43 protein-coding genes (1 of these 43 only partly in view) are annotated in these 57,671 nt (G+C 65.4%); 19 read left to right on the top strand and 24 right to left on the bottom strand.

Going from position 1 to position 57,671, the window contains the following annotated elements:
* On the top strand, positions 1-702 hold the 3' portion of the coding sequence (gene fghA, locus LR961_RS15355) for an S-formylglutathione hydrolase (RefSeq protein ID WP_232150815.1). The gene continues 132 nt to the left of window position 1, outside the view; the window shows 702 of its 834 coding nt (coding positions 133-834); the start codon falls outside the window, past its left edge; its stop codon occupies positions 700-702.
* A gap of 71 nt (positions 703-773) precedes the next feature.
* On the opposite strand, the gene LR961_RS15350 is transcribed toward fghA, so the two are convergent.
* From LR961_RS15350 to LR961_RS15340, 3 genes are all read right to left on the bottom strand, one after another.
* Positions 774-1,451 carry an adenine nucleotide alpha hydrolase gene (locus LR961_RS15350; protein WP_232150814.1) on the bottom strand — a complete coding sequence of 226 codons (678 nt, stop codon included), beginning with the start codon at positions 1,449-1,451 and terminating at the stop codon, positions 774-776.
* A 3-nt stretch (positions 1,452-1,454) separates the two neighbouring features.
* Positions 1,455-1,793: a hypothetical protein gene (locus LR961_RS15345; protein WP_232150813.1), complete on the bottom strand. Its 339-nt coding sequence runs from the start codon at positions 1,791-1,793 to the stop codon at positions 1,455-1,457.
* 81 nt (positions 1,794-1,874) lie between these two features.
* Positions 1,875-2,819, bottom strand: coding sequence for a DegV family protein (locus LR961_RS15340; RefSeq protein ID WP_232150812.1), 945 nt, complete (start codon positions 2,817-2,819; stop codon positions 1,875-1,877).
* 240 nt (positions 2,820-3,059) lie between these two features.
* Between LR961_RS15340 and LR961_RS15335 the strand changes: the two genes are divergently transcribed.
* Positions 3,060-3,599: a DUF924 family protein gene (locus LR961_RS15335; RefSeq protein ID WP_232150811.1), complete on the top strand. Its 540-nt coding sequence runs from the start codon at positions 3,060-3,062 to the stop codon at positions 3,597-3,599.
* Between the two features lie 95 nt (positions 3,600-3,694).
* Here LR961_RS15335 and grxD read toward each other — a convergent pair whose 3' ends face one another.
* Positions 3,695-4,621 (bottom strand): Grx4 family monothiol glutaredoxin, encoded by a 927-nt coding sequence (grxD, locus tag LR961_RS15330; RefSeq protein ID WP_232150810.1) that lies wholly within the window; start codon positions 4,619-4,621, stop codon positions 3,695-3,697.
* Between the two features lie 61 nt (positions 4,622-4,682).
* Between grxD and LR961_RS15325 the strand changes: the two genes are divergently transcribed.
* Both LR961_RS15325 and LR961_RS15320 read left to right on the top strand, forming a co-directional pair.
* Positions 4,683-5,474: a polysaccharide deacetylase family protein gene (locus LR961_RS15325; RefSeq protein WP_232150809.1), complete on the top strand. Its 792-nt coding sequence runs from the start codon at positions 4,683-4,685 to the stop codon at positions 5,472-5,474.
* A gap of 40 nt (positions 5,475-5,514) precedes the next feature.
* Positions 5,515-6,774: a DEAD/DEAH box helicase gene (locus tag LR961_RS15320; RefSeq protein WP_232150808.1), complete on the top strand. Its 1,260-nt coding sequence runs from the start codon at positions 5,515-5,517 to the stop codon at positions 6,772-6,774.
* 193 nt (positions 6,775-6,967) lie between these two features.
* On the opposite strand, the gene LR961_RS15315 is transcribed toward LR961_RS15320, so the two are convergent.
* The 4 genes from LR961_RS15315 to LR961_RS15300 all read right to left on the bottom strand — a co-directional run bounded on the left by LR961_RS15315 (position 6,968) and on the right by LR961_RS15300 (position 10,004).
* Positions 6,968-7,303 carry a DUF6172 family protein gene (locus tag LR961_RS15315; protein ID WP_232150807.1) on the bottom strand — a complete coding sequence of 112 codons (336 nt, stop codon included), beginning with the start codon at positions 7,301-7,303 and terminating at the stop codon, positions 6,968-6,970.
* An 82-nt stretch (positions 7,304-7,385) separates the two neighbouring features.
* On the bottom strand, positions 7,386-8,060 hold the full coding sequence (locus LR961_RS15310; protein WP_232151165.1) for a class I SAM-dependent methyltransferase: 675 nt from the start codon (positions 8,058-8,060) through the stop codon (positions 7,386-7,388).
* Between the two features lie 26 nt (positions 8,061-8,086).
* The gene (locus LR961_RS15305) at positions 8,087-8,719 is read right to left on the bottom strand and encodes an SGNH/GDSL hydrolase family protein (RefSeq protein ID WP_232150806.1); all 633 of its coding nucleotides are present in this window, start codon (positions 8,717-8,719) and stop codon (positions 8,087-8,089) included.
* A 19-nt stretch (positions 8,720-8,738) separates the two neighbouring features.
* Positions 8,739-10,004, bottom strand: a complete 1,266-nt coding sequence (locus tag LR961_RS15300; protein ID WP_232150805.1) for a pyridoxal phosphate-dependent aminotransferase — start codon at positions 10,002-10,004, stop codon at positions 8,739-8,741.
* A 313-nt stretch (positions 10,005-10,317) separates the two neighbouring features.
* On the opposite strand from LR961_RS15300, the gene rsgA reads away from it, so the two are divergent.
* Positions 10,318-11,415 carry a ribosome small subunit-dependent GTPase A gene (rsgA, locus tag LR961_RS15295; RefSeq protein WP_232150804.1) on the top strand — a complete coding sequence of 366 codons (1,098 nt, stop codon included), beginning with the start codon at positions 10,318-10,320 and terminating at the stop codon, positions 11,413-11,415.
* A 459-nt stretch (positions 11,416-11,874) separates the two neighbouring features.
* Complete coding sequence (locus tag LR961_RS15290) at positions 11,875-13,119, top strand: flavohemoglobin expression-modulating QEGLA motif protein (protein ID WP_232150803.1); 1,245 nt, start codon at positions 11,875-11,877, stop codon at positions 13,117-13,119.
* Between the two features lie 8 nt (positions 13,120-13,127).
* Here the strand turns inward: LR961_RS15290 and LR961_RS15285 are convergent, their stop codons facing one another.
* The 8 genes from LR961_RS15285 to LR961_RS15250 all read right to left on the bottom strand — a co-directional run bounded on the left by LR961_RS15285 (position 13,128) and on the right by LR961_RS15250 (position 23,193).
* Entirely contained in the window at positions 13,128-14,384 is a 1,257-nt protein-coding gene (locus LR961_RS15285) for an FAD-dependent oxidoreductase (RefSeq protein ID WP_232150802.1), read from the bottom strand.
* A gap of 86 nt (positions 14,385-14,470) precedes the next feature.
* Positions 14,471-15,676: a sodium/glutamate symporter gene (gene gltS, locus LR961_RS15280; protein ID WP_232150801.1), complete on the bottom strand. Its 1,206-nt coding sequence runs from the start codon at positions 15,674-15,676 to the stop codon at positions 14,471-14,473.
* Between the two features lie 556 nt (positions 15,677-16,232).
* Positions 16,233-16,631, bottom strand: a complete 399-nt coding sequence (locus LR961_RS15275) for a RidA family protein (RefSeq protein ID WP_232150800.1) — start codon at positions 16,629-16,631, stop codon at positions 16,233-16,235.
* Positions 16,632-16,662: 31 nt separating this feature from the next.
* Positions 16,663-18,099 carry a D-aminoacylase gene (locus LR961_RS15270; RefSeq protein WP_232150799.1) on the bottom strand — a complete coding sequence of 479 codons (1,437 nt, stop codon included), beginning with the start codon at positions 18,097-18,099 and terminating at the stop codon, positions 16,663-16,665.
* A 4-nt stretch (positions 18,100-18,103) separates the two neighbouring features.
* Entirely contained in the window at positions 18,104-18,979 is an 876-nt protein-coding gene (locus LR961_RS15265) for a MurR/RpiR family transcriptional regulator (RefSeq protein WP_232150798.1), read from the bottom strand.
* A 2-nt stretch (positions 18,980-18,981) separates the two neighbouring features.
* Positions 18,982-20,337, bottom strand: a complete 1,356-nt coding sequence (locus tag LR961_RS15260) for a gluconate:H+ symporter (protein ID WP_232150797.1) — start codon at positions 20,335-20,337, stop codon at positions 18,982-18,984.
* Between the two features lie 23 nt (positions 20,338-20,360).
* On the bottom strand, positions 20,361-21,626 hold the full coding sequence (locus LR961_RS15255) for an amino acid deaminase (protein WP_232150796.1): 1,266 nt from the start codon (positions 21,624-21,626) through the stop codon (positions 20,361-20,363).
* Positions 21,627-22,053: 427 nt separating this feature from the next.
* Positions 22,054-23,193, bottom strand: a complete 1,140-nt coding sequence (locus LR961_RS15250) for a porin (protein ID WP_232150795.1) — start codon at positions 23,191-23,193, stop codon at positions 22,054-22,056.
* 121 nt (positions 23,194-23,314) lie between these two features.
* Here LR961_RS15250 and LR961_RS15245 point away from each other — a divergent pair, with 121 nt between their 5' ends.
* The gene (locus LR961_RS15245; RefSeq protein WP_232150794.1) at positions 23,315-23,971 is read left to right on the top strand and encodes a response regulator transcription factor; all 657 of its coding nucleotides are present in this window, start codon (positions 23,315-23,317) and stop codon (positions 23,969-23,971) included.
* 275 nt (positions 23,972-24,246) lie between these two features.
* Here the strand turns inward: LR961_RS15245 and LR961_RS15240 are convergent, their stop codons facing one another.
* Positions 24,247-26,898 carry a PAS-domain containing protein gene (locus LR961_RS15240; protein ID WP_232151164.1) on the bottom strand — a complete coding sequence of 884 codons (2,652 nt, stop codon included), beginning with the start codon at positions 26,896-26,898 and terminating at the stop codon, positions 24,247-24,249.
* A 249-nt stretch (positions 26,899-27,147) separates the two neighbouring features.
* Between LR961_RS15240 and LR961_RS15235 the strand changes: the two genes are divergently transcribed.
* Together LR961_RS15235 and LR961_RS15230 are read left to right on the top strand one after the other, a co-directional pair.
* A complete protein-coding gene (locus tag LR961_RS15235; protein WP_232150793.1) occupies positions 27,148-28,470 on the top strand; it encodes a dicarboxylate/amino acid:cation symporter in 1,323 nt (440 codons plus the stop codon).
* A 237-nt stretch (positions 28,471-28,707) separates the two neighbouring features.
* On the top strand, positions 28,708-30,999 hold the full coding sequence (locus LR961_RS15230; protein WP_232150792.1) for an NADP-dependent malic enzyme: 2,292 nt from the start codon (positions 28,708-28,710) through the stop codon (positions 30,997-30,999).
* 364 nt (positions 31,000-31,363) lie between these two features.
* Here the strand turns inward: LR961_RS15230 and LR961_RS15225 are convergent, their stop codons facing one another.
* Entirely contained in the window at positions 31,364-31,729 is a 366-nt protein-coding gene (locus LR961_RS15225) for a helix-turn-helix transcriptional regulator (protein WP_269670734.1), read from the bottom strand.
* Between the two features lie 277 nt (positions 31,730-32,006).
* On the opposite strand from LR961_RS15225, the gene LR961_RS15220 reads away from it, so the two are divergent.
* The 6 genes from LR961_RS15220 (at position 32,007) to LR961_RS15195 (ending at position 41,088) form a co-directional block, all read left to right on the top strand.
* On the top strand, positions 32,007-33,281 hold the full coding sequence (locus tag LR961_RS15220; protein WP_232150790.1) for an HlyD family efflux transporter periplasmic adaptor subunit: 1,275 nt from the start codon (positions 32,007-32,009) through the stop codon (positions 33,279-33,281).
* Between the two features lie 147 nt (positions 33,282-33,428).
* Positions 33,429-36,179, top strand: a complete 2,751-nt coding sequence (locus LR961_RS15215) for a pitrilysin family protein (RefSeq protein ID WP_232150789.1) — start codon at positions 33,429-33,431, stop codon at positions 36,177-36,179.
* Between the two features lie 36 nt (positions 36,180-36,215).
* The gene (locus LR961_RS15210) at positions 36,216-38,333 is read left to right on the top strand and encodes a peptidase domain-containing ABC transporter (protein WP_232150788.1); all 2,118 of its coding nucleotides are present in this window, start codon (positions 36,216-36,218) and stop codon (positions 38,331-38,333) included.
* 115 nt (positions 38,334-38,448) lie between these two features.
* Positions 38,449-38,646, top strand: coding sequence for a zinc-finger domain-containing protein (locus LR961_RS15205; RefSeq protein ID WP_232150787.1), 198 nt, complete (start codon positions 38,449-38,451; stop codon positions 38,644-38,646).
* Between the two features lie 8 nt (positions 38,647-38,654).
* Positions 38,655-39,767 carry a glycosyltransferase gene (locus LR961_RS15200; RefSeq protein WP_232150786.1) on the top strand — a complete coding sequence of 371 codons (1,113 nt, stop codon included), beginning with the start codon at positions 38,655-38,657 and terminating at the stop codon, positions 39,765-39,767.
* The gene (locus LR961_RS15195) at positions 39,748-41,088 is read left to right on the top strand and encodes an O-antigen ligase (RefSeq protein WP_232150785.1); all 1,341 of its coding nucleotides are present in this window, start codon (positions 39,748-39,750) and stop codon (positions 41,086-41,088) included. The genes LR961_RS15200 and LR961_RS15195 overlap by 20 nt, the downstream gene beginning before the upstream one ends.
* 55 nt (positions 41,089-41,143) lie before the next feature.
* Here LR961_RS15195 and LR961_RS15190 read toward each other — a convergent pair whose 3' ends face one another.
* The gene (locus LR961_RS15190) at positions 41,144-42,064 is read right to left on the bottom strand and encodes an LpxL/LpxP family Kdo(2)-lipid IV(A) lauroyl/palmitoleoyl acyltransferase (RefSeq protein WP_232150784.1); all 921 of its coding nucleotides are present in this window, start codon (positions 42,062-42,064) and stop codon (positions 41,144-41,146) included.
* Positions 42,065-42,284: 220 nt separating this feature from the next.
* On the opposite strand from LR961_RS15190, the gene waaA reads away from it, so the two are divergent.
* A complete protein-coding gene (waaA, locus tag LR961_RS15185) occupies positions 42,285-43,586 on the top strand; it encodes a lipid IV(A) 3-deoxy-D-manno-octulosonic acid transferase (protein WP_232150783.1) in 1,302 nt (433 codons plus the stop codon).
* Positions 43,587-43,878: 292 nt separating this feature from the next.
* On the opposite strand, the gene LR961_RS15180 is transcribed toward waaA, so the two are convergent.
* The 3 genes from LR961_RS15180 to LR961_RS15170 all read right to left on the bottom strand — a co-directional run bounded on the left by LR961_RS15180 (position 43,879) and on the right by LR961_RS15170 (position 46,704).
* Positions 43,879-45,222 carry a TolC family outer membrane protein gene (locus tag LR961_RS15180; protein ID WP_232150782.1) on the bottom strand — a complete coding sequence of 448 codons (1,344 nt, stop codon included), beginning with the start codon at positions 45,220-45,222 and terminating at the stop codon, positions 43,879-43,881.
* Positions 45,223-45,242: 20 nt separating this feature from the next.
* Positions 45,243-45,890: a protein-L-isoaspartate O-methyltransferase gene (locus LR961_RS15175; RefSeq protein WP_232150781.1), complete on the bottom strand. Its 648-nt coding sequence runs from the start codon at positions 45,888-45,890 to the stop codon at positions 45,243-45,245.
* Between the two features lie 148 nt (positions 45,891-46,038).
* Positions 46,039-46,704: a TetR/AcrR family transcriptional regulator gene (locus LR961_RS15170; RefSeq protein ID WP_232150780.1), complete on the bottom strand. Its 666-nt coding sequence runs from the start codon at positions 46,702-46,704 to the stop codon at positions 46,039-46,041.
* Between the two features lie 108 nt (positions 46,705-46,812).
* Between LR961_RS15170 and LR961_RS15165 the strand changes: the two genes are divergently transcribed.
* The 3 genes from LR961_RS15165 to LR961_RS15155 all read left to right on the top strand — a co-directional run bounded on the left by LR961_RS15165 (position 46,813) and on the right by LR961_RS15155 (position 54,148).
* Positions 46,813-47,937, top strand: a complete 1,125-nt coding sequence (locus tag LR961_RS15165; protein ID WP_232150779.1) for an efflux RND transporter periplasmic adaptor subunit — start codon at positions 46,813-46,815, stop codon at positions 47,935-47,937.
* A gap of 3 nt (positions 47,938-47,940) precedes the next feature.
* A complete protein-coding gene (locus LR961_RS15160) occupies positions 47,941-51,102 on the top strand; it encodes an efflux RND transporter permease subunit (protein ID WP_332311036.1) in 3,162 nt (1,053 codons plus the stop codon).
* 103 nt (positions 51,103-51,205) lie between these two features.
* Positions 51,206-54,148: a ligand-binding sensor domain-containing diguanylate cyclase gene (locus tag LR961_RS15155; RefSeq protein WP_232150778.1), complete on the top strand. Its 2,943-nt coding sequence runs from the start codon at positions 51,206-51,208 to the stop codon at positions 54,146-54,148.
* 576 nt (positions 54,149-54,724) lie between these two features.
* On the opposite strand, the gene gdhA is transcribed toward LR961_RS15155, so the two are convergent.
* Positions 54,725-56,068: an NADP-specific glutamate dehydrogenase gene (gdhA, locus tag LR961_RS15150; RefSeq protein WP_232150777.1), complete on the bottom strand. Its 1,344-nt coding sequence runs from the start codon at positions 56,066-56,068 to the stop codon at positions 54,725-54,727.
* Positions 56,069-56,228: 160 nt separating this feature from the next.
* A complete protein-coding gene (gene leuB, locus LR961_RS15145) occupies positions 56,229-57,293 on the bottom strand; it encodes a 3-isopropylmalate dehydrogenase (RefSeq protein ID WP_232150776.1) in 1,065 nt (354 codons plus the stop codon).
* Positions 57,294-57,671 lie beyond the last annotated feature (378 nt).

Genomic DNA, 57,671 nt, shown 5'->3' with positions numbered 1-57,671 from the left:
TGCCCGGTGCTGTACTGGCTGAGCGGGCTGACCTGCACCGAGCAGAACTTCATCACCAAGGCCGGCGCACAGCGTTATGCCGCAGAGCACGGGATCATTCTGGTCGCTCCGGACACCAGCCCGCGCGGTGATGCGGTGGCCGATGCCGACGGTTACGACCTGGGCAAAGGTGCCGGCTTCTACCTCAATGCCACCCGTGAGCCGTGGGCGCGGCACTACCGCATGTATGACTACATCGTCGAAGAGCTGCCGGCCTGGGTGGAAGCCGATCCGGCGGCCAGCGATGTTCGTGCGATCAGCGGCCATTCGATGGGCGGCCATGGCGCGTTGACCATCGCGTTGAAGAACCCCGGGCGCTATCGCAGCGTCTCGGCGTTCTCGCCGATCGTCGCGCCCTCGCAGGTGCCGTGGGGGCAGAAGGCGTTTGCCGCCTACCTTGGTGATGATCAGGAAGCGTGGCAGCAGTACGACGCCACGGCACTGGTCGTCGACGCGAAGGAGCGGCTGCCGCTGCTGATCGATCAGGGCGGTGCGGACGAGTTCCTCGACAACCAGTTGCGCCCGCAGTTGTTGCAGGCGGCCTGCGAAGCGGCGGGCCATCCGTTGGAGTTGCGTATCCAGCCCGGTTACGACCACAGCTACTACTTCATCAGCAGCTTCATCGGCGAGCACATCGCACATCACGCCAAGGCGATGCGCTGATCGCACTGTAGAGCGGAGCGATGCTCCGCTGGGGTGTTCCCGGCAAAGCCCCCGCCGAGCCTGGCTCGGCGCTACCGCGCCGGTAGAAAGTCGGTATACGCATACCGGGAATCACGCAGCACGGTTTCGCCCTTCGTCAGCGTGATGGGCTCGCCGAACATCGGGCCGGCGCTGACGCAGGTGTGGAATTCGCCATTCTCGCCACAGGCATCGATGCCCGCAGGCAACGCATCCAGCAGTGGATGGTCGAAGGCCCGTCCGGCAAATGACGCATCCAGGTGCTGCGTATCCACGCAGCACAGATGGGCACGCAGGCCACCGTCGATCATCTCCCGTGCCAGCTTGCCGGTATCGCGGCCGAACAGCGGGAACAATGTCTTCCAGCCCAGCGTGGCGTACTGCTGCTCGCGCCAGTTGCGGATGTCCTGCAACAGCAGGTCGCCGAAGGCCAGTGTCTCCAACCCCGGCCAGCGTTGCCGTGCTTCAAGCAGGGTGGCGGTCATGCGCTGCATATACAGAGCGTTGTCGCATGCCTGCGGAATCCACGATTGCAGCAGCGGCAGGCCTGCGGTGTTGGCCTGCGCCTGCAGTACCTCGGCGCGCACGCCCTGCATCGACGAGCGGTCGTAGCCTTCGGTGAGCGTGGTAAGCAGCGCGACCACCTGTACATCGTCGCGCTGCCGAAGTTGGTGCAGGGTCCAGGCGGCGTCTTTGCCACCGCTCCAGGACAACAGGACAGGAATGTTCAAGGCTCAGCGCACGTCGCGCATTTCCCAGTTGGTGCCGGCAAGCAGGCGCAGGCGGTGCTTGAAGATGTCGCCGGGCAGGCTGGTGATGGCCTGCAGGTTGATGCGCAGGTCGGCCTGCTGGCCGGTCACCACCGCTTGTGGATCGACGGCGGCCAGCGAGGGGTCCACGTCATCGGGTTCGTCCTGCACCGCCTTCCAGCGGTCGAACAACTCGGTCGTGCGCAGCGCGGCCTGCAGCTGCTCGGCGAATGTCTCGGCACCGCTGGCGGTGAACGACAGGCGGGGGTCGCTGCCACGCGCCTTGGCCGGGTCAGGCAGCGAAATCGAATAGTTCACAGGCATGCGGTTTCTCCAGAAGGTAGCCAAGCTTGGCATGGGCGGCGTTTTCGTGATGTCCACGCGCCCGGGTGTCCGTTGCCGGGGTCATTCGCCGAACGTATGCGGGCCGTCGGCAAAGCCGATGGTCACGGCGCCCTTGCCGACATTGACCATGCCGGTCAGGCTCATCACCGCTTCCAGCACTGCCACGCCGTGGCTCTGGCAGGTCTCGCGCAGTTGCTGGTAGCCGGGCAGGGCGCGCAGGTCTTCCAGCGGCCCGCCATAACTGACGCATACCACCGGCGTCATCAGGCCATGGATCACGCGCTTGCCGACGAAGCCGAACAGCGTCTGCACCGCGTTGTCGAAGCCCTTGATCTTGGCCACCGGCTCGGTGTTGCCACGGTAGCCATGCAGCACCGGCTTGATGTCCAGTGCACTGCCCAGGGCGGCGCTGAACAGGCCGACGCTGCGGTCGCCCTTGTGGCGGGCGCGGGCGCGCATGTAGTACAGATCGCGGGTGACCATGTAGCCGTGGACGTTGCTGGCCACCTGTTCCAGCCGCTCCCGCATCTGCTGCACGGTGGCGCCGCTGTCGCGCAGGCGCACCGCCTCCACCGCGCTTACCGCCTGGGCCGCGAACAGGTTCTGCGTGTCGATCACGCGCAGGCTGAAGGGCGAGTTGTGACCGGCTGCCTGGCGAATGGGTTTGTATTCGTTGAGAATCGCGTAGCTGGCTTGCACCGCGTTGTCATGCAGGGGGCTGCGGGTCCGGGTGATGGTCAGGCAGAACACCTGGTCGAAATCGGTGACCAGTTGCTGCAGGAACAGCTCGCGGATCTGCGCGGCGCTGTAGGGGATGGTCTCGGCTTCGGCGCCCTGGTCACTCAACGGCCCTTGCAGGAAAGCCAGGGTGGCTTGTTCGTCGCGGTTGTCCGGCAACAGGGTCTGGCCGATGCGCACGGCGATCGGCAACAGCACCAGGTTGTGTTCTTGCAGGTATCCGTCCGGCAGGTCACAGGCCGAATCCACCACGATTCCAATACGCATGCGGCGCCCCCTCCAGGTTCCGTTCGGTTGTCGATGGGCAAGACCCTATCGCAAAACGGGCGGCGTTGGCGGTTCGTGATCGCCAGGGCATAGGGAGCGCCTGATTTCACCCGCTACTCATACCCATGCCGGGGGTAGGCCTATTAAGCTAGCGCCCAAGCAGCCCGGGCCTCGGTCGGTGGCGCGACAGGTTCGGCAGCGGCAGGTACTGCCCGCAGACAGGCAGTGATGGGAGCAGGAATGGAAACAGCAGATTCAGTGGTGGAGTTCTGGCGCACGGCTGGACCAAAGCTTTGGTTCACGCGCGACGATGCGTTCGATGACGCCTTCCGCCAGCGTTTCCTTGACCTGCACTTCCATGCCGCAGGGCGCAACTGCGAAGAATGGCTGCATGACGCCGAAGGCGCGCTGGCCCTGCAGATCCTGCTGGACCAGTTCCCGCGCAATTGCTTCCGCGGCAGCGCGCACTCCTATGCGACCGACGGGCTGGCCCGGCATTACGCCATGCGTGCCATCGAGGAGGGACTGGACCGGGAACTGACCCCGCAGCTGCGCGCCTTCATCTACCTGCCGTTCGAGCACTCCGAAGACCCTGCCGACCAGGACCGCTCGGTAGCCATGTTCGAGGTGCTGGGTGACCTGGAATACCTGAAGTACGCCGAGCTGCATCGCGACATCATCCGCCGCTTCGGGCGTTTCCCGCACCGCAACGCAGTGCTGGGGCGGATTCCGACCCCCGAAGAGCTGCACTTTCTTGCCGAAGGCGGATTTGCGGGCTGAGGGCTTGGGGAGACGGGAAAGGCCTCCTCAGGCATTCCCAAACAAAAAACGCCGGCAATGCCGGCGTTCTTGTTTTCCGCATCAACGCTGCCGGATCAGTACTTCGGCACGCTGTTGTCCACGCTCTCCGACCAGGCATCGATGCCGCCGGTGATGTTGAAGACATTGGTGAAGCCCAGGGCCAGGAACTGCTCGGCCGCCTGCGCGCTGCGGCCACCACGGTGGCACAGGAAGGCCAGTGCGGTGTCCTTGGGCAGGGCTTCGAGCTTGGCGCGGTTGTCGCCGTCGAAGGTCTCGAACGGTGCATTGATCGCGGCGATGGCGCGTTCGTCGGCCGGGCGCACGTCCACCACGGTGAGGCTGCCGGCGCGCAGCTGGTCGTCGGCGCTGCGCACGTCCAGTTCCTGTACCGGCTTGGGGGCGTTCGGGTTGTTGATGGCCAGGCCCTGGCCACGGATATCGTCCACCCAATCGATGGTGATGCCTTCGGCGCGGCGCGCACTGGCGCTGTCGAACTGCACGCGCAGGCCGTTGGATTCGGCGGCGATGGCGTTGGCGTCGAACGGGGCCAGCTGGAAGTTCGGCTGGAAGCGGGCGTCGATGCTCAGCTGCAGTGCGGCGCCGGGCGAGTCGGCCAGCGCGCCCTTGAGCATTTCCACGGCGGCCGGGGTGACGGTGATCGACGGCGGGGTGCGGTCCGGTGCGGCCAGGCCGAGCAGGCTGCTCAGTTCGCCGCTGCTGGCCATCTGCAGGATGATGTCGCTGCCGCCGATCAGCTCGCCGTCCACGTACAGCTGCGGGATGGTCGGCCAGTCGCCGTAGGCCTTGATGCCTTCACGGATTTCCTGGTCGGCCAGCACGTTGACGTGGCCGAACTCCACGCCCAGGTCTTGCAGCGCGCCAACAGCCTTGGCCGAGAAGCCGCACTGCGGCATGGTCGGCTGGCCCTTCATGAACAGGACGACGCGGTCGGCGCCGAGGATGGATTCAATGCGCGAACGCAGGGCGGGGTCCAGGGACATCGTGTACTCGTGAAAGTGGTCGAAGACAGGGCCGATTCTACGCTGCATGGCATCATGGGGAATGACTGACCCGGAAACCCCGCAGCAGACCCTGCACCGCATTCCCGTCCAACCCTGGCGCTGGCTGCCCTGGTTGATCGCCTCGCAGCTGCTGGTGCTGCTGCTGTGGTGGCAGTTGGGGTGGGGCTGGGGCTTGGCCGCGCTGGTAGCCAGCCATGCGTTGTTCGTGGTGCCGGTATTCCTGCCCAACAGTCGCTTCTATGCGCCGGTGGTCAGCCACCTGCCGGGCCCGGCGGTGTGGTTGACCATTGACGATGGCCCCTCCGACGACACGTTGCCCATCCTCGATCTGCTGGACCGCTACGACGCACAGGCCACCTTCTTCATGGTCGGCGAACGGGCGGCAGCGCGGCCGGAGCTGGTGCGTGAAGTGCTGCGTCGTGGGCATGACCTGGGCAACCACAGCCATTCACACCCGCAGAGCCGGTTCTGGGCGCTGGGGCCGGCGCGGATGGCGCAGGAGATCGGCGCCTGCCAGCAGGCATTGGCGGCCATCGCCGGCGAACCACCACGCTGGTACCGCTCGGTGGTGGGCATGACCAACCCCTTTGTGGGGGCGGCACTCAAGCGTCATGACCTGGCCCGCGTGGGCTGGAGCGCGCGTGGGTTCGATGGTGTGGGCTGCGAGCCGGACAAGGTTGTGGCGCGTATTGGTCGTGATCTGGCCCCCGGCGCCATCGTGCTGCTGCATGAAGGTTCAGGGCATGGCCACAACCTGGCCATCATCCAGGCCGTGCTTCAGCAGTTGCAGGCGCAGGGCCTGTCTGCGCGTCTGCCACGGGCAACGGCGTAGACTCGCCCCCCGTTCTCTGTCCGCCCCACGGAATCTCCGAATGCCTTTCTCCCGACTTGGGCTGTCTCCCTATGTGCTGCCGGCGTTGCAGCAGGCGTTGAGCCAGGCCGGTTACGAGCAGCCGACGCCGATCCAGCAGCAGGCAGTGCCGTTGATCGTGCAGGGGCGCGACCTGGTGGCGCTGGCACCGACCGGTTCGGGCAAGACCGCCGCCTACGTGTTGCCGGCGTTGCAGCGTTTCGTACTGGCTCCGCCGCGCAAGCCGCGTGTACTGGCGCAGCTGGTGCTGGTGCCTACCCGCGAACTCGCGCTGCAGGTGGCCGATGTGTTCGTCACCCTTGGCCGGCAGCTGGCGCGCCAGCCGCGCGTGGTGTGCACCGTGGGCGGAGTGTCGATCAATCCGCAGATGATGGCGTTGCGTGGTGGCGCCGACGTGGTGGTGGCCACGCCCGGACGCCTGTTGGACCTGCTGGCGCACAACGCACTGTCGCTCAAGCAGGTGCAGTTGCTGGTGCTGGATGAAGCCGACCGACTGCTGGAACTGGGCTTCGGTGATGAACTGCGGCAGGTGCTGGCCGAACTGCCAACGCGCAGGCAGACATTGCTGTTCTCGGCGAGCTTCCCGCCGGATATCGAATCACTGGCCAACGCCGGCCTGCGCGAACCGCAGCGGGTGGAAATCGGCGAGCAGGCGCAGCCGGAAATCGAGCAGCGGGCGATTCGCATCGATGCCGTCCGGCGCACCGAACTGCTGTTGTCGCTGCTGGACGAGCCGCAATGGCGGCAGGTGCTGGTGTTTGTCGGCAGTCGCCGCGACAGCGATCGTCTCGCCGGCCAGTTGCGCACGGCGGGCGTGAACGCGCAGGCCCTGCATGGTGATCTGTCGCAAGGACGTCGCATGCGCATGCTGCAGGCGTTCAAGGACAGCGAACTGCAGGTGCTGGTAGCCACCGACGTGGCCGCCCGTGGCATCGACATCGCACGCCTGCCGGTGGTGGTGAACTATGACCTGCCGCGTTCGCCGGCCGATTACCTGCACCGTATCGGCCGCACCGGACGCGCTGGCGAGAAGGGGCTGGCCGTGAGCTTCGTCGATGCCGCATCGCAGGCGCATTGGCGGTTGATCTGTAAGCGCAATGCGGTGCAGGTGGATGCTGCTGTGTTGGCGGGCTTTGAACCCGACGAAGCCGTCGCGACGGAGGTGCGTGTGGCCGATGACAACGGCGGCATCAAGGGCCGCCGGCCGAGCAAGAAGGATCGATTGCGTGCAGCGGCTGCGGCAGCGAAGCCGGCCGAGTGAGAGGGTGGCTGGGTAGGCTGAACTTGGCTTATGCCGTCATTCCCGCGAAGGCGGGAATCGCATTTGCTGTTGCTTGCACGCCTTCCCTGGTGAAACCCAAAGGCAAAAGTGATTCCCGCGTGGGCGGGAATGACGACGCAGAAGCAACGAGCAACGGCATTGCCGAGCAGGGCTCGGCACTACCTGCGGTGAATCAATCCTCGAAGTCGCTTTCCGGCGAGGCTTCGGTGGTCGGCTCGGCAGCCGGGCGCGGGGTGCGCTTGCCGGGCTTGCGCAGCACTTCGACGAAGAACTGCTTGTTGCCAGCGGCCACCAGCGCGTCCACCGCGCGGATCAGTTCGGCGAACACCACCGGCTGGGCACTGGCTTCGTCAACGCCGGCCTTGCTGTCGAAATCCCAGAAGTCGGCACCGGCCGGCAACGCCTTGCCGCGCTCGCGCTTGATGTACTTGCGGATGTCGTGCTTGCTGGCTTCCAGCAGACGGTCGGGATGCTTGCCTTCGAGGTCGAGGCGATAGGTTTTTCTCACGGGAATCTCGTTGAGCACCGGCCCGGACGGGTCGGCAGGATGGGAATGGGGCAATTATCGACGCAAACGGCTGAGTCGCGCCTCAACCCGTGCGTTGGGCAACCAGCAGCCAGTTGTTGAAGGGCGTATTGCCGTACAGCGGGGTGAAGGTGACCGAGAGCCCGGCACGCTGCAGTTGGGCGCGCAGGGTATCTGCATCCGGGTAATGGCGGGGGCGAAACTGCATCCAGCCGATCAAGTTCGCGGCGCGGTCGCCGAGCCTGGAGATGCGTCCCCGGCGACTGCGGTCGGCCAGTGCCATGCGCATCACCAGCCGGCTTCCGTCATCGAGCATGGCTGCGGCTTGTTCCAGCAATGCCTGTTGGGCCGGGGCGGGCAGGTACTGCAGGACGTCGAGAATGGCAACGCTGCCGCGATGCTTGGGCACGGTGGTGGCCAGGTCAACACGCTCAAATCCGGTGTTTTCCAGTGCCGAACGCGTTGCGACGCTGTGGCCGCGACGGATCTTGGCTGCGTCGTTGTCCACGCCACGGTAGGGCATGGACTGGCCATCATGGCGCAGCGCGTGGGCCAGCAGGCCAAGCCCACAGCCCATGTCCAGAACCGGCGCGGTGGTGCCGCGCAGGGCATCCAGGACGCCTGGATACAGTGGGTCGCTGCGCAGCTTTAGCAGGGTGTAGTAGTAATCCCAACGATTGCCCCACGGCTGCTTCGGGGCGAAGGCACGAGCGATGGCGCGGGCATCTTCGGCCGTCATGGCCGGATGGACGTCATCGCGCCTGTTCACGCGGCTGGGGGGGCCTTGAGCAGGCCGGCAGCCACCGGCAACGCCTGTTCCATCCAGCGCTGGTACATCAGCGCGGAGGGGTGCAGGCCGTCTTCCACCAACATGGCCGGGTTGGCGCCGTCTTCGCGGCTGGTCGGGGTGATGTCGACAAAGGCCACACCGTAGTCGCCGCAGCAGGCCTGCTCGGCGGCGTTGAAGTCGTCGATCTCGCGGGCCACCTGTGCCGCATCGCGCCCGTTCTGCTGCGCGTACGGGGTGAAGCCCCAGTCCGGCGTGGACAGCACCAGCACCCGTCGCGGGTCTTCACCGGCCAGGGCGATCGCGCGCTGCAGCAGCTGTTCGAACTGCTGGCGGTACTCGGCCAACGGACGGCCCCGGTACTGGTTGTTGACCCCGATCAGCAGGCTCACCAGCGCGAACGGACCCTGCGGTGCGGCCTCGTCGATGGCCGCCGCCAGCTCGTCGGTGGTCCAGCCGGTGGTGGCGATCACCTGCGGATCATCCAGCCCGATGCCCTGCGCGCGCAGCGCGGCAGCCAACTGGAACGGCCAGGTGCCGGCAGCCGGCACGCCTTCGCCGATCGTGTAGGAGTCGCCCAGGGCGAGGTAGCGCGTGGTGCTTGCGGTCACGTCGGAGTGCATCGTGCGGTCAGGCCCGGCGCGACTTCAGCGGTACCACCTTGGTCACCGCTTCGGCACGGCGGGCCAGCAGCTTGTCGATGCGGCCGAATACCTCGCGCATCACACCGGCTTCCGGCAGCAGGGTCACGCGGAAGTGGTTGCGGTAGGGCACGTTGAAGCTGGAGCCCGGCACCACCAGCACGCCTTCCTCTTCCATCAGCTGCAGGGCGAAGTTGTGGTCGTCAAAGCCCTGTGCGGCCGGGCCCACGACCGCCGGGAAGGCGTACAGCGCGCCCGAAGGCACCACCAGCGACAGGTGCTCGCTGGCTTCGCAGGCTTCGATCACCGCGCGGCGGGTTTCGTAGAGACGACCGCCGGGCGAGCACAACGCACTGATCGTATCCGGGCCGCTGACGGCAGCTTCGATGGCGTACTGGCCCGGCACGTTGGCGCAAAGGCGCAGGGCGCTGAGCAGGTCCAGCGCGGCGCGGAATTCGCCCAGCCGCTCGCCGGCACCGGACAGCAGCATCCAGCCCACGCGCCAGCCGCAGGCGCGGTGCACCTTGCTCAGGCCGCTGAAGGTCAGGCACGGATGGTCGCCGGCCAACGGTGCGACCGGCTGGAACTGCGCACCGTCGTACAGGATCTGGTCGTAGATTTCGTCCACCAGCAGCAACAGGTTGTGCTTGCGGGCGATGGCGACGATTTTTTCCAGCAGCTCGCGCGGGTAGCTGGCGCCAGCCGGGTTGTTGGGGTTGATCAGCACGATGGCGCGGGTGCGCGAGGACACCAGCGTCTCCATCTCCACCGGATCGGGCAGGAACCCGTTCTCCGGGCGGCAGCGGTAATACACCGGACGGCCGTCGTTGAGGATGGTGGCGGCCGACCACAGCGGGTAGTCGGGCGAGGGGACCAGCACTTCGTCGCCGGGGTTCAGCAGCGCCCGCAGTGACAGGTCGATCAACTCGGACACGCCATTGCCCAGGAACACGCGGTCAGCCACCGCATCGGGTGCGCCACGGCGGGCGTAGGCGGCGGCGATCGCTTCGCGCGCGACCGGCAGGCCCTGCTGGTGGGTGTAGGGATCGGTGCGGCCCATGTCATCGGCAATGGCGCGTTGCAGGTGCTCCGGTGCGCGGAAACCGAACGCGCCGGGATTGCCGATGTTGAGCTTGATCAGCTTGTGGCCCTGGGCCTCCAACTCGCGCGCTCGTCGGGCCAGTTCACCACGGATTTCGTAGCGGACTTCGGACAGACGTTCACGGATGACGAGCGGTTTGGAGGGGGTTGACATTTCGACAGGGCCGTTCAAGGGCATGGAAGCCGCATGGTAGCTGAATTGTTGCGTTGCGGGGCGACGGTTCCAATGCCAACCAAGTGTTTGCCGGGGCGGGGTTGGGAAGGGATTTTTCCGGATGAGTGACGGCCGGGCCGCCGTCACGGCTCCCTTCCCCAACCTCCCTGCGCGCTGCGCAAGTGAGGGGGCCCTGATGCGGCCCCTCACTTTCAGAGGAGATGAAGGGGAGGAGGAGGGGCCTTTGGGCTTTGATACCCGCGCGGAAATGTCGCAGACAAGCAGCCCGCATCAGGCCCGGTAGAATTGGCGGATGACAGACACCATCGATTTCGAGCCGCTGCGCAGTATCGGCTGGCCCTGGCCCGGCGCCCCCGAGGAACCGGCCTGGCAGGCCCTTTTCGCCGCCCATCCGCAAGCGCGGCCGGGGCGGGTGATCGAGCAGCACCGCTCCGGCTACGTGGTCGCTGACGCACCCGACCACAGCCTGAAAACCGAATCGCCGCCGGAGTGGCAGCGGCCTCGGTTTCCCAGCCATGAACGCGCGGCGGTGGGCGATTGGGTGTTGCTGGAAGGCATCCGCATCGTCGCGCTGTTGCCGCGGCGTACTTCGATCAAGCGTGGCGCTGCCGGCGAGCATTACCACCAGCAGGTGATCGCCGCGAACATCGACACGGTGTTCATCGTCTGCGGGCTGGATGCGGACTTCAATCCGCGTCGCATCGAACGCTATCTGCTGCTGGTGGGCGGTGGCGGTGCCGCGCCGGTGGTGGTGCTGACCAAGGCCGACCAGACCGAATACAGCGAGGACGCACTGGCGGTGCTGGAAGAACTGGCTGCGCAGGAGATTCCGCTGCTGGCGATCAACGGCAAGGACCCGGCCAGCGTCACCGCGCTGGCACCGTGGCTGCAACCTGGCCACACCATCGTGCTGGTGGGTTCATCCGGCGCGGGCAAGTCCACGCTCACCAATACGCTGCTGGGCGAGGACCGGATGAAGACCAACACGGTGCGCGAGAACGATTCGCGTGGCCGTCATACCACCACGCACCGCGCGCTGATGCCGCTGCCGGGCGGTGCCTGCCTGATCGACACGCCCGGCATGCGCGAGCTCAAGCCGACCGGCGAGGAAACCCTGTCCGAAGGCGGCTTCGCCGACATCGAAGCGCTGACCCTGCAGTGCAAGTTCCGCAACTGCGCGCACCAGCACGAGCCCGGCTGCGCGGTGCAGGAAGCGATCGAGCGCGGTGATATCGAAGAGAGCCGTCTGCAGAACTACCTCAAGCTGCGCGAGGAAGTGGCCAACGCGGCGGCCAAGCTGGCCCAGCGCCAGGCCGAGCAGGCTACCGAGCGCAAGAGCAGCGGGCGTGGCGCGCAATGGCGGCCGGTAGGGAAAGGCAAGCGGCGGTGACTCCGGGCTGACGGGTGGTTTTTTACCCGTCATTGCCCTGAAGCCGGGACTCTCAACCGGCGGATGTGGGGTGATCGCGTTGGCCTTCTGTTCGTCATTCCAGCGCAGATGGGAATCGCTCTGGCTTTCGCCCCCGCGTTGGCTTTTGTCGCGATGTCGGGTGAGAGCCAGAAGCCAAGGTGATTCCGGTCCGCGCGGAAATGACGAGAACCAAAGCAAGGCCACAGTCCAAGGCTACGGACTGCTGGATTTGTGAGTAGTCTGCGAGGACGCGCATGACTACTCCCTTCTCCCGCAAGCAGGAGAAGGTGCCCCGAAGGGGCGGATGAGGGCTTGGTTTGCCTGTTTCGTGAGCGGATTCCATTGAGGAATGCATCAGCGTCACCCGTTCCACCCGGTGTTGCCCTCGCCCCGACCCATCTCGTGCAGGCGGGAGAGGGGCTCAAGCGGAGAGATTGCATGGATAACCCAGACCCCAGCATCGCCCATCACGCTGCGCTCGACGCGCGCATGGTCGCGGCGGTACGTGGCATCCGCCTGCTGACACTGACCAGCTGGCCGGCGTCGATGCAGGCGCCGTTTCTGGAGAGCGTGGCGCGCGGCAATCCGCAGCTGCCGCAGGTGAGCTACCCCAAGCAGGATTTCAGTGAAGCGCGACGCGAACTGGCGGCCATCGAAGCGGCAGTCGACGAGAGCCATCCGCTCGGCATCTATCTGCGTGATTCTGTGCGCAGCTGGGACCTGGCCGCGAGTCTGCTGGAAGCGCTGGGCACGCCGGCGGTGGACCATTTCTCCTGCCAGTTGTTCGGGGTTCCCGACCAGCCGATGCCCGGCAACGGGCCGACCACGCGCGAGGCGGCACGGCATTTCATCCAGATCGCGCAGGAGCTGGACCACGAACTGCTGGCGCCGGAAGAATCCGTTCCGGTGTCGGCCACCGCGCTGCAATTGCAGTTGCAGTCCGACCTGGATGACTTCTTCGACGCACGCATCATCACTGTCGAACTGGATGCCGACCTGATCGCCAAGGCCGCAGCCGGTGCAACCCGCATCCGGCTGCGCAGCGGCGCCTGTTTCAGTGCCTACGACCGCGCGCAGTTGTTCCACCACGAGGCGCTGGTGCATTCGCTCACCGCGCTCAATGGCCGCGAGCAGACGGTACTGGCCAGCCTTGGGCTCTCGTCACCGCGCATCACCGCCACCCAGGAAGGGCTGGCGACGTTTGCCGAGCAGATCACCGGCAGCATCGACATCGAGCGGCTCAAACGCGTCAGCCTGCGTATCGAGGCCATTGCGATGGCGCGCGACGGCGCGGACTTCATCCAGGTGTTCCAGTACTTCCGCGATGCGGGGCAGACCGCGGCGGAGAGTTTTTCTTCGGCGCAGCGTGTGTTCCGTGGCGTGCCGACCTGTGGCGGCGGCGCCTTCACCAAGGACACGGTGTACCTGCGCGGGCTGGTGTCGGTGCACACCTTCTTCCGGCAGATGCTGCGCGAGGACAAGTTGCAGGTATGCCGCTGGTTGTTCGCCGGCAAGATGACGTTGCACGACGCGCAGGCGTTGGCGCCGCTGTTCGAATCCGGCGTGCTGGCCCCGCCGCGCTGGTTGCCGCAGTGGCTCAACCGCGCCAACGGACTGGCTGGCGTGCTGGCGTTTTCGCTGTTTGCCAACCGGATCCGGATGGACCAGATCGGCCAGGTCTGATCGGCCGCTCAGAGCGTATCGAGCAGCTGGCTGACGGCGCGCTCGCCGCTGCCCATCGCCAGGGTCCAGCCGAGCATGCCGTGGCCGATGTTGCAGCCCAGCCCGTCGCCCAGGTTGCGGATGATCGGCGAAGACCACGGCGTCACCGGGCGCAGGCCAGCCCAGCTGCTTTGGATGTGGTCGTAATCGGCCGCCTCCGGCAACGACGCCCGGGCCATCGCCACCAGCTGCGCCAACCGCGCCGGCTCGGGCGTGGGGTTCCAGTCATTGAGATCGGCCAGGCCGGCCACGCGGATGTGTTCACCCAGCCGGCAGAACACCAGCTTGCGTTTTGTGTCGGTGATGCTGACACGCGGTGCATTGGCCCCGCACGGTGCAGTGAACGAGTAGCCCTTGATCGCCATCACCGGCACACGCATGCCGGTCGGGCGCAGCAGCTCGGCACTGTCGATGCCACCGCAGACCAGTACGCGCGCGGCCTGCAGCTGGCGCCCGTCGCGTGCCTGCAACTGCCATTGGCCGTTCTGGCGGCGCAGTGACTGCGTATCGAAATTGAAGCTGGCCTGCACGCCGTACTGCTGTCGCAGGATGTCCAGCAGGCTTTCGCTGAAGCGGTGCGGATCGCCGGCTTCCTCGTCCGGCGAATACACACCGCCGGCGAGCCACGACGCACCGCTCAATGCCGGCTCGATGGACCGGGCTTCGGCGGCATCGACAAGGCGTTGCTGCACGCCGTAAGGACGCTTGAGCGCGATCATCGCCGCTGCGCCCTGCACGCCTTCGGCCGTGGGATACAGGTGCAGCTTGCCGGAGACCAGGTGGTGGAAATCGATCGGGTGCCGTTGCAGCAGCGCCTGCATGGCCGCGCGCGACTCCAGCGCCAACTCCAGGGTGGCAAGGGTGTTGCTGTGCAGGCTGGCCGCATTGGCCTGGCGCAGGAAGGCCAGGCCCCAGCGCAGGAAATCCGGGTCGACGGACCAACGCGTGCGGAAGGGCCCGTTGCGGCCGAATGCCATTTCCGGCAGCTGGCGCCAGGTTGCCGGGCCGGCCATCGCATCGGTATAGGCGTAGCTGAGCTGCGCGCCATTGGCGAAGGACGTGCCCAGTGCCGGACCGGCATTGCGGTCCACCAGCAGCACCGAGCAGCCGCGCCGCGCGGCGGCGTAGGCGCTGGCCAGGCCGACCACGCCGGCACCGATGATGACCAGGTCATGCCGGGTCGGGCCGGGGCCTGTGGAAGCAACGGTTGGTGCGATGGCAGTCATGGGGAAAACGGCACGCAGCGGAAGGTGTCAGGCATTGTCGCGCTGCCCCGCGCCGATGGCGCGGTTGCAGCGCACGGATCAGTCGCTCAGTGCGGCCAGAAGTTCAGGAAGCCGGTGATGATCAGCGCGTTGATGAAGTCGATGAAGAACGCGCCCACCAGCGGTGCCACCAGGAACGCACGCGGCGCCGGCCCGTAACGCTGGGCCAGACGGCGCATCACCGCCATCGCATTGGCGGTGGTGCCGAGCATGAAGCCGATGAAGCCGCCGCCCATCACCGCCGCGTCGTAGTCGCGGCCCATCAGCAGGTAGATCGGCACCGCAAACAGCGCCACCACCGAGACCTGGATGATCAGGTTGACCAGCAGCGGCAGGCCCATGCCGGCCAGCTCCCACAGTTTCAGGTCCATCAATGCGATGGCCAGGAACAGCGCAAGGCAGATGTTGCCGATCAGGTCTGTGGTCGGCACCGACAGCTTGATCCAGCCGGTGTAGTCGTCCACGTTGCGGATCAGTGCGCCGACCAGCATCGCGCCGATGTAGGTGGGCAGGGTCAGGCCGATGCCTTCAAACCCCTTGCCGACCCACACGCCCAGCCACATCGCCATCAGCAGCACGACGATGCTCTTGAGTGCGTCGAACTCGCGCGCTGATTCGTTGGGGTAGCGCACCACCACCGATTCCTCGGCCAACTGCTCGGCCTCGGTCACCTTCCTGTTCGGGTGTTGCACCTTGAAGCGCTGCATCAGCACCGTGATTACCGGGCCGCCGACCAGGCCGCCGCAGATGATGCCGGCCATCGCGGCGGTGACCGCCAGGCTCTCGGCGCCGACCAGGCCGGCCGCCTCGAAATGCGGCGCGAATGCCAGACCGGTGGCCGGGCCACCGGTCAGCGTGGCCGAGCCTGCCAGTACGCCGAACATCGGGTTCAGGCCGAACAGCTTGGCCACGCTGATGCCGATCAGGTTCTGCAGCACCGCGAACAGGCTGCCGATCAGCAGGAACAACATCACCTGCTTGCCGCTGACGCGCAGCAACCGCACGCTGGCGTTGATGCCCAGCGTAGTGAAGAAGGCCACCATCAGCGGGGTCTTGAGCGTGGTGTCGAGCTGGAACAGCGTGGTCTGCTGGCCATGCGCCCACCACACTGCCAGCGCGACCAGCAGCCCGCCGACAACCGGCTCAGGCAGGTTGTAGCGGCGGAACAGGGGAATGGCGCGGCACAGCGCGTAGCCAGCGAACAGGGTCAGGCCGGCGAAGGCCACCGTCTGCACGGCATCAAGTTGGATCATTGGAGCGGGCACCTCAACCAGCGGGAGAGGGACTGTGTCGGGGTCGCCGGACAATATCAATAGCGGGTTGCTGTGGTTGCAGCGCAGCAGACGCCGGCTGAGCCGGGGCGATTTCAGCGGCGCGGGCGCCTGAATACGATGTATTGGCGGCGTTCCGGGGGATCAAAGGCGGTCTGTCAGGCCGCCATGGGTTTGCCGATCCGGGCATTTGCGCTGACTTTTGGGTTGACCGCCGCCGGCCGCCGTGTGGCCACTGCCGTGCGTCGAAGCGGCGTCCGGCGTGAAGCTGGCCAGCTTTCCGCTGGCGGCGTGCCTGCCATCACGGGTGCTGCAATTGCAGGTTTTCCCTTGGGCCGCTGGATTGCCAGCCTAGCGACCAAGGTCGCTCCTACGAGGTTGCTGAAGCCAGTGCGAGCGCTTGTTTGTAGGAGCGGCGTAAGCCGCGAAGCCGGCGATGCAGCCGCTGCGGGTAGGCCTGCAATTGCATGCGGTGCGTCGTCGGGTACCTGGCTTGCCTCGCGGCTTACGCCGCTCCTACAAAAGAGCGTTGCGGCGCTCAGTCCCGCTGCGGGCGCTTGTAGGCGACGCAGTCCACTTCCACCTTGCAATCCACCACCATCCGGTTCTCCACGCAGGCGCGGGCCGGCGGGTGTTCGCCGAAGTAGTGTTTGAACACGCCGTTGAAGGCGTAGAAATCGCGGGCGTCGTCCAGCCACACGCCGCAGCGCACGACGTGCTCCGGGCCGTAGCCGGCTTCGGCGAGGATTTCCAGCACGTTGCCGATGGCCACGTGCGACTGCTCGGTGACGGTGCCGCCGACCAGTTCGCCATTGCGTATCGGCACCTGGCCGGACACGTACAGCCAGCCGTCGGCTTGGACAGCACGGGAGAATGGCATGTGTTGCTTGCCCTGGCCGACGCCGCCTTCGGCGCCATAGCGCTTGATGTCACTCATTGGGATTCCTATGGATTGTTGCGGATGGAGATCACTTCGACGGTGGGGCTTCGGGACGGATGAAACGTCCCGGGCGGCTGATCACCTGCTCACCGTCGTAGGCGAGCTGGCCGTTGACCCACACCGCTTCGATGCCTTCGGCGGCGCGGATCGGATCGTGGAAGCTGGCGGTGTCGCGCACGCGCGCCGGGTCGAACAGCACCAGGTCCGCCCACCAGCCGGTGCGGATGCGGCCACGCGCGCCCATCGCAAAACGGGACGCGGGCAGGCCGGTCATCTTGTGGATGGCCGTGTGCAGCGGGAACAACTGCTCATCGCGCGCGTAATGCCCCAGCACGCGCGGGAATGTGCCCCACAGGCGTGGATGCGGGCGCGGATCGCGCGGCAGTCCGTCCGAGCCGATCATCGTCAGCGGATGGCTGAGGATGCGTCGTACGTCAGCTTCGTCCATGCAGTGGTAGACGGCACCGGCCGGTTGCAGGCGCACGGCGGCGTCCAGCAGCGGCAGATTCCAGTCGGCGGCGATGTCGGCCAGCAGCCGGCCGCCCTGTGCCGGTTCGGCTTCGGACCAGGTGATCAGGATGTCGTAGGCATCGGTGACCTGCTTCAGGTCCAACGTGGAGGCGCTGGCCGCGTAGGGATAGCAGTCGCAGGCGACGTCCTGCTCGGCCGAGGTGGCCTGGAGGAAGTCCAGCACTTCACGGCTGCGGCCCCAGTTGTCGATGCCGGCGCACTTCAGGTGCGATACCCGCACGGCGGCGTTAGGCCCACGTGCGGCGTCGAAGGCTTCCTGCATCGCGCCGAGAATGCCGCCGAATTCATCGCGCAGGTGAGTGGCGTACAAGCCGCCATCGGGCAGTTCCAGCGCCAGTTGCTGCACCTCCTCGGAGGGCGCATTGAACGCCGAGCCATAGGCCAGGCCGCTGCTCAAGCCCAGCGCGCCCTGTTCCAGGCTTTGCCGCAACTGCGCGCGCATGGCGGTGATTTCCGCTGCGCTGGCAGCGCGGTCGAGCCGATCCATGTGGTTCTGGCGCAGTGCGGTGTGGCCGACGAGCGCGGCAACGTTCACCGCCGGCTGCGCGCGCTGCACCGCGTCGCGGTAACTGGCGAAGTCGGGGTAACGGAAGTCACCGGCGTCGCCCAGCAGGTTCATCGGGTCCGGTACTTCGCCATGGATGCGCACCGGGCTGGCGCTGATGCCGCAGTTGCCAACCACCACGGTGGTCACGCCCTGCGACAGCTTGCTGACCATGCTCGGGTTGCGCAGCACTTCCATGTCGTCGTGGGTATGTACGTCGATGAAGCCCGGCGCGAGCGCAAGCCCGGCTGCGTCGAACTCGGCGTTGGCTTGGCCATGGAGCTGGCCGATGGCGACGATGCGACCGCCGCTGATGGCCACGTCGGCATGCACGCCGGGCTGGTCATCGCCGTCGTAGACCAACGCGTTGCGGATCAGTACGTCATGCATGGAATCAGTCACCCAATGGCAGGCGCGAGTCACCGCCGCGGTGACGGTCCAGCGCCAGCTTGATGCGGCGCAGGTGCTCGTGGTTGGCGTTGGCGCTGTTGAGCGCGGTGGTGGTGGACAGCACGTCGATGGCCAGCATCATTGCGTAGCGCGACGCGGAGGGCTTGAACACGAAGTCGGTTTCCTCGATCTGGATCGGCAGCAGCCAGTCGCTGCGCTCGGCCAGTGCGGTGTTGGTCTGGGTGATGGCGCCCACACGCGCGCCGTAGGTGCGTGCGATGTCCACCGCCGAGACGATCTCCGGGGTGATGCCGCTGACCGACAACGCCAGCACCAGGTCGTCGGGGCCGAGCGTGGCGGCGATGATCTTCATCATCAAGGCGTCGCTGCAGGCGGCCACCGGGCGGCCGAAGCGCACCAGCCGGCTCTGCATTTCCTGTGCGAACACCGTGGAGCAGCCGCCCAGGCCGAAGATGTGGATCATCCGCGCGCTGCACAGCGCTTCGGCCAGGCCCTGCACCACGTCTTCCTTGAGGTTGGCGATGTTGTGGCGAAGGCTTTCCTGGATGTCATCGCAGATCTGCGCATACAGCGCCGATACCGGCGGTGCGTTCTGTTGTTCAAGGAAGCGCTTGCCCACCGCGCTGGCCGAGGCCAGTCGTGCGCGTAGTTCGCGCACGTGCTCGCAGCCCAGTGCCTTGGCGAAGCGCGAGATGGCTGCGGCACTGACTTCGGCGCGATCGGCCAGCTCGCTCACGCCGTACTGGGCGGCGGCATCCACGTCAGCCAGGATGGCCGCGGCGATGCGCGCCTCCACCGGGCTGAATTCGTGTTGCCGTTGGCGCAGTTCATAGACGATATCGAACGTGTTCTGGGACATGGTCAGAGCGCCGTGGAAAGTGCCATCACCAGCAGCAGGGCGATGACGGAGATGAGGGTTTCGAGCACGGTCCAGGTCTTGAAGGTCTGGGCCACGCTCATGTTGAAGTATTCCTTGACCAGCCAGAAGCCGCCGTCATTGACGTGCGAAAGCACCACCGAACCGGCGCCGGTGGCCAGCACCAGCAGCTCCGGGTGGGCGTAGCCCATCGCCGCGGCGATCGGGGCGACGATGCCCGAGGCGGTGGTCATCGCCACCGTGGCCGAGCCGGTGGCGATGCGCATCAACGCGGCCATGGTCCAGCCCATCAGCAGCGGCGACAGTTCAAAGCGCTGCGACAGGCCGATGATCTCGCCGGCTACGCCGGTGTGCACGAGGATGCCGTTGAGGCCGCCACCGGCACCGACCAGCAGTGTGATCGCGGCGGTCGGGGCCAGACATTCCTGGGTGAACTTGAGGATCTGCTCGCGGCTGAAGCCGCGCATCAGGCCCAGGGTGATGAAGCTCATCAGCGTGGCCAGCAGCAGTGCCACCACCGAGTGGCCGATGAAACGTAGGCTGTGGTTGAGCGAGGAGCCGGGCGTGGCGATCTGGTCGGCCCAGCCGCCCAGCAGCATCAGCACCACCGGCAACAACAGCGTGGCGATGGTGATGCCGAAGCCGGGCAACTGCTCATCGGGAATGCGGCTGTGGCCTTCATCCAGCAGAGCGGCTTCCATTGGGTTGTGCGCCGGCAACTTCACCCGTGGCGCGACGAACTTGGCGAACACCGGTCCGGCCAGCGCCGCGGTGGGCAGGCCGACCAGCAAGGCATAGAACACGGTGCGGCCGACGTCGGCGCCATACGCGCTGACTGCCAGCATCGCCGCCGGATGCGGTGGCACCAGTCCATGCACCACCGACAGGCCGGCCACCATCGGCAGGCCGACCAGCAACAGCGGTACGCCGGTGCGACGGGCGACGTTGAGCGCGATCGGGATCAACAGCACGAAGCCGACTTCGAAGAAGATCGGCAGGCCGATGCAGAAGGCGATCAGCATCATCGCCCAATGCACGTTCTTCGGCCCGAAGCGCGCGATCAGGGTGCGGGCGATGCGCTCGGCACCACCGGACTCGGCCATCATCTTGCCGAGCATGGTGCCCAGCGCCACGATCAGCGCGATATGCCCGAGCGTCTTGCCCACGCCCTGCTCGTAGGCCGGCAGGATTTCCGGCGCGGGCATGCCGGCCAGCAGGGCAAGCCCGACCGAAACCAGGGTGACGCTGATGAAGGGATTGAGGCGGAACCTGGCGATCAGCACGATCAGTGCCAGGATCGACAGTACGGCGTAGATCAACAGCAGGTTTCCGTCGGTCATGCGTACAGGCCCGTTGGGTTGGGTCAGAACTGCGTGGAAACAGCACCGATGACGCGCTGGGCGTCATCAACCACCAGCAGGTGGCGCCATTTGTCGAAAGTCAGGCAGGGGTGGGAGATGTCGAAGCAGAGCAGGTCGCCCACGCGCAGGTCATCGCCGTCGCGCACATCCAGGAACGCGTGCTGGTCCATCATCGCGCTGACCTTCCAGTGCGCCGGCGTCGCTGCTGGCGTTTTGTTGCCGGCGCGGAAGTGCAGCGCCGGAACCGGGAAGCCGGCGTCGAACGCGGCATCACGCTTGCCCAATGCAACGATGGCCTTGCCGCTTTCGGGCAGCGATTGTACGTAGGCCCACAAGCGCAGCGCCGGTTGCAGGCTGCTGCCCATCTCACGCGCCACCGGGTTGCTGGCGTGGATGCGTTCGGCAGCCTGGCGGTAGATGCCGACATCGTGGGTGAGGTAGCAGCCGGGGCGCAGTACGACCTGCGCGTCGGTGTTGCCGGCCAATGCTGAGAATTCCTCGGCCACCACGTCGAACCAGGCCGAGCCGGCGCCGGTGAGGATGGCCGGCAACTGCGCGAATCCACCCGCTGCATGGATGGCCTGCCATTGCACCAAGCTGCGCTGCAGCACCGCACGCACGCCGGCTTCATCCTTGGCCACGCCTTCATAGACTTCCACGCCAACCAGGGCGACGGAATCCGGCCAGCGGGCGATTTCGTCCAGCACCGCGCGCGCCTGGGCTTCATCGCGCACGCCGGTACGGCCGCCGGCCGCGCCGATTTCCAGCAGCACCTTGATGCACTGCCCGCGTGCGGCGAAGTGCCGGCCCAATGCCGCAACGTTGTCGGCCGAATCCACCACGCAGGCAAACCAGAAATCGGCGTCGCTTGCCTGCAGTTCGGCAATCAGTTCGAAGTTGCCCTTGCCGACCAGCTGGTTGGCAAGCAATACCCGGCGTACGCCATGTTCGTAAGCGGCAATCGTCTGTGGTGCGGTGGCCAGGGTGATGCCCCAGGCACCGGCATCGAGCTGCATCTGGAACAGCGCCGGGCTCATGGTGGTCTTGCCGTGCGGCGCCAACTGGCAGCCATAGGCAGCGGTGAAACGTCGCATCCACGCCAGGTTGTGGCGTAATGCCGGTTCGCTCAGGACGGCGACCGGCAGGCTGATCTGTTCGCCCAGAATCGAAGCGCCCTGCGCGGCCAGCGCTGCGGGCGTCCATGAGCCCCCGGCTGGCAAACCTTTCCCGGCCAGCGGGTCGTCATGGTGAAAGTAATTTTCCTTCACTTATAGCTACCTGTAGTCACGGCCGCCGGGATTCGCGGGGGCCTATTGTGTAGCATGTGGCGGGCTTGTTGAAAATTATTTTCTTGGCATTCTGCGCGCCAACACGCAAGTAATGACCGTGCCCGTTTGTTAGAGGCGCTCTTGCAGGCCGGTCCCGTCAGCAGGAGGGTGCGGCCCAGCCTGCTGACGGCCAGTTCATCACGATGGTTGGTGCCGGGCGAGCCCTGCGTGAGTCGGGCCGCTCGGGGCTTGGCGGTGCACCTGGATGTTTGGCGTTGGATGCGAGCCGGTGCTGGCCCGGCGGAGTTCCGACGCCGCCACCGCCGGGTGGCGTCTTGAATCGAAAACGCCCGAGTCGACTGACTCGGGCGTTTCAGGTGCGGTTGCCGCAGGAGGTCGCCGGGAAACCCGACCGCATACAGCAGGATCAGAAATCCAGCTGCACGCGGCCGGCGAGCACGCCGGTGTGGTCCAGGGTGCGGTTGTTGGCTTCATCGCGGCGGCGGGTGTCGGTCCAGTCCAGCATCACCCGTGCATATTTGCGGGCGTACCAGTTCACGCCAACGGTCCATGCATCGGCCGACAAGTCGCTCGGCCACTGCTTTCCCTCGATGTGGTCATAGCGCGCCACCAGTTCCCAGGCGCCGCTGTCACGCAGCGGCTTGAGCTGGGTGAAACGGCCGTTCTTGGCGTCGTACGGACGGGATTCGCCGGTGAGCAGCCAGCTGCCCTGGGCGTAGCCGGACTGCACGCGGGCGCGCTGCTGGCCGTCATCGTAGAGCGCGCCACCGAACTCACCCTGCCAGGACCAGGCGCCATGCACGCCGGCTGCTTCCAGCCCGTACTTGTCCACCGAGACGTCGCGGCCGCTGTGGAAATCCACCAAGGACAGACGGCTGTTGTCGCCGAAGTAGCCGGCCACGCGCGGCTGCACGCGCAATGCCGAGGCGCCGCTGGCGCCGGGATTGTCGTAGCGCTCGTAGGCGAGCGAGGCACCGAAGTGCAGTACGTGGCCGGCGTCATGCCACGGTGCGTAGCCACCGCGCGCGCCCGTTGCCCGGCCCTTGGTCTTCCAGTTGTCGATGCTCTCCAGGCTGTACACGCTGCCGCTCCAGAAGAAGTCGTTCTGGTAGCCGTTCGCGCCCACACCCAGGCGGTAGCTGGGGGCCAGCGTCTGCGCCAGCCAGCTGCGTTCCACCGCCGCGGTGTGGTTGGAGCTGCCACGGTCGTCCAGGGTGAAGAACTGCTTGAACTGGCCTGCGGTGACCGTGGTGGTGCCGAAGGTGTGGGCGATATAGGCGTCGCGTGCGATCGGCTTGTGCCCGGAAACGTCGGTTTCCAGCTTGTAGTCCACGGCATGGAACTTGCCGGAGATAGCCAGCCAGGCGGCACGCAGGTCATCGCTATCGTTCTCGGGAGTGCCGCGTGAATCGTTGTCGAAACGGGCGAAGTCGTAGTACAGGCGGCCACTGAACTTGGCAGTCACCGCGTCCTCGGCATGGGCGGCAGGCAGTGCCGCCAGCATCAACAGGGTTGCCAGGGCGCTGCGCTTGGGGGAAATGGGCATCCGTTCTCTCTCGTTCACTGGGACCAACTGGAAGGGCGGCACGATAGCAGTCCGTCGCCGGGCTCCCATAGCGATTTGGTACTAGGGCGCGCTGCCCGGTGTGCGTGCCACACTGGCGCCCATGAGCCTGGCCAAGGTCCTTGTTGCCGACGATCACCCGCTGTTCCGTGCAGCGGTGCTGCATGCGTTGCGTGAAGGCATCGATGTCGGCCAGACACTGGAAGTGGCCAGCGTATCGGCGCTCACGCAGGCGCTGGGTGAACACCCGGATGTGGACCTGGTGGTGCTGGACCTGGCAATGCCGGGCGCGCGCGGGTTTTCCTCGCTGGTGTGGCTGCGCGGCGAGCGGCCGGATATTCCGGTCATCGTGATTTCCTCCAACGACCATCCGCGTGTGATCCGCCGCGCGCAGCAGTTTGGCGCGGCCGGTTTCATCCCCAAATCCGCGCCGGTGGAAACCATTCGCACTGCAGTCACCGCGGTGATGGCTGGCGACACCTGTTTCCCGCCGTTGGCGGCGGAGCGTTCCGAACGTGATGCGCAGTTGGCGGCACGTCTGGCGCGGCTGACGCCGCAGCAATTCAGGGTGTTGATGAGCGTGGCCGATGGCCTGCTCAACAAGCAGATCGCCTACGAGCTTGGCCTGGCCGAGAACACGGTGAAGGTGCACGTGACCGCCATTTTGAAGAAGCTCGAATGCAACAGCCGTACGCAGGCCGCGCTGCTGGTCAAGGCGCTGGAGCCGGAAGGCGATAGCGGCTTGCCGGGCGAGTATTGAGCTCAGGAGCTGCCTTCACCTCGCTGCGCCCCGGCCCTTGCGCTGGCGCAAAGCGCTCAACGGACTGCGAGCCGGTGGTTCGCAAGCGAGGCCGCATCGCCCCGTAGGCGGGGGGCTTCTAACCAGCAGCACAAGAAAATCCGAGCCTCTTTCCTGCGTGGGAGGGGGGGCTTTCAGCCGCGGCACAAGGGATTTGAGCCCCTCTCCCGCCTGCGGGAGAGGGGTTGGGGTGAGGGCAGCCGTTCCAGCAACGCTTGGCTTCCCAAGCCAATGCCTCACCGCGACCGCTGGTAGAAGTGCGTCATCAACGAGCGCAGTGCCGAAGTGCGCGCCTGCTTGGACAGAAAGCCCCAGCCGCGCTCTCGGGCCAGCGTACGCAGCGCTTCATCCTGCTCGGCGGTATGCAGGATCACCACCGGTTCGCGGCCCCAGCGTGCAACCAGTTGCGGCAGCAGTTCCGGGCCGGTAGTCGCACCCAGGCGCACGTCCAGCAGCAACAGGTCCGGGGCGTTGCCCGGCCTGGCCGTCGCCAGAGCCTGCTCGACACCGCCGGCCAGTTCCACCCGGCAGCCCCAGCGTTCCAGCAACAGGCTCATCGCCTGGCTGACCCGGGTGTCGTCGTCTATGCACCAGACCCGGCAGCCAGCCAGCAGCGAGTCGGCCACAACGTCTTCGCCGGAGGATGGCCGAGGAGCTTGCAACTGGCCGGCGCTGGCGCTGCCGCGAGGCACGCTGACGGAAAAAACGCTGCCGTGCTCGGGCGTGGAACGCAGACCGATGCGGTGGCCGAGCAGGCGCGCGATGCGGTCCACGATCGCCAGTCCCAGGCCGGTGCCGCGTTCCTGGTTGCCGCCGTCATCCAGACGCCGGAACTCCTCGAAGATCTCCCGCTGCCGCGCTTCGGGAATGCCACGGCCGGTGTCGTGGACTTCGATGCGTATCTGCTCGCCATCGCGACGGCAGCCCAGCACGATGCGGCCGTGTGCGGTGTAGCGGATGGCGTTGGACAGGAAGTTCTGCAGGATGCGTCGCAGCAGTGCTTCGTCGCTGCGCACGATCGCTCGCGTGGGCACACGCTCCAGGCGCAGGCCGCGCGCTTTGGCGAGGATGCCGAACTCATGCGCCAGCGCGTCCAGCAGGGGGTCCAGCGCGAAGTCCCGTACCTGCGTTTCCAATGCGCCAGACTCCAGTCGTGAGATGTCCAGCAGGCTGTTGAGGATGCCGTCCTGGGCGGCCAGTGCGTTGTCGATACGGTCGGCCACCTCGCGTGTGGCGGCATCGGGCAGGCGCCCACGCAATGCCGACAGGAACATGCGCGCGGCATTGAGCGGCTGCAGCAGGTCGTGCACGGCAGCGGCAACGAAGCGGGTCTTGGAGCGGTTGGCGTCTTCGGCCTCGCGTTTTGCCGCGGCAAGGTCGCGTGTGCGCTCGTCCACGCGATGGCTGAGTGAATCGACCAGAGAACGCAGATCGCGCGCGGCGTTCTTGTAGGCGGTGATATCGGCGTAGCTGGTGACGAAGCCGCCGTCGGGCAGGGGGTTGCCACGGATCTCGATGACGCTGCCGTCGCCGCGCTCACGTTCGTGCATGTGCGGCTTGCCCGAGCGCAGGTGGTTGAGCCGGCGCTCGATGGCCTCGTCGATCGGGCCCGGGCCGAGCAGGCCGCGTCTGGCGTTGTAGCGGAACACATCGGCAATCGGGCGGCCGACCTGGATGAAGCCCGGTGGGAAGCGGAACAGCTCGATGTAGCGCCGGTTCCAGGCCACCAGGTTGAGCTGCGCATCGACCACGCAGATGCCCTGCGGCAGATGTTGCAGGCTGCGGCTTTCGCCGTAGTCGGCGGTATGCGCGGCATGCACCAGCCCGTCCTGCGCGGTGCGCAGTTCCTGGGCGTGGTGCTTGACCAGCCGTTCCAGTTCCACCCGGCTGCGTTCGCGCAGCTGCGCCAGCCGCTGCCGCTGCCACAGTACAAAGCCGAGCAGGGCCAACGCCAGCAGGCCACCAGCCACGGCAAGGGCCATGGTGCGCGCCGCACTGATGCTGCTGGCGGTGGAGCGCATCAGGTTCAGCGTCCAGCCCTGTTGGGAGAGCGGATGGGATATCCAGATCACGTCGCCCACGTCCGGCAACCGCACCCGCTGCACGCTCGTATCAAGGTTCTCCAGCAGCCGGTACTCCAGCTTCTGGCGTGGCAGCTGGCCGTACTGGCGGGTCTGGGTCAGGCGCTCGCGCGCGGCCTGGTCCAGGGCATGCAGCACGTGGTAGCGCCAGGCCTTCTGGCTGGACAGGAAAATCACCCCGTTGCTGTCGCTGGCGAACACGCTGTCCGGGGTTTCGGCCCAGGTCTGCTCCAGTGGCCGCAGTACGACCTTGACCACCACCACGCCGATCGGTTTGCCGTTGTCGTCGCGCACCGCTTCGGACAGGAAGTAGCCGGGCACCGCCGTGGTGACGCCCTCGGCATAGAAGGTGCCGCTGCCGTCGCGCATGGCACGCTGGAAGTACGGCCGGAAGTTGTAGTGGTTGCCGACATTGCTGGCACCGGGGATCTGCCAGTTGCTGGCCGCAAGCGCCAGCCCGTTGCGATCGAGCAGAGTCAGCGTCGACGTCGTGGCCGCGCCGTTGACCCGCTCCAGCTTGCGGCTGATGCGTTCGGACTCGGCCGGGTCGATATCGGTGTTGGACAGCGCCGCACGGATCTCCGGGTCCAGCGCCAATACCCCCGGCAACACCTGGTAACGCTCGATCAGCAGTTCCAGCGCTTCGCCGTGCAGGCGCAGCTGTTCGCGTGCCTGTTCGGCATCGTGAAGCAGGCTGCGGCGCTCCAGGTGGCGCATCGTCACCAGGCTCAGCAATGCGATGAGGCATGCCGCCGCGCACAGCAGCAGTACGGTGGTCTTGTGACGGGGTCTGCGCAGGAACGGCATGACGCGGATGGTCACGCAGATGAGCGGGTTTCTCCAGCCCCTCGCCGTTCAATCTGGAAGCAGGGCGCGGTTGTCGGCGAGCACCATTCTCCTGCGTTTCTGCATGCCGACAGCGTCGGTGGTGCATTCCGGTGCGCGTTGGTGCTTCAGTCCTAATACCAAAGAATTAGCTAGTACCAATGCGTTATCGGCGTCGCAGCGGACACCGCGTACAACACCGGCCAAAGCGAAATCCTCGTCGAGGCCCAAATGCATATTTCCAGCGCCGCCCTTCCGGCCACTCCCGTCCACTTGCCGTTCTACCGGCAGCTGTACTTCCAGGTGTTGCTCGCCATCACCCTGGGCGTGCTGCTCGGCCATTTCGAGCCGGCTTTCGCCGAAACCCTCAAGCCGCTGGGTGATGCCTTCATCAAGCTGGTGAAGATGATCATCGCGCCGGTGATCTTCCTGACCATCGTTACCGGCATCGCCGGCATGACCCATCTGCGCACGGTGGGCCGTGTCTTCACCAAGGCGATGATCTACTTCATGTTCTTTTCCACGCTGGCATTGGTGGTGGGCCTGGTGGTGGCGAACGTGGTGCAGCCGGGTGCCGGCATGAACATCGACCCCGCCGGGCTGGACCAGACTGCCGTCAATGGCTATGTGCAGAAGTCGCACGAGTTGACCCTCGTCGGTTTCGCCATGGATATCATCCCCAAGACGCTGCTGAGCCCGTTCGTGGGCGACAACATCCTGCAGGTGTTGTTCGTGGCGGTGCTGTTCGGCATCGCGCTGGCATCGGTGGGCGAGAAGGGCAAGCCGGTGCTCAATTTCCTCGAAGCGCTGACCACCCCGGTGTTCAAGCTGGTGCACATGCTGATGAAGGCCGCCCCGATCGGCGCCTTCGGTGCCATCGCCTTCACCATCGGCAAGTACGGCCTGGGCTCGCTGGTCAACCTTGCCTGGCTGGTAGGGTCGTTTTACCTCACCTCGCTGCTGTTCGTGTTGGTGATCCTGGGTGCGGTGGCACGCCTGTGCGGCTTCTCAGTCATCAAGCTGGCCCGTTACCTGAAGGCTGAATTGCTGCTGGTGCTGGGTACGTCCTCGTCCGAATCGGCACTGCCGTCGTTGATGGAAAAGATGGAGAAGGCCGGTTGCAGCAAGTCGGTGGTCGGTCTGGTGGTGCCCACTGGTTACTCGTTCAACCTGGACGGCACCAACATCTACATGACCCTGGCGGCCCTGTTCATCGCCCAAGCCACCAATACCGACCTGACCCTCGGCCACCAGATCGCGTTGCTGCTGGTGGCCATGCTCAGTTCCAAGGGTGCGGCTGGCGTTACCGGTGCCGGTTTCATCACTCTGGCCGCAACGCTGGCCGTGGTACCGGAAGTGCCGGTGGCCGGCATGGCGTTGATCCTGGGCGTGGACCGCTTCATGAGTGAATGCCGTTCGCTGACCAACTTCATCGGCAATGCCGTGGCTACTGTGGTTGTGTCGCGCTGGGAAGGCGCGCTGGACCATGAACGCCTGGCCCAGGCCCTGGATGGCCGCAATGATGCGTTGCCGGTCGCGGTGGCCGAAGGCTGAGTTGCTGCAAACGTCTGTGGTTTCGCGGGGCCGCCGATCAGCAATCGGCTCGGCCCTGCGGTTTTTCTGCTGCTGCGCGCAGGTTTGTCATCTGCCGCAGGGAAACTGCCGGAGGTGGCACAGTCGCCTCGAATTGTGCGGTTGCAGCATTCCTGTGATAGCGCAGCGACAGGTTCCGCCTGTCCAAGGGGGGTATCATCTCCCGTTCCTCTCGCCCATTCAGCCCTCAAAAAATCGATGTCCAACGAAGATTTCAAACAGGCCGCCCTCGATTACCACCGGATGTCACCGCCGGGCAAGATCAAGGTCGTGGCGACCAAGCCGATGTTGACCCAGCGCGACCTGTCGCTGGCTTATTCGCCGGGTGTGGCGCATGCCTGCGAAGCCATCGTTGCCGACCCATCGCAGGCCAGTGAGCTGACCGCGCGTGGCAACCTGGTGGCAGTGATCAGCAACGGCACCGCCGTGCTGGGCCTGGGCAATATCGGCCCGCTGGCCGGCAAACCGGTAATGGAAGGCAAGGGCGTGTTGTTCCAGAAGTTCGCCGGTATCGATGTGTTCGATATCGAAGTGGACGAGAACGACCCGGACAAGCTGGTCGACATCATCGCCTCGCTGGAGCCGACCTTTGGCGGCATCAACCTTGAAGACATCAAGGCGCCGGAGTGCTTCATCGTCGAGCGCAAGCTGCGCGAGCGCATGAACATCCCGGTGTTCCATGACGACCAGCACGGCACCGCGATCATCGTCGGCGCCGCAGTGCTCAACGCCATGGTCATCACCGGCAAGAAGATCGACGAGATCAAGCTGGCCACCACCGGCATGGGCGCGGCAGGTATTTCCTGCGTCAACATGCTGGTGCAGCTGGGCGTGAAGCCGGAAAACATCCTCGCCTACGACCGCGAAGGCGTGATCCACACCGGCCGCACCGACCTGGACCCGGAGAAGGCCCGCTACGCCCGTGATACCGACAAGCGCACGCTGGCCGAGATCGTCGATGGCGCGGACATCTTCCTGGGCCTGTCGGCCGGCGGCATCCTCACCAAGGAAATGGTCGCCACGATGGCGCGCGATCCGGTGATCTTCGCCCTGGCGAACCCGTACCCGGAAATCCTGCCAGAAGATGCAAAGTCGGTGCGTCCGGACGCGATCCTGGGCACCGGCCGTTCGGATTACCCGAACCAGGTCAACAACGCGCTGTGCTTCCCTTACCTGTTCCGCGGTGCGCTGGACGTGGGCGCCACCAGCATCAACGAGGACATGAAGATCGCCTGCGTGCGCGCCATCGCCGCGCTGGCACGCAAGGAAGCCTCCGACCTGGGCGCTGCCTACGGCGGTGACACGCCGTGCTTCGGCCGCGACTACCTGATTCCGCGTCCGTTCGACCGCCGTCTGCTGGTCGAGCTGTCGGCAGCCGTCGCGCAGGCAGCCATGGATTCGGGCGTGGCTACGCGTCCGATCGACGACATGACGGCCTACCGCGAGAAGCTGGCCCAGTTCGTTTACCGCACCAGCCTGTTCATGAAGCCGGTCTACGACCGCGCCCGCTCGGACAAGCAGCGCGTGGTCTACGCCGAAGGCGAGGAAGAAACCGTGCTGCGCGCGGTGCAGAACGTGATCGATGAAGGCGTGGCTTTCCCGATCTTGATCGGCCGCCCGGACGTGATCGAATCGCGCATCGAGCGTTTGAGCCTGCGCATGAAGGCCGGCGTTGATTTTGAAATCACCAACATCAACGACGATCCGCGCTTCAACGATTATTGGCAGTACTACCACGAGATGACCGGCCGCAAGGGCGTCACCGTGTCCGCTGCCAAGAACCTGATGCGCTCGCGTCCGACGCTGATTGCAGCGGTGATGGTGGCGCGTGGCGAAGCCGACGCGATGCTGTCGGGCCTGGTCGGCCGCTTCCACAAGAAGCTCGGCTACGTGCGCAGCGTGATTCCGCTGGAACAGCGGGTCAGCTCCACCTCGGCCATGACCGGCGTGATCAACTCGCAGGGCGTGTTCTTCTTTGTCGACACGCACGTGCAGGAAGATCCGAGCGTCGATCAGATCGTTGAATCGACGCTGCAGGCGGCTTACCGCATGAAGCTGTTCGGCATCGAGCCGAAGATCGCACTGTTGTCGCATTCCAACTTCGGCAGCCACGATTCCAAGGACGCGTTGAAGATGCGTCAGGTGCGCGAGCAGCTGCTCAAGCGCAACCCGCGCTTGAATGTGGATGGTGAAATGCAGGGCGACACCGCCTGGGACGAAGCACTGCGCGAGAAGCTGCTGCCCAACAGCACGCTCAAGGGCCGTGCCAACCTGTTCGTGCTGCCCAACCTGGAAGCGGCCAACATCGCTTACAACCTGGTGCGCGTGTTCACCAATGGCGTGGCGATCGGCCCGATCCTGATGGGCATCTCCAAGCCGGTGCACATCCTGACCAGCAGCGCCAGCGTGCGTCGTGTGCTGAACATGACCGCCATCGCCGCAGTGGACGCACAGATCCGCAAGCAGATGGATGCAGAACGCGGCGGTTGATCGGGCAACCGGTCCATCCCGCAGCAACGACAAAAGCCGGCTCATGCCGGCTTTTGTCGTTGAAGAGGCATGCTTGCAGGTGCAGTCAAGCCGTACCTTGCCGATCACAGGCCCCTCTGTCGCATGCGGGATTGGGGTAGGGGTGAGTACATCTTTCAGTCCCAACACATCCGTTCGCAGGATCAGGGCCGGCATCAACTGCTTGGATCAGATTCGCGAACCAAGACCCCGCCGCGCATGGCTTGGCACTTCCGTTGGACGTCGGGGACAAATGTAAAAACCCCTTTCCCGTGAACGGAAAAGGGGTTGGGGTGGGTGCTGTTCCTGTGGCCCGAGCTTCAACGGCTCGGAGCGATCGCATCGCTCACGTTCGCGAAAGTCGCTGACCTTCGACGATCTGCAGCACCAGCTTGCGCGTGGCCGCACGGCAGGTGCGATAGGCCATCAGCAACCTGCGCTCCTGCGGGTCATCCACCATCTCCACGGCGCTGAGGGGGGCGTTGGCCGGGACCACGTCCAGTCCGTGCCGGCCGGTAGCCAGCCATTCAAACGACACATCGGTCACCAGGGCGATGGTGATCATGCGGGTGGTGCTGGGCATGATGCCGGTGGGGCTCTCCCAGTTGCCCACCGCACTACGGCTTACCTTGAGTTGCGATGCCAGTTCGGCCTGGGTCATGCCCTTTCTTCTACGGGCCCTGCGGATGCGATTTGCCAGATGATTTGGCATCCAGTCTCCTCCTTGAGGTTACGGCGATAAGCGATGAGGTGGCGCTCTCAAGAGAGGCTTGTGAGCAAGTGCAACATTTAGAGATTGTTGCACAGGATCCGCCAGTACTGACACTGAAACTGACCCTTCTGGTCAGGATTGCTGACAAGAAATCATGGGAACCATTCTTGATTGGCTTGAGGTGAGAAGGTCAGCAGAAGTGGCGTCATCAGGGCATTGAAGGTAGTCCGAGGCATCGGCCACATTGCGTCCACTTCGCCCCAACCTGGTCCTGCCCGTGTCACAACCCCTGTTCCGCGACGAAGTGCTGATCGCCGGGCGAACCCATCGGTTTGGAGGGATATCGCTGATACAACCGCTTCGCACCTGGTTGCTGACCGTGGTGGCCGTGGCATGCGCCATCGTAATTGCGTTGTTTCTTTGCCTTGGAAGTTACACGCGGCGTTCCTCCGTGATCGGGCAGCTGGTGCCGACACAGGGGCTGATCACCGTCCCGGCCCCGGCAACTGGTCTGGTGTCGTGGTTGAACGTGCCGGAGGGCGAACGTGTCCGCGCCGGCGCCACTCTGGCATTGGTCAGTGTGCCGAAGGCGACGCTCGAAGGTGGAGATACGCAGGCAGCGCTTGGGCTTGCGCTGCAACAGCGCAAGGATGGACTGCTTGCTTCGCGGCGAGCGTTTGATGATCAACTGGCCGCTCAGGGTGAAGGTGTCACCAGCCAACTGGTCGCAGCGCGCCTGGAACTGCAGCAGCTCGAGTCTGAAGTGGCGACACGACAACAGCAGATCACCATTGCCAACGAAACTCTTGAACGTCTGCGTCGTCTTGAGGACGGACAGTACGTGAGCGTTTTGCAAATCAAGCAACAGCAGGTCGCAGTACTGGAGTACACAGGACAAAAGCAGGCATTGCAGCGTGAGGCCACGGCAACACGACGCCTGGTCGCACAGTTGCACCAGGCCCAGCGCGAGCAACCGGCACAGCGTCTTGGCAACGATGCGGACTACCTGCAGGCACTGGCGAAACTGGAGCAGGAACAAGTGCGGGCGCACGAGGAAGGGGCGCTGCTGGTGAAGGCGCCGACGGCTGGCATGATCTCCTCGCAAGGGGTCAAGCGCGGACAGGCAGTAAAAGCCGGCCAGCCGTTGATGAGCCTGCTGCCGGGGGATGGCCGCCTGGAGGCCGAAGTGCTGGTGCCCAGCCATGCCGTCGGCTTCATGGCTCCTGGCGACAAGGTCCTGCTGCGCTACAACGCATTTCCATACCAGAAGTTCGGCCATCAGCTGGGCCGTATCTCCCGCATCAGTCGTAATGCGTTGGGCGCGGTGGAGATCGACGCCATGGCGTTGCCGGTCCAGCGGAACCAGCAAGGTGAATCCTTCTACCGCGTCACGGTGGAACTGGAGCGGCAGTTCGTCAATGCATACGGAAGACCGGAACCGCTCCGGCCTGGCATGCTGCTGCAAGCGGATATCATGGGGGAGAGCCGGCGCTTGATCGAATGGGCGTTCGAGCCGCTGTACTCGTTGCAGGGGAGACTGTCGGGAGCATGATGAGGCATTGCTGGATGCGTTGACCGAACGCCGGGTGTCGCGCCGCACGTGCGGCACCTTCCCGAAACAATGGAATGTTGCATGCGGATTCTCTCCGTATTCGTACAGCCATCCGGTGGCTGCATCAAACACATGAAAGGAAAAGGAATGCGAAAGAAGCTGTCGTCCGGTGCGCTTGCTGTGATGCTCTCATTGGCCCTTGTATCGGTCGTCGATGCCAAGGAAGGGGGGCGGGAGCCAGCAAGGGTGGTTGCACCCGGTCCCTGCGTCGAAGGCATCTGCGAATATCGTCTGGCCAACGGCATGCGTGTGCTGTTGTTTCCCGATGCCAGCAAACCGACGGTGACGGTCAACCTGGTTTACGGCGTCGGTTCGATGCACGAGAACTACGGCGAGACCGGTATGGCGCATCTGCTTGAGCACATGCTGTTCAAGGGCACGCCGACACACCCGGATATTCCCGGCCAGATGCAGAAGCGTGGCGTGAGCAAGAACGCGTCCACGTCACTGGATCGCACCAATTACTTTGCCTCCTTCCCGGCCAGCGACGACACGCTGGACTGGCTGCTGGGGATGGAGGCTGACCGCATGGTCAACTCCAGGATCGCCAAGGCGGATCTGGACAGCGAAATGACGGTGGTCCGCAACGAAATGGAGGCCGGCGACAACAACCCGGCCGGCGTGCTGATGAAGCGCATGCGTTCGGTGGCCTTCGATTGGCACAACTACGCCAACATGCCCATCGGCGCACGCTCGGATGTGGAGAACGTGCCGGTGCAGAACCTGCAGGGCTTCTATCGCACCTGGTATCAGCCGGACAACGCTTTGCTGGTGGTGGCCGGCCGCATCGACAGCTCCAAGGTGCTGCAGCGGGTAGCAGCGCACTTCGGGCCATTGAAGAAGCCGGCGCGGGTGTTGCCTGCCTTCCATACCGTTGAACCCACCCAGGACGGCGAACGCGAAGTCACCGTCCGTCGCAGCAGCGAACTGGCCCTGGTGGCCGCCAGCTATCACGTGCCCGCACTTGCGCAGGCCGACAGCGCGGCCTTGGCGGTGCTGGCCAATGTGTTGGGCGACAACCCGAACGGGCGTTTGTACAAGGCATTGCTGGAAACCAAGCTGGCGGCGTTTGCCGGCGCTTCGGGTGAGAGCCTGCACGATCCGGGCCTGTTTACCCTGATCAGCGCCTTGCCCAAGGACGGCGACAGTGCCCGCGCCGAGGTCGAATTGCTCAAACAGGCCGAAGGCATCGCGGCGCAGCCGGTGACCGAAGCCGAGGTTGCTGCGGCCAAACAACGCATCGCCAACGGCCTTGAACTGTTGACCAGCGACGTCAATGCAGTCGCGATGGCGCTTTCCGAGTACCAGGCTGCGGGGGATTGGCGCCTGCTGTTCGTGCAGCGGGATGCCATCGCCAAGGTGAGCGCGGCGGACGTCAATCGCGTGGCGGCCGCTTATCTGAAACCCAGCAATCGCACTCTGGGGCGCTTCGTGCCGACCGCCACGCCCGACCGTGCGCAGATTCCGGTGGCGCCCGCGGTCGCCAGCCTGGTCGACGGGTACGCCGGCAAAGCCGCAGTGGATGCGGGCGAAGCATTTGAAGCGACGTTGGAGAATATCGCCGAACGCACGCAGAGCTTCACGATCGGCAACAGCCTGAAGGTGTCATTGCTGCCGAAGAAGACCCGCGGAAAAACGGTGGTGCTGGATGCCACGTTCCGCTTTGGCAGCGAGCAGTCCATTACCGGGCGCGCCGATGCGGGTGCACTGGTGGGGCCGATGCTGATGATGGGCAGCACGCAGATGGACCTGGCACAGATTGCCTCCCGCTTCGACGCCCTGGGCACCCAGGTGCAGGTCAGCGGAGGCCTGCAGAGTGGGCAGATCAAGCTGTTGGGCAAGCGTGACACCTTGGCGGAAGCGCTGGCGCTGGCCGCGCAGGTGCTACGCAGCCCGGCGTTCCCTGCCGACCAGTTCGAGCAACTGCGTCTGCAGGCGATTACCGGTACCGAGTTCCAGCGCACTGAACCCGGCGCATTGGCATCAATGGGCCTGGCGCAGCACTTCGATCCGTGGCCGGCGGGCCATCCGTTGCATGTGGAGTCCTTCGACCAATCGCTGGCAAAGCTCAAGGCACTCAAGGTGGAAGAGTTGCGTGCCTTCCATCGTGATTTCTATGGGACAGCGGAGGGCGAGATATCCGTGGTCGGGGACTTCGATGCCGAAGCGCTCAAGGCGCAGCTGCAGGCACTGTTTGCTGAATGGAAGTCGCCTGTGGCCTATGCACCGATTGCCACGCAGTATCGCGACGTGGCTGCCAAGCGCGCGACCTTCAGCACGCCGGACAAGCCCAACGCAATCGTGCTGGCGCGGCAGAACCTGTCGCTGAATCTGGCCGACGCCGATTTCGCTGCGTTGAACATCGCGGTGGTCATTCTGGGTGGCGATCCGCTCACGTCCCGCCTGGCCGAGCGTATCCGCCAGAAGGAAGGCCTGAGCTACGGCGTGGGTGCCGGTTTGAGCGCGGACGAAAGCCGGGTGGGTCGTGACGACGCCGGCAACATCACGCTTCAGGCGATTGCCGCACCGGAGAACGTGGCCAAGGTTGAAGCGGCACTGCGCGAGGAGCTGGTCCGGTTGGTACGCGACGGAGTGACCGAGCAGGAACTGCGCGACGCAGTGAGCGCACGTCTGGTCGCCCGTGAGCAGTCCCGTGCCAGCGATGGAACGGTGGCAGGGATATTGGGCGATCAGCTGTATTACGGGCGCAGCATACAGTTCGAGATCGACCGCGATGCGGCGTATCGCGCGCTGACCGTGGCCCAGGTCAATGCCGCCATCGTCAAACATCTCAAGCCGGAGCGCCTGAGCGTGTTTGTGGCGGGTGATTTCAAGTAAGGGAGAAACGGGGGCGGCCAACGGCCGCCCCTTGTCATGAAGACGATCATTCAATCCGAGGCGGCCGAATGTGGCCTGGCCTCTCTGGCAATGGTGGCCGACGCGCACGGATTGCGCATCGGCCTGGCCGAACTGCGCAGGCGCTTTCCGCTGTCGCTGAAAGGGGCAAAGCTCAGCCAGCTGATCAACATCGCGCAGCAATTGGGGTTCTCCACGCGGGCATTGCGGCTGGACATGGACGACCTGGGCAAACTGTCACTGCCGTGCATCCTGCATTGGGATCTGAACCACTTCGTGGTGCTGCGCAAGGTGGGTACGTCCAAGGTGGTGATCGTGGACCCCGCCTTGGGCGAGCGCACGATGAGCGCTGCCGAAGTGTCCGATCACTTCACCGGCGTTGCACTGGAGCTGTCGCCAGCTGCCACCTTCGTTCCACGCAAGGCCGCACCTTCGATCACCGCGCGGCAGTTGACCGGGCCGGTGCGTGGCCTGTGGCGGGCCTTGGCGCAGCTGCTGCTGTTGTCGCTGGCCCTGCAGGTGTTCGTGGTACTGGCGCCGTTCCTGATGCAGTGGGTGGTCGATCAGGTGCTGGTTTCGGCCGATCGTGATCTGCTCACCGTGCTCGGTCTCGGCTTCGGGCTGGCGTTGTTGTTGCAGGTGGGGATCGGTGTGCTGCGTGGCGCTGCGGTGGTGCACCTGTCATCGCGGCTGGGATTGCAGTGGATGGGCAATGTGTTCGCGCACCTGTTGCGGTTGCCGCTGGATTTCTTCGAGAAGCGCAATCTGGGTGATATCACCTCGCGGCTGTCATCGGTGCAGGCCATCCAGAAAACCTTGACCACCAGTTTCGTCGAGGCCCTTATCGATGGCTTGATGGCGGTGCTGACGCTGGCGCTGATGCTGGTCTACAGCTGGAAGCTGGCGCTGGTGACCCTGCTGGCGGTGGCCTTGTACACCTTGATCCGCGCCATTGCCTGGCGGCCTCTGCGTGATGGCACCGAACAGCAGCTGGTGGCTTCGGCGCGACAGCAGACGCATCTGCTCGAATCCCTGCGTGGCATGCAGAGCCTGAAAGTTGCTGGCGAGGAGTCACAACGACGCAGCACCTACGACAACCTGATGGTGGACACCATCAACCGCGAAGTGAGGCTGGCGCATCTGGGACTGGGTTTCAACGGTGCCAGCCAGCTGCTGTTTGGCATCGAACGTATCGCGGTGATCTGGATCGGTGCGGTGCTTGCGCTGGACAACGTGTTTTCGGTGGGCATGTTGATTGCCTACCTGGCCTACAAGGATCAGTTTGCCGGCCGCATGTCCGGGCTGATCGACAAATGGCTGGAGTTCCGCATGTTGCGGCTGCACGGGGAGCGCCTTGCCGACATCGTGCTGGCCGAACCGGAACAGGAGGCGGGCAACATCGAGGCGCGGCCACCGGAAGACTTCCGTATCGAAGTCGAGAATCTTTCCTTCCGCTATGCCGAGGGCGAACCCTGGGTGCTGCGCGGCTGCAGTTTCAGCATCGCGCCGGGCGAGTCGGTGGCGGTGATCGGGGCGTCCGGGTGCGGCAAGACGACATTGTTGAAACTGCTGCTGGGCCTGTTGCAGCCCGGTGGCGGCAGCATCCGCATCGGTGGGCATGACCTGCACCGGCTGGGGGCGCGGAACGTGCGCGCCATCGTCGGCGCGGTGATGCAGGACGACCAGCTGTTCGCCGGCAGCATTGCCGACAACATCGGATTCTTCGATCCGGATTTCGACCTGGCGCGGGTGGAGATGGCCGCGCGGCTGGCTGCGGTGCACGAGGATATCCAGGCCATGCCGATGGGCTATCACGGCCTGATCGGCGACATGGGCAGCTCGCTGTCCGGGGGGCAGAAGCAGCGGATCATCCTGGCGCGCGCCCTGTACCGGCAGCCGAAGCTGCTGTTCCTGGACGAGGCCACCAGCCATCTGGACGTGATGAGCGAGCGTTTGGTCAATGACGCGGTACGCCAGCTGCGTTTGACCCGGCTGATCATCGCTCATCGCCCGGAAACCATTGCCAGCGCTGACCGGGTGCTGGTGATGGAGCAGGGCAGGGTAGTCCAGGAGCTGCGGCCCCAGGCCGAGGTGCCTGTCAGCGAAGCACCGACCCCGGTACCCGCTGCGGTCTGATTGCCGGGCGCTGCTGGGTCCGCGGCAAAGGGTTGTGTGCGGGCGGGCCGGGCGGCCCGTACCCGCCGCCCGCTGCTAGAATTGCGCAGTCCTGTTTTCTTTCGTGAATGACGCCATGAGCCATATCGCCACTGCGCCGGCCAATGCCGAGAAGCGCTACACCGTCCACCGCGCCGACCTGCCGCTGAGCTGCCCGACGCCGGAAATGGCGCTGTGGAACTCGCATCCGCGCGTTTACCTGCCGATCGAGGACGAACCCAACGGCGAAGCCGCGTGCCCGTATTGCGGCGCGGTATTCGTGCTGGTCGACTGAACCGACCGATGCGCCGCCTGACCGTGGTGCAGTTGCTGCCGGCGCTGCACTCCGGTGGTGTCGAGCGCTCGACCCTGGAAATCGCCCGCGCCCTGGTGGCGGCGGGTCATCGTGCCATCGTGGTCTCTGCCGGTGGCCGGTTGGTGCAGCCGCTGCTGGACAGCGGTGCCGAGCACCTCACCCTTGATATCGGCCGCAAGTCGCTGCTGACGCTGCGCCATGTGGCATCGCTGCGGCGTCTGTTTGTCGAGACCGGTGCGGACATCGTGCATGCGCGTTCACGGCTGCCGGCCTGGTTGGGCTGGTATGCGTTGCGCGGCATGGCCCAGGGCAAACGGCCGCGCTGGGTGACAACCATGCACGGGCTGAATTCGCCGGGCCGCTACAGCGGCATCATGGCCAGCGGCGAGCGGGTTATCTGCGTTTCGCAGACGGTTCGTGATTACCTGCTTGCACACTACCCATCCACTGACCCGACCAGGTTGCGGGTGATACCGCGTGGCATCGACGCCGCACAGTTTCCGCGCGTGACCCGCGCCGACCGGCGCCCTCGGTTGGAGCTCGGCCGCCAGTACCCACAACTTGCCAGCGATGCCGCCCTGCTGTTGTTGCCGGGTCGGGGGACCCGCCTGAAGGGCCATGCACACGCGATCACCCTGCTGGCGGGGTTGCGGCGCGAGGGGCAGGAGGCGCTGCTGTGGATGCCCGGTGCCCGCGAGCCGGGACGCGAAGCGTATCTGGCCGAACTGGAGCAACTCGCACAGCGTCTGGGCGTCGCCGCGCAGGTGCTGTTCACTGAACCGACCAGCCGCATCGCCCAGGCCTATGCCGCCAGTGACCTGGTGTTGCAGTTGTCGGACAAGCCCGAAGCGTTCGGACGCACGGTGGTCGAAGCCCTGGCGGTGGGGCGCCCGGTGCTGGGTTGGAACCACGGCGGCGTCGGTGAACTGCTGGCGCAGCTGCAGCCCGACGGTGCGGTAGCGGTGGGCGATGAAACCGCATTGGCGCAACGCGCATTGCAGCTGCTGCGGCATCCGCCGGCCTTGCCAAGTCGCATACCCTTCACCTTGCAGGCCATGCAACGCGCGACACTGGATGTCTATGGCGAACTCATCGACTGATATCAGCTCACCGCCGGTGCCACGTCTGCCGGGACGCTGGGCGCCGCCTTGGGTGATTGCGTTCGTGGCGCTATGGCCAATGCCGGGCATTGCCGAAGCGGTGCTGGTGCTGGGCGCGTTGTTCACCGTGGTGCGGCTGCTGCAGTTGCACGTCAACGGTGGTATCCGGCCGTTGTTGAGCATTCCGGCCTGGGCGCTGACCGGCGTGCTGTTCCTGGCGTACTGGTTGCCGCAGGCGTTTTCGGCCTTCGATGCTGTGGACCCTGCAAAGACCTGGGGCAAGGTTGCCGCCGGCCTGCGCTATCTGCCCTTCATGTGGCTGGCGGCAATCGCGGTTGCCACTCCGGCCCGGCGGCGCACCACGTTTACCGGTCTGGCAGTGGTGACGGGGGTGTGGACGTTGGACGCGTTGGCACAGGCGCTGGCCGGTACCAGCCCGTTGTTCTGGTCGATGGACCAGCTCAAGTGGGCGCTCAGTGATCAGGGGCTGTGCAGCGTTGAGGAGGTGGCAGCAGCCGATCGCCTATCCGGCGTATTCGGTCCCTGCAACCTGAAATTCGGACAGGTGCTGGCGAGCCTGTCGCCATTCCTGTTGTTCCTTGCCGGCGCCCGCTGGGGCCGGTGGGCCTGGCTGCTTGCGGCAGCGCTGGTCGGCGTGATCCTGGTTCTGGCCGGGTCCCGCGCGTCGTGGATCACTTATGCCTTGATCGTGTTGTTCTCCGGTTGGCGCCTGCTCGGCGGCAGATGGATGGTGGCGCTGTTGCTGGTCGGGGTGCTGAGTGCCTTGGCTCTGGGCGGAAGTTCGTCGCAGGTGCGCGAGCGCTTTGCCCGCACCACGATGGCGTTCAGCGGTGATGCCGAAGGTATAAACCAGGCCTTGTCGGGCCGCGGCCAGATTTGGGAGGCGGCGTTGTGCATGGTGCGCGAGCATCCGCTCAACGGCGTTGGGGTGCGTGACTTCCGCAAGGCCTATCCGCAATGCGACCCGCTTCCGGCGCAGACTGCCGTGTGGGGCGACAGTCCCGCATTGCATGCACACCAGATCGTGCTTGAGATTCTTGCTGAAACCGGGGTGTTGGGCCTGCTGCTGTGGATCGCGGGCGTGGCGATGGCGGTGCGCGCCTGGGTCTATGCCGGGCCGGTAGCCCGTGCGCAGGCGCGGCCGGCGGCATTGGCGCTGGCCGCAACGGTGTTCCCGTTGAACACCCACCTCGCGTTCTATTCCACGTTCTGGGGAGGGGTGACGATCCTGCTGGCCGCGCTCTACGCCGGTGCGCTGCTGGCTGATGGTGGTGTGGAACCGAGCGATGCTCGACCTTAAGCGCTCCCGTTGACGCCTTCCCGTTGAAGCCACGCAAAGCGTGGCTGCCGGTGGCTTACGAATAGAAGTTGCTGCGGCCTTCGGGTTGGCGTTTGAAGCGGCGGTGGATCCACAGGTACTGCGTCGGTGCCTCACGCACCATTTGTTCGATGGCGGCGTTGACCTGTGCGGTATCGGCAACGGCGTCGTCGGAAGGGAAGTCAGGCAGCGGCGGGGCGATTTTCAGGATGTAGCGGCCACCCTCGCGGCGATGGAAGTACGGCACCACCGCACAACCGGTCATGCGTGCGAACTGGTGGGTGGCAGTGATGGTTGATGCCGGCATGCCGAAGAACGGCACGAACACCGAATCCTTGCCACGCATGTCCTGGTCGGGCGCGTACCAGAGGAAGCCGCCTTTCTTCAGGTGGCGTACGGTGGCGCGGATGTCCTCGTTGGCGAACATCGCGCAGGCGTAACGCAGGCGACCACTCTTCACTGCCCATTCCATGACCGGATTGCGGTACTTGCGGTACATGCCGGCCAGTGGAACATGGTCACACAGCAGCCGCCCGCACATCTCCAGTGTCATGAAGTGGCCGGAAATGAGCAGCACGCCGCGGCCCTGCGCCTGCAGTTCCTTCAGCTGATCCAAGCCTTCGATCTCCACCTGTGGGCGGATCGCATCGATGCTGCCCCACCAGGCACGGGCGAATTCGAAGATGCCAATGCCCAATGCATCGAAGCTGTCCCGCAGCAGGCGCTGGCGCCAGGCTTCGTCCTTTTCGGGGAAGCAGAGCCTGAGGTTGACCTCGGCCGCACGTCGGCGGCTGCGTGCCAGGTGCAGGGCCAACCAGCCCACTCCGCGTCCCAGTGCGCGTTGCAATGTCCATGGCAGGCGGGCGCCGAGCATGGCGATGGACAGCCAGGCGAAGGTTGGCCAGTGCTTCGGTTGCCACAGCGATGGCCGGGTTGCAGTAGTGGGGGAATCGGACATGCGGTGATTTTACGGCCAGGAGTGGGGGAAGAGGAGTGAGGAGCGGGAGAAGGCAGCAGCGGCGCATCCCCCTCCGGCACCCCGTCTTCGCCGGAACAGGCGGTTCGTTGCTGCGGTGGAAGGGAGGACGGAACAGCCCGCGCGTTGCCCTTGCCTATGTTCGTTCGCCACTCACCACGCCTGCTCACTCACTTCCGCTGTTCTCCCGTATCCTTCGGCCATGCGCAAGGACCCCATCGAGCTGTTGCTGCGCGGCCTGTACTCGGTCGTGCTCTATCTGTTGCTGCCGATCACCGTGTACCACCTGGTGTGGCGTGGTTTCCGCGTGCGCGAGTACTTCAAGCGATGGGATGAGCGTTACGCGTCCTATCCGGAAAGTGGTGGCCAGCCACGCGTATGGCTGCATGCGGTATCGGTGGGTGAAGTCAATGCGGCCGCACCGGTGGTCAACGCGTTGCGGGAGCTGCGCCCGGATATCCGCTGGATCATCACCACCATCACGCCGACCGGTTCACAGCGGGTGCGCGCGCTGTGGGGGGAAGCCGTGGATCATGTCTACCTGCCTTACGACGTGCCGGGCAGCGTCTCGCGCTTCCTGCGCCACTTCCGGCCGAGCCTGGCGTTGATTCTTGAAACCGAACTGTGGCCGAACATGTTGTTTGGTTGCCGTGACCGCAACATTCCGGTGTACATCCTCAACGCACGTCTGTCGGCGCGCTCGTTGAAAGGCTATCGCGTGCTCAAGCCGCTGGTTGGGCGCGCCTTGCGCACGGTCACCTGCGTGGCGGCGCAGTCGCAGGATGATGCGCGGCGGTTTGTCGAGTTGGGCGCCAACCCGCAGCAGGTGCAGGCGCTGGGCAACCTCAAGTTCGATATCGATCCGCCGGACCCGACGCCGCTGCTGGAGGTCTTTCGCCAGCATGTACCGGCCACGCGACCGGTGTGGATTGCCGCCAGCACCCACGAAGGCGAGGAGCAGGCGGTGGTGGACATGCACGCCCGGCTGCTGCAGCGACATCCTGATGCGCTGCTGCTGTGGGCGCCGCGTCATCCCGAGCGTTTTCCCAAGGCCGAAGCGCTGGCGCGCGAACGGGGTTGGCATGTGGCTACACGCAGCGGCCAGCAATGGCCGCAGGCCGACAGCCAGGTGTTCGTGATCAACACCCTGGGCGAATTGATGGCGTTCTATGCGTGCGCGCAGGTCGCCTTTGTCGGCGGCAGCCTGCAGGCCATTGGCGGGCACAATCTGCTGGAGCCGGCGGCAATGGGTACGGCGACGGTCACCGGCCCGCATCTGCACAACTTCGCCGAAATTTCCCGACGCATGGATGAGGCCGGCGCACTGCGCATCTGCGCCGATGCCGAGGAGGTTGGCAATACCGTGCAGATGTTGCTCGAAGACCAGCACGAGCGTGAGCGCATGGTACAGGCCGGACGCGCGCTGGTTGCCAACGGTCGTGGCGCGCTGGAGCGCACGCTGGAACTGGTCGGGCCGTTGCTGCCGCAGAGCAGGGACGCGTAGTCGGGGGGCAACGTGTTGTTGCTGGCAGTGACGATGGAGGTGCGGACGGAATCGCTTCCTGCCCTGCCCAGGCGTGTCATTCCCGCGGAGCACCGCGCAGGAGCGGCTTCAGTCACGAGGCTGGTGAAGTGTCCGCTGCGGGAGTCATCGTGATTGCGGGTAGTCCTGCAACGGGTACGAAGCATCAGCTTCGCGGCTGACGCCGCCCCCACATTCGGGATCCTGTGGCCATAACGAACAACGGCACCCTTGCGGGTGCCGTTGCCTTGTCGCGATGCCTGCAGTTGTTGCGTTACTGCAGTTTTGCGGCTGCGTCGACCGTCAGCAGACGGTTGATGTCCTGCACTTCGGTGATTTCCAGATCACCCACGGCCTGGCTCAACTGAAGGCGGCTGAGCAGGAAGTTGTAGCGCGAGCGTGCATATTCCAGCTGCGCCTGGAACAGCGTCCTCTGGTTCTGCACCAGATCCAGCACGGTGCGGGTACCCACTTCCAGGCCCACCTGCGACGCGTCATACGCGCTCTGTGCCGAAACCACGGCCAGGCGACGGGCTTCCACTTCGCTGACGCCGGCAACCAGGTTCTGGTAAGCGTTGCGGGTGTTGCGGTCCAGTGCGCGCTTCTGCTGCTCGAAGGTGTCCTGCGCGATATCACGCTGGGCCAACGCCTGGCGGACCTGCGACTGGGTGGCACCACCGGCGAAGATCGGCACGTTGAGGGTCAGCCCGATCGAGTTGGTGGTGCTGTCCGGGGTGTTGGAGGTGCCGCCGACGCTGTCGCCCCAGCGTGCGTTCTTGCCCCAGCTGCCGCCCAGTTCTAGAGTCGGGTAGTGGCCACCGCGGGCGGCCGACACGCTCGATTCCGCTGCGCTGACCTTCAGTTCCTGCGCCTTCAGATCCGGATTGCGCGACACCGCATCGGTCACCAGCTGATCGACGCTGCTGCGGTTGGCCGGCACTTCGGGGCGGAAATCCACCGGCAGGCCACGCACGTCGCGCACCGGCTGGCCGGTCAGTTCGGTCAGTGCCTGGTAGGCATCTTCCAGCGCGTTGCGGGCCAGGATGGTGTCGGCGCGGGCCTGGTCGTACTGGGCGCGGGCTTCATGCACGTCGGTGATCGGTGCCAGGCCCACTTCCAGGCGCTTGTCGGCGTAGTCGAACTGCTTCTTGGCCGCAGCTTCGTTGGTCTCGGCGGCGGTCAGCGATTCGATGCCCACCAGCACGTTGAAGTAGGTGGTGGAGGTGCGGACGATCAGGTCGTCGTTGGCCGAATCCAGGGTGAAGTCGGCAGCCTTGCTGATGTCACGCTGCGCGCGCAGGTTGGCGAACTGGCCCCAGTTGAACAGGGTCTGGCCGCCGGTCACGCGGTAGGTGCGGTCCTTGCTGGTGCTGGTGCCGCTGATGCCGTCGTACTCGACGCGCGAGCGGGTCAGCGATGCCTCACCGTTGACCTGCGGCAGCAATGCCGCGCGTGCCTGCACCTGGCCTTCCTTGGTGTAGAGCCGGTTGGACTCGGCGGCGGACAGCTGCGGGTCACCGTTGCGGGCCATTTCATAGACCTGCAACAGGTCGGCGGCGTGGGTCGTCAGCGGGGCCAGGGCGACTGCCAGCGCAAGGGTGAGGGATCGGCGGATCATTGCGGCTTCCTTGGACGTTTTTAGAGTTGGAATTGCGGTGCAGGGGCGGCGCCCTGCAGATAGTCGATATCGGTTTCAAACAGCGACTTGCTGCTGCCGTCAGCGTTGACCCGCAGCGCTTCCATGACCGGCGAGGTACCGGTGATGACGAACAGGCGGCCACCCGGGCGCAGCAGCTTGAGCAGCTGCGTGGGCACGTTTTCCATCGCGCCGGTGACGCAGATCGCGTCGAAGTGGCGCTGGGTCTGCCAGTTCAGTGCATCGGCAACTTCAATGCGCACGTTGCTGCCGAGCTTGGCGGCATCCAGATTCTGGCGTGCACGTTCAGCCAGCTCCGGCTGGATCTCAAGGCTCAGCACTTCACGCGCCAACTGGGCCAGGCAGGCGCTGATGTAGCCGCTGCCGGTGCCGATCTCCAGCACCTCATCACCCGGTTGCAGATCCAGGGCCTGCAGCATGCGGCCTTCGACCACCGGCTTCATCATCTTCTGGCCATGGCCCAGCGGCAGTTCGACGTCGGTATAGGCCAGGGCACGGTGCGATTCGGCCACGAAGGCTTCACGCGGCATCCGCGCCAGCACGTCCAGCACGCGGATATCCAGCACCTCCCAAGGGCGGACCTGCTGTTCAACCATCGTTTCGCGGGCGTGGGAGTAATTGATCGTCATGGGAAAGCTCATCATTCCGGCGCAGTGGGCCGGCCATTTTACCGGTTAGGGCGTGACAGGTGCGGGCAAGCATCGCCGTGCCACACTAGGGGCCGCAGTGCCGGAAGTCATCCGGACCTCCGGTCTGTTCAGCTTGTGTGCGCGCAGCCTAGCGTGGTTCATAGGCCCGCAGGAAAAAGTCGACGCTGGCGGCCACATGGGCGTCCTGGTCGAGTGGGCCGGGCGCTGCACAAAGCCCGCACATCATATGTGCGTGGATCTCGCCCTTGATCAGGCAGAAGAACTGGCGCGCGGCCACCGTCAACTCGGGAATATCCAGTTCGCTCCGGCCCACGCGGGCGCCGAGGAACTCGGCCAGCGCCGTTTCGGTACGTGCCGGACCGGCTTCCCAGAACATCTGGCGGATCCGGTCGTCGGTATCGGGGGTCATCATCATGCGCTGGGTGGCCAGCGCCGCGTCGCTGGTGATCAGCGTGAAGAAGGCATGGCCGATGCCCAGCAGCTGGTCGCGCAGGGGGCCTTCGCTGTCGGTGACGAACAGCTCATCGGGCATCATTTCGACGCATTTGGCCTGGATGGCCTCGCTGAACAATGTTTCCTTGTCACCGAAGTGGCTGTACACGGTGAGCTTGGAAACTCCGGCCGCAGCGGCGATCCCGTCCATGCTGACGCCGTTGTAGCCCAGCTCGACGAATAATGCCTTGGCGGCCTCCAGGATGGCCGCACGCTTGCCCAGATCCTTCGGGCGCCCCGGGCCGACGCTGCGAGTGGCGGCGGGCTTGGTGGTGGCGGTGGAGGGGGCTTTGGGTGACATTGTTCAATACTAGACCAGCTGGTTCGATATTTATACTATACCGGGGCGTTCAGTAATGGCGGTGAAACCCCGGCCGCTTCCCTCCCCTCGATTTCGCGACCTCTACTCATGACCAACGTCCGATGGATTGGCTGTGGCCTGTTGCTGGCCCTGCTTGCAGCTTGTGGCAAGACTGAAACCGCTCCCGCCTATGCTGTCCCGGTGTTCGTGGAGCATCCTGCTGGGGGTATCGGGAAGAGCGTGACGGCGTATCCGGGCGAGGTCCGCGCCCGTGAGGAAGCGGCGTTGTCGTTCCGCGTCGGCGGAAAACTGCTGCGCCGCGAAGTGGATGCCGGCCAGCGCGTGAGCAAGGGCCAGTTGTTGGCGGTGCTGGATGCGGCCGACTTCGAACTGCAGGCGCGTGCGGCACAGGCGCAGTACGCCGCCGCCGAGGCAGACCTGGTGCGTGCGCGTGACGAGCACAAGCGTTATGCCGCGCTGGCCGCGCAACAGCTGGTCAGCCGTTCGGCATTGGATGCGCAGACCGCCGCGTTGAAGGCGGCACAAGGCCAGGCCGATGCAGCCCGTGCCACTCTTGATGTCAATCGCAACCAGGCCGACTACGCGCAGCTGCATGCGCCGGAAGCGGGCATGATCGCAAGCCGCGAGGCCGAAGCCGGTCAGGTGGTCGCGGCCGGCCAGACCATCTACACGCTGGCCGCCGATGGCGCGCGTGAAGTGGCAATCGCCTTGCCGGAAAGCGACATCCGTGATTTCAGCGTTGGCCAAGCCGTTGAAGTGGAGTTGTGGAACCAGGCCGGCAAGCACCTGCCGGGCAGCATCCGCGAAATCGCTGCGGCCGCCGATCCGCAGACGCGCACCTACGCCGCGCGGATCAGCCTGGCGCCCGAGGCGCTCAATGAGGTGGAGTTGGGGCAGAGTGCGCGGGTCTTCATCAGCCACGGCAAGGGCAATGCATTGAGTGTGCCGCTGGCTGCCGTGCAACCCGGCAAGCAGGGGCAGCAGGCCAGCGTGTGGGTGGTCAACCCCGCCAACGGCACGTTGCAGGCACGGGCGGTGACGCTGGGCACCTACGGTGCCGAGACGGTGCCGGTGCTGCAGGGCCTGAAGGGTGACGAGTGGGTGGTCGCTGCCGGTGGCCATCTGCTGCGCGAAGGTCAGCAGGTGACGGCGGTGGACCGCGCCAATCGTCCGGTGCTTGCACCGGCTTCCGCCGCAAAGAAAGGGGAATGACGCGTGCGCCGCTTCAATCTCTCCGAATGGGCGTTGAGCAATCGCCCGCTGGTGCTGTTCATGATGATCGCCATGGCGGTCATCGGTGCCTGGTCGTACAAGCACCTGGGGCAGTCCGAAGATCCGCCGTTCACCTTCAAGGCGATGGTGGTGCAGACCGCCTGGCCCGGTGCGACTGCCGAGCAGGTTTCCAGGCAGGTCACCGAGCCGATCGAAAAGGCGCTGATGAACACCGGCGAATTCGAGTTCATCCAGTCGTACTCACGGCCGGGCGAATCGCAGGTGATCTTCATGGCGCGCGATTCGATGCACTCCAAGGATGTGCCGGAGCTGTTCTACCAGGTACGCAAGAAGGTGGGCGATATCCGCTCGCAGTTGCCCTCGGAAGTGGTCGGGCCGTTCTTCAATGACGAGTTCGGCGATACCTTCGGCAACATCTACGCACTGACCGGCAAGGGTTTCGACTATGCGCTGATGCGCGACTACGCCGACCGCATCCAGCTGGAACTGCAGCGCGTGGATGACGTGGGCAAGGTGGATCTGCTCGGCCTGCAGGACGAGAAGGTGTGGATTGAACTGTCCAACACCAAGCTGGCCACGCTGGGCGTGTCGATGCAGCAGGTGCAGCAGGCGCTGTCGGAGCAGAACGCGATGGCGCCGGCGAGCTGGTTCGAGACCGCCAGCGACCGCGTGCAGCTGCGCATCACCGGCCAGTTCAACTCGGTGCAGGAGATCCGCGACTTCCCGATTCGCGCCGGTGACCGCACGGTGCGCCTGGGCGATATCGCCGAAGTGAAGCGTGGGTTTGCCGATCCGGCCTCGGCAAAGATGCGCTTCATGGGCGAGGATGCCATCGGCATCGCGGTGGCGATGAAGAGCGGCGGTGACATCATCAAGCTGGGCAAGACGCTGGATACCCAGTTCGCCCAGTTGCAGAAGACGCTGCCGGCCGGCATGCAGCTGCGCAAGGTGTCCGACCAGCCGCATGCGGTGAAGGATTCGGTGGGCGAGTTCGTCAAGGTGCTCACCGAGGCGGTGGTGATCGTGCTGCTGGTGAGCTTCTTCTCTCTGGGCTTCCGCACCGGCCTGGTGGTGGCGGTGTCGATTCCGCTGGTGCTGGCGATGACGTTCTTCGTCATGCACCAGTTCGACATCGGCCTGCACAAGATTTCACTCGGTGCGCTGGTACTGGCGCTGGGCCTGCTGGTGGATGACGCGATCATCGCGGTGGAAATGATGGCCACCAAGATGGAACAGGGTTACGACCGGTTGCGCGCGGCCAGCTTTGCCTGGGAATCGACCGCGTTCCCGATGTTGACCGGTACGCTGATCACTGCTGCCGGCTTTCTGCCGATCGCAACCGCCGCATCGAGCACCGGTGAGTACACGCGTTCGTTGTTCCAGGTGGTGACGATCGCGCTGGTGGTGTCGTGGATCGCCGCGGTGCTGTTCATCCCGTACCTGGGCGACAAGATGCTGCCGGACCTGCACAACCCGCAGCCGCCCAAGCCGGGCAGTCTTGCCGGGCGCTGGTACGCGCTGCGTCTGCGTTGGGCCGACCGCAATCCGGCGCTGGCCAATGTGATCGCACCCAAGCAGCTGGCGCATGACCATGACCCGTACAAGAGTGCGTTCTATCAGCGTTTCCGTGGCTTCCTGGACGCCTGCCTGCGACGTCGTTGGCTGGTGATCTTCGCCACCATCGGCCTGTTCGTGTTCTCGCTGGTGATGTTCCGCTTCGTGCCGCAGCAGTTCTTCCCGGATTCGACCCGGCCGGAGCTGATGGTGGATATCGAACTGGCCGAGGGTGCCTCGTTGACCGCCACCCAGGCACAGGCGCACAAGTTCGAGGCGCTGCTCAAGCAGCGCAAGGGCATCAGCAACTACGTCGGCTATGTCGGCAGCGGCTCGCCGCGCTTCTATCTGCCACTGGACCAGCAGCTGCCGGCGACCAACTTCGCCCAGTACGTGGTGCTGGCCGAGGACATCGAATCGCGTGAGGAAGTGCGCGAGTGGCTGCTGAAGGAAGTGGTGCCCAAGTTCTCCGATGTGCAGGTGCGCGTGACCCGTCTGGAGAACGGCCCGCCGGTCGGTTACCCGGTGCAGTTCCGCGTTTCCGGCGAGCACATCGAGCGGGTACAGGCCATTGCCCGGCAGGTGGCCGACAAGGTCCGCGAGAACCCGCACACCACCAACGTCAACCTCAACTGGAGCGAGCCGAGCAAGGTGGTGCGCCTGGTCGTGGACCAGGATCGCGCCCGCGCACTGGGCGTGAGCAGCGCGCAGCTGGCGCAGTTCCTGAGCAGTTCGCTGTCGGGTACCAGCGTGAGCACCTACCGCGAAGGCAACCGCCAGATCGGCATGTTGCTGCGTGGCCCGGATGACGAACGCGCGCGTCTGGACATGCTCGGCAGCCTGGCGGTGCCGACGGCCAGCGGCAAGCCGGTGTCGTTGTCGCAGATCGCACGCCTGGAACACGTGTTCGAGGACGGCATCATCTGGCATCGCGACCGCCTGCCGACCGTCACCGTGCGCGCCGATATCGGCGACAGCATGTTGCCGGTAGGGGTGGTCGAGCAGATCCTGCCGACGCTTGCGGATATCCGTGACCAGCTGCCGGATGGTTACCTGCTGGAAACCGGCGGCACGGTGGAGGACTCGGCGCGCGGCCAGAACTCGATCAATGCCGGCATGCCGTTGTTCCTGGTGGTGGTGGCGACGCTGCTGATGCTGCAGCTGCGCAGCTTCTCGCGGGCGGCGATGGTGTTCGTCACCGCGCCGCTGGGCATCATCGGCGCCACCTTGTTCCTGCTGATCTTCCGCGCGCCGTTCGGCTTCGTGGCGATGCTGGGCACGATTGCCCTGGCCGGCATGATCATGCGCAACTCGGTGATCCTGATCGACCAGATCCAGCAGGATATCGATGCCGGACATGACCGCTGGCACGCGATCATCGACGCCACCGTGCGCCGCTTCCGGCCGATCGTGCTGACCGCGCTGGCGGCGGTGCTGGCGATGATCCCGCTCTCGCGCAGCGCCTTCTACGGCTCGATGGCGATCGCGATCATGGGTGGCCTGATCGTCGGGACGGTGCTGACCCTGGTGTTCCTGCCGGCGCTGTACGCGGCCTGGTTCAGGGTGCGTCCGGACGAAGCCACCCACTGAGGACGGCAGTAGGCTGAACCGCCCCGTGAAGGGGCGGTTCTCACGCAGGAATGCTAGATTTGGCCGCCGGCCGCTGGCCGGTCACGACCTGCGGGAGGCGGGTTTGCTGGAACGCCCAGGCCAATCTTTCATTGATCCACCCACCCGCTGGTTGCGAGGGGCGCTGCAGTGCTGCCTGTTGCTGTGGCTGCTGCTGATGCTGTTGCCGGCCCAGGCCGCCCGTCACACGGTGGCGGGCTGGGGGATGCAACAGGGGCTCCCGCACAACCTGGTGCAGTCGGTGGCGCAGGGCAGCGACGGCTTCATCTGGGTGGGAACCTGGGAAGGCGCGGTGCGCTTCAACAGCCGTGGCTTCACCGTATTCGACCGGCAGAACACCCCGGGGGTGGAACTGTCCGGCATCGAGAGCATCCTGGCCGAAGCCGATGGCGCGATGCTGTTTGGCACGGTTTCCGACGGCATCTATCGCTACCACCGTGGCAACTGGCAGGCGCTGGGCGGGCCGGAGAGTCGTCATCTACCGGTGATCGCGATGCTGCGCGATCAGGCCGGCGTGCTGTGGGTTGCTTCCGGCGAGCGGCTGCTGCGGCAGTTGCCGACCGGGCAGTTGCTTGATGTCGGTGCCACGCTGGGGTTGCCCAACGCGGCGATCACCGCGCTGCGCAGTGATCGTGACGGTGCCTTGCTGGTAGCCGGCCTGCAGGGTGTTTACCGCGTGCACAAGGGACGTCTGCAGCCTTGGGCGGCAACGGCCGGGCAGTCGGTGCGTGATCTGGTCAATGACGGCGATGGTGGCTGGATCATCGCCACCGACGACGGCATCCAATGGTGGCATGCCGGCGGACGCCAGCAGCATCTGTATCCGGGGGAACGCGTGGATGCGGTGCGCCGTGATACCCGCGGTGCGTTGTGGTTGAGCTTTTCCGATGGCCGGCTGGAGCGCTATGCCGAAGGCGTGGGCGAGCGCATCGCCATTCCCGGGCGGGTCAGCCCGGCCCTGATGATCGATCGCGAGGGCCTGGTCTGGGCCGGCAGCACCGACGGTCTGTTTCGCGTTGACGAGGGCGCTGCGCGCGGCCTGACCATCGAGGACGGCCTGGGGTCGAACTATGCGCGCGCGGTGATCCAGTCCGAGGATGGCACCGTGTGGGTGGGCCATTCTGCTGGCCTGGACCGGTTGGTGGGCAATCGGCTTGTGACGACCCGGCTGAAGTCCGGCAACGGCCCGGATGCGTCCGTGCTGGCATTGGCCACCACGCCGGGCTCGGTCTGGGCCGGCACCTACAACCAGGGCGTGTTCCGGCTGGACGGCAACGGCAAGGTGCAGCAGCAGGTGTTGCTGCCGGGCAGCAGGCAACCGCTGGTGCGCGCGCTGCTGGCCGACGGAGACCGCACCCTGTGGGTGGGCGGCGACGACGGCCTGTTCCGGCTGCGTGACGGTGACGTGCAGCATTACGGCACCGACGATGGCCTGCCGGGCGCCATGGTCCACAGCCTGTACCGAGATCCCGCTGGCCAGCTCTGGATCGGCACCAATGGCGGCATGGCATCGATGGAAAGCAACGGCCGGCTGCAGAGCTGGCGGCCGGGACGTGATTTCCCCGCGCGCGGGGTATTCGATTTCCTGGGTGATGAAAATGGAGATCTGTGGATAGCCACCGACCATGGCCTGCTGCGCAAGCGCGGCCTGGACTTCACTGTGTTCGACCATCGCAATGGTCTGCCACGGGACAAGTTGTTCCGCATCATTGATGACGGCAACGGCAATCTGTGGGTGTCCAGCAACCAAGGTGTGTTCCGCCTGCAACGCACCGATCTGGTGTCGGTTGCGGCCGGAGCCCGCAGCCATCTGTCGGTGGAAGTGATCGACCACAACGACGGGATGCCCAGCAGCCAGGGCAATGGCGCGTCATCGCCGGCGGGCTGGCTGACCCAGGAAGGGCTGCTGTGGTTTCCCACCGCCGGTGGTCTGGCGTTGATTGATCCGGATCGTGCCGATGGCAATGTGCAACAGCGCAAGGCACCCCTGGCCATCGAGAGCGTGGAGATCGACGGCAGCCCACAACCGATGCGGGCGGTATACGCGTTGCCGGCCGAGGTGGAACGTATCGCGGTGGCATATGCCGGGCTGGGTTTCCGTGCCCCGGACAAGATGCGCTACCGCTACCGGATGGAAGGCTTCGACGCCGACTGGGTGGATGCGGGCAGCCGCACTGAAGCGGTGTACACCAACTTGCCGCCGGGCAGTTACCGCATGCGGGTGCAGGCGATGGCGTTGCCGCTGGACTGGGACAACCGCCAGCGCGTAGGCGAGGCCGGCATCACCCTGGATATCGCGGCACCGTATTGGCAGCGGCTGTGGGTGCAGTTGTTGGCGGCTGGCCTGCTGGTTGCCGGCGTGCTGCTGCTGATGACCTGGCATACGGCCAGCTATCGACGTCGGCAGCGCCAGCTCAATACCGAGATCAGCGTGCGTACCCAGGAGCTGAGCGAGAAGAACCGCGCGCTGGAACAGGCGGGCGCCGAGCGCGACAGTCTGCTGACGCGGCTGGAGTATATGGCCATGCATGACGCGCTGACCGGGCTGCCCAACCGTCGCGCTGGCGATGAACATCTGCAGCAGGCATTGCGCCAGGCGTTGGAGCAGGGCACCTCGTTGTGCGTGGCGTTGGTGGACATCGACCACTTCAAGCAGGTCAATGACCGTTACGGCCACGAGGCGGGCGATCAGGTATTGCGTGACGTGGCTGGCCTGCTGCGCTTGCAGTTGGGCAGCAGGCAGTTCGTCTCACGTCATGGCGGTGAGGAATTCCTGGTCGTGCTGCGTGGCCTGCAACTGGAGGAGGCGGTGCCGCTGCTGCAAGGGTTGCGCATTCGCCTGGGGCGGTTGCGCATCGACGAAGTGGACCCGGATGTTGTCATTACCGCCAGCATTGGTCTGGCGGCGGTGAAGCCCGGACAGGATACGGTGCGGACCCTGCTGGCTGCCGCGGATCACCAGTTGTACCGGGCCAAACGCGAAGGGCGGAACCGGTTGGCGTTCTGAGCCTGCCGGCAAGCCTGCTGCTCTGAACGTCCATCAGCTTCGCGGCTTACGCAGCTCCTGCACGGAAGCGGCTGCTGCGAAGAAGCCTGGTTTTCGGCGTGTCGTCTTTCAGCCTGCGGGTCTGAACGTCCATCAGCTTCGCGACCAAGGTCGCTCCTACGTCATGGTGCTGCTGCATATGTAGGAGCGGGCTTGCCCGCGAAGCTGGCATTGCGTCAGCAACCGAAGTTGGTGGCGGTCAGCCGTTGTGCGGTTGCATTGTTTGGCGGGCCTGAGCGTCCGTCAGCTTCGCGGCTTACGCCGCTCCTACACGGAAGCGGCTGCGGCGAAGAAGCCTGGCTTTCGGCATGTCGTCTTTCAGCCTGCGGGTCTGAACGTCCATTGGCTTCGCGACCAAGGTCGCTCCTACGTCATGGTGCTGCTGCATATGTAGGAACGGGCTTGCCCGCGAAGCTGGCATTGCGTCAGCAAGCGAAGTTGTTGGCGGTCAACCGTTGTGCGGTTGCGTTGCTTAGCGGGGCTGAGCGTCCATCAGCTTCGCGGCTTGCGCCGCTCCTGCGCTCAGGTCGCTCCTGCTCAGTACAACCCCTGCGCCAGCATCGCATCGGCGACCTTGACGAAGCCGGCGATGTTGGCGCCGTCCACGTAGTTGGTGCTGCCGTCGGGACGCGCGCCGTGGCGTACGCAATTGGCGTGGATCTCTTTCATGATCACGTGCAGGCGCTCGTCCACGTCGGCGTGACGCCAGGACAGGCGCAACGCGTTCTGGCTCATTTCCAGGCCCGAGGTGGCCACGCCACCGGCGTTGCTGGCCTTGCCCGGCGCGTACAGCGTGCCCGATTGCAGGAACACATCCACCGCCTCCAACGTCGAGGGCATGTTGGCGCCTTCGGCCACGCACAGCACGCCGTTGCTCACCAGGGTGCGCGCGTCGGTTTCGTCCAGTTCGTTCTGGGTAGCGCAGGGCAGGGCGATGTCGGCCGGGATGTGCCACGGCCGGCGATCAGCGAGGAATTCAAAGCGCACGTCATCGCCCAGTTCGGCCAGGCGACCACGGCGTTCGTTCTTCAGTTCCATCACGTCGCTGATGGCCTGCTCGTCGAAGCCATCGCGCGCATACAACGTGCCACCGGAATCGGAGAAGGTAAGCACGCGTGCACCAAGATCGACCGCCTTGATCGCCGCGTACTGGGCGACGTTGCCCGAGCCGGAGATCAGCACCTTGGCGCCGTGGGTTTCGCGGCGGGCATGGTGCAGCATCTGCTCGATGAAGTAGACCGTGCCGAAGCCGGTGGCCTCCGGACGCATCAGGCTGCCGCCGTAGGCCAGGCCCTTGCCGGTGAACACGCACGAAGCGTCGTTGCTGAGCTTTTTCATCATGCCGGCCATGAAGCCGACCTCGCGTGCACCGACGCCGATGTCACCGGCCGGCACGTCGGTATCGGCGCCGAGATGGCGATACAGCTCCAGCATCAGCGCCTGGCAGAAGCGCATCACTTCGCCGTCGCTCTTGCCCTTGGGGTCGAAATCCGAGCCGCCCTTGCCGCCGCCCATCGGCAAGGTGGTCAAGGCGTTCTTGAAGGTCTGCTCGAATGCCAGGAACTTCAGGATCGACAGGTTCACCGACGGATGGAAGCGCATGCCGCCCTTGAACGGCCCGATTGCCGAGCTGTGCTGTACGCGCCAGGCGCGATTGACGTGGGTCTGGCCCTTGTCGTCGGCCCAGGCCACGCGGAACTGGATCACCCGCTCCGGTTCAACCAGCCGCTCCAGCAGGCCGTGCTGCGTGTACTTCGGGTTCTGCTGCAGGAACGGCCACAGGCTGAGGGTCACTTCCTTCACCGCCTGCAGGAACTCGGACTGGTTGGGGTCGCGCCGGGCTACGTGGGCGAGGAAGTCGTCGGGGCTGCGGTAGTTCAAGGGCGTTCCTTTCTGGATGGGGGGCCTGGGTGACAGGCACAGAGGGAAGGGCAAACGATCCATCGGGCGCAAGCGTGCTGCCAAAGATACTGCGTCGGGCGCAGCATGGGCGCCGTTGCCGGCACCCATGAAAAACGCGGCCGGAGGCCACGTTCGGGTGTTAACGGGTCAGCTGCGCAAGCACGGCCTGTGCGGCCTGCTGCGTGGAGAGCGCCTGCCCTTGCGCGGCGAGGTCGGCGGTGAACTTGCCGGCATCGAGGGTGGCACTGACTGCCTGTTCGATGGCCGCGGCTTCAGTTTCCAGGCCCAGCGAATGACGCAGCAGCATCGCTGCACTGAGAATGGTGGCGTACGGGTTGGCGATGCCCTTGCCGGCGATGTCCGGTGCCGAGCCGTGGATCGGTTCGAAGATGCCGACCTTGCCTTCCTCGCCCAGCGAAGCGGAGGGCAGCAGGCCCAGCGAGCCGGCCAGCATCGAGGCTTCGTCGGTGAGGATGTCGCCGAACATGTTTTCGGTGACGATCACGTCGTAGGCGCGCGGCTTGGAGATCAGGTGCATGGCCATCGAATCGACCAGCTGGTGTTCCAGCTCGACGTCCGGGAATTCTTCGCGGCCGATACGCGCGGCGATGTCACGCCACAGGCGCGAGGTTTCCAGCACGTTGGCCTTGTCCACCGAGGTCAGCTTGCCGCGACGTTGCTGCGCCAGACGGAAGGCGCTGCGCAGCACGCGTTCGATTTCGACCGTGGTGTAGCGGCACAGGTCGCTGGCGCTGTCGGCATCGCGGGTCTTGTCGCCGAAGTAGATACCGCCGGTGAGTTCGCGCACGACGATGAAGTCCACGTCCTTGAGCAGTTCCGGCTTGATCGGCGAAGCATTCAACGCGGCCGGGTGCGTGCGCACCGGGCGCAGGTTGGCGAACAGGCCCAGCGCCTTGCGGATGGCCAGCAGGCCTTGTTCCGGGCGCACTTTGGCATTCGGGTCGGACCACTTCGGGCCACCGACCGCGCCGAGCAGAACCGCGTCGGCCTTGGCGCAGGCGTCGAGCGTGCTGGCGGGAAGTGGCTCGCCGTGGTTGTCGATGGCGATGCCGCCGATGTCGTGTTCGCTGAAGGTGAAGCTGTGGCCGAAGCGGGCGGCGATGGCCTTGAGCACGTCCACGGCGGCGACGGTGATTTCAGGGCCGATGCCGTCACCCGGCAGTACGACGATGTTGGCTTGCATGTAAGGCTTCCGGTGAGTTGCTTTGAATGTCTGCGCTTACGCGTGGCGCGCGCAGGCGGTGCGTTCTACTCCCTCCCTTGCGCCGCAAGGCGCAAGGGAGGGGTGGGGAGGGGTGAAGCTTGAAGCTACCCCCTCCCAACCTCCCCCTGTCGGCTTCGCCGCCAAGGGGAGGGGCTGTTCCTGCGGCTGCGCGGCATTGCTGACGGCCGCCGGGTTCTGCTCCCTCCCTTTTGCGCAGCAAAGGGGAGGGTTGGGGAAGGGTGAAGTTTGAAGTTTGAAGTTACCCCCCCTCCCAACCTCCCCCTGCCGGCTTCGCCGCCAAAGGGAGGGGCTGTTCTTGAGGCTGCGCGGCATTGCTGCCGGCCGCCGGGTTCTGCT

This window comes from Stenotrophomonas sp. SY1, assembly GCF_021202945.1.
Classification (GTDB): Bacteria; Pseudomonadota; Gammaproteobacteria; order Xanthomonadales; family Xanthomonadaceae; genus Stenotrophomonas.
This window is presented reverse-complemented; position numbering and strand designations above follow the sequence as displayed.

Coding starts and splice junctions, on each gene's coding strand:
- LR961_RS15190 (WP_232150784.1), bottom strand. CDS start 42,064: ATGTCCGATTCCCCCACTACTGCAACCCGGCCATCGCTGTGGCAACCG.
- leuB (WP_232150776.1), bottom strand. CDS start 57,293: ATGCAAGCCAACATCGTCGTACTGCCGGGTGACGGCATCGGCCCTGAA.
- LR961_RS15340 (WP_232150812.1), bottom strand. CDS start 2,819: ATGCGTATTGGAATCGTGGTGGATTCGGCCTGTGACCTGCCGGACGGA.
- LR961_RS15320 (WP_232150808.1), top strand. CDS start 5,515: ATGCCTTTCTCCCGACTTGGGCTGTCTCCCTATGTGCTGCCGGCGTTG.
- LR961_RS15290 (WP_232150803.1), top strand. CDS start 11,875: ATGGATAACCCAGACCCCAGCATCGCCCATCACGCTGCGCTCGACGCG.
- LR961_RS15260 (WP_232150797.1), bottom strand. CDS start 20,337: ATGACCGACGGAAACCTGCTGTTGATCTACGCCGTACTGTCGATCCTG.
- LR961_RS15325 (WP_232150809.1), top strand. CDS start 4,683: ATGACTGACCCGGAAACCCCGCAGCAGACCCTGCACCGCATTCCCGTC.
- LR961_RS15180 (WP_232150782.1), bottom strand. CDS start 45,222: ATGATCCGCCGATCCCTCACCCTTGCGCTGGCAGTCGCCCTGGCCCCG.
- LR961_RS15210 (WP_232150788.1), top strand. CDS start 36,216: ATGAAGACGATCATTCAATCCGAGGCGGCCGAATGTGGCCTGGCCTCT.
- LR961_RS15300 (WP_232150805.1), bottom strand. CDS start 10,004: ATGTCAACCCCCTCCAAACCGCTCGTCATCCGTGAACGTCTGTCCGAA.
- LR961_RS15215 (WP_232150789.1), top strand. CDS start 33,429: ATGCGAAAGAAGCTGTCGTCCGGTGCGCTTGCTGTGATGCTCTCATTG.
- LR961_RS15195 (WP_232150785.1), top strand. CDS start 39,748: ATGGCGAACTCATCGACTGATATCAGCTCACCGCCGGTGCCACGTCTG.
- LR961_RS15175 (WP_232150781.1), bottom strand. CDS start 45,890: ATGACGATCAATTACTCCCACGCCCGCGAAACGATGGTTGAACAGCAG.
- LR961_RS15205 (WP_232150787.1), top strand. CDS start 38,449: ATGAGCCATATCGCCACTGCGCCGGCCAATGCCGAGAAGCGCTACACC.
- LR961_RS15275 (WP_232150800.1), bottom strand. CDS start 16,631: ATGAGTGACATCAAGCGCTATGGCGCCGAAGGCGGCGTCGGCCAGGGC.
- LR961_RS15225 (WP_269670734.1), bottom strand. CDS start 31,729: ATGCCAAATCATCTGGCAAATCGCATCCGCAGGGCCCGTAGAAGAAAG.
- LR961_RS15270 (WP_232150799.1), bottom strand. CDS start 18,099: ATGCATGACGTACTGATCCGCAACGCGTTGGTCTACGACGGCGATGAC.
- LR961_RS15240 (WP_232151164.1), bottom strand. CDS start 26,898: ATGCCGTTCCTGCGCAGACCCCGTCACAAGACCACCGTACTGCTGCTG.
- LR961_RS15265 (WP_232150798.1), bottom strand. CDS start 18,979: ATGTCCCAGAACACGTTCGATATCGTCTATGAACTGCGCCAACGGCAA.
- LR961_RS15335 (WP_232150811.1), top strand. CDS start 3,060: ATGGAAACAGCAGATTCAGTGGTGGAGTTCTGGCGCACGGCTGGACCA.
- LR961_RS15165 (WP_232150779.1), top strand. CDS start 46,813: ATGACCAACGTCCGATGGATTGGCTGTGGCCTGTTGCTGGCCCTGCTT.
- LR961_RS15250 (WP_232150795.1), bottom strand. CDS start 23,193: ATGCCCATTTCCCCCAAGCGCAGCGCCCTGGCAACCCTGTTGATGCTG.
- LR961_RS15245 (WP_232150794.1), top strand. CDS start 23,315: ATGAGCCTGGCCAAGGTCCTTGTTGCCGACGATCACCCGCTGTTCCGT.
- grxD (WP_232150810.1), bottom strand. CDS start 4,621: ATGTCCCTGGACCCCGCCCTGCGTTCGCGCATTGAATCCATCCTCGGC.
- LR961_RS15285 (WP_232150802.1), bottom strand. CDS start 14,384: ATGACTGCCATCGCACCAACCGTTGCTTCCACAGGCCCCGGCCCGACC.
- waaA (WP_232150783.1), top strand. CDS start 42,285: ATGCGCAAGGACCCCATCGAGCTGTTGCTGCGCGGCCTGTACTCGGTC.
- LR961_RS15170 (WP_232150780.1), bottom strand. CDS start 46,704: ATGTCACCCAAAGCCCCCTCCACCGCCACCACCAAGCCCGCCGCCACT.
- LR961_RS15235 (WP_232150793.1), top strand. CDS start 27,148: ATGCATATTTCCAGCGCCGCCCTTCCGGCCACTCCCGTCCACTTGCCG.
- LR961_RS15230 (WP_232150792.1), top strand. CDS start 28,708: ATGTCCAACGAAGATTTCAAACAGGCCGCCCTCGATTACCACCGGATG.
- LR961_RS15345 (WP_232150813.1), bottom strand. CDS start 1,793: ATGCCTGTGAACTATTCGATTTCGCTGCCTGACCCGGCCAAGGCGCGT.
- LR961_RS15310 (WP_232151165.1), bottom strand. CDS start 8,060: ATGACGGCCGAAGATGCCCGCGCCATCGCTCGTGCCTTCGCCCCGAAG.
- LR961_RS15200 (WP_232150786.1), top strand. CDS start 38,655: ATGCGCCGCCTGACCGTGGTGCAGTTGCTGCCGGCGCTGCACTCCGGT.
- gltS (WP_232150801.1), bottom strand. CDS start 15,676: ATGATCCAACTTGATGCCGTGCAGACGGTGGCCTTCGCCGGCCTGACC.
- rsgA (WP_232150804.1), top strand. CDS start 10,318: ATGACAGACACCATCGATTTCGAGCCGCTGCGCAGTATCGGCTGGCCC.